A 57671-nucleotide genomic window follows, 5' to 3' on the forward strand; every position below is an offset into this window, starting at 1 on the left:
TTTCTTCCTATCTCCATGCGGAAATTGGAAGGTATTCGGTATTAGCAGTCGTTTCCGTCTGTTGTCCCCATCCTGAAGGCAGGTTGTTTACGTGTTACTCACCCGTTTGCCACTAGAATCCAAAAAAGAGCAAGCTCTTTCTTTTCTTCCCGTTCGACTTGCATGTGTTAAGCACGCCGCCAGCGTTCGTCCTGAGCCAGGATCAAACTCTCCATGATAGATTGTTTGTTTGGCTCGATTATTTCTTGCCTATTAACCCTTTAAATTGCGGGATAATTTCTTATCCGCACATCGGCTTTATTGTTCGCTGTACTGTTCAGTTTTCAAAGAACCAATTCGCAATCACTTGCGATGTAAAGTATATTACCACAGGTTTTACCAACCTGCAACCCTTTTCACAAAAGACAGTCTTATTATATTAATTATGTACAATTAATATAATAAGACTGTTAAAATAGTAAACTCTATTCTTCTGCAAAATCAGCTTCCAGGATCGCCGTCAGCCTCCAGGACATCTGGTTATACTTCGCTTAGATTTCAACCTGCATAGGTACCGGATAGAACGTATTGCTCTTCTTATCATAGGCCAGCTGATATTCGGTGACAGCGCCCTTGCTGTCAATCAAATCAAGGACAAGTTTTTTAGCGGTAATGGCAATGTTGGCATCTTTCCAGTTCCCCGGAACGGAAGAGGCTTCAAAGGCCTTAGTAAATGTACCGTTGTGATAAGATACCAGAATACATCCGTCAGCGTCCCCTGTCTCAATCAGGTAAAAGGTTCGTCCATTTCCTGAATTGATAATAGGAACAATACTAATGTTCAGCGAGTCAGGAGAGGTCTTTGCTTTTCCTTTGAACAGCTGCACAGGAATATCTTTTAATGTAAAGGGGGCATCTGTCCCTGGTTCGAAAGTAACATCGGCTTTGCCCGGTGTCTGCTCCTTAAGAGTTACCAGAATCGGTGTGTCTGCCAGATCCATCATTATGGACGAATCTCCGGATGGTATAGTGAGACTGGCTGAATTTCCTGAGATCCAGTCGGCATAGGCACTGCCGGATAACAAAAGCGCCGCCGAAAGTGCCATTGAAATAATCTTTTTCTGCATATAATTCCCTCCTTATCATAGATTCTCCGTCCTCTTTCTACGTATATTATAACATGCTAGGTAATAAGTCTGATGCCTTTCACGCTACTCTGTATACCAGAAAAGGCACTGGTCCCATTATGGATTCAGTGCCTTTTCGCAGACAGGCGGCTTTGTCTTCTCCCGCTGCCTTTAGTCTTTTTTCTTCTTTTTGCCTTTCTTTTTCTTTGTCTCCTCCCCTTTTTCCGCTTTCTTCGATTTTGATTTTTTCAGTTTTCCCTTCTTTTCATGAGCAGATTCACTGGATTCCTGCTTTTTCCTGGCCAGTGCTTCCTGTTTTTCTTTTATCCGCTCTTCCTGTTTTTTACGTTCTTCTTCCAGAGCCAGTTTCTTAGCCTGTTCCGCTTCTTCATGAGCAGCCTTTGCATTGCCTTCCTCAATGGATACTTCCTGAGCTGATAGGCATGGCATGGTTACCGTAATGGTGGTTCCCCGGCCTTCTACGCTGTCAAGGGTGACCGTGCCATGATGTCTGGAGATAATATGCTTACACATAGCCAATCCGAGCCCGGTGCCTCCGGTTTCCTTGCTCCGGCTGGATTCCACCCGGTAAAAGCGTTCAAAAATACGATTCTGCTTGTCTTTCGGAATGCCAATGCCCGTATCGGATACGGTAAGAACCATATGGTTATCCGCTGTCTTAGACAACTTCACCGATACCTGTCCATTCTGCCGGTTATACTTCACCGCGTTATCCAGCAGGTTAACCAAGAGTTCAGAGAGCAGGGAATGGTTACCATGCACATATACAGGTTCTGTTTCCGAGAGAACCGTCACACCCCGGTGATGTGCCTGTGGAGAAATGATGTCTACCACATACTTGACAACCTCTTCCATATTCACCATGCCCCAGGTAATGGTGGTATCGTTTTCTTCCAGTTTTGACAGATGGAGAATGGTGTTTATGAGTGTCACCATGCGCTGTGCTTCGCTATAAATCCGCTGCCCGAACATCCTTACATCCGCCTCATTGGCATACATACCATTGGCAATCATTTCTCCGAATCCACTGATTGACGTAAGAGGGGTCTTCAGTTCGTGGGATACATTGGCAGAAAATTCCCTTCGCATCTTTTCTGCCGCATACTGAGCTGACAGGTCTCTCAGCACAATAAGCAGGCCGTTTTCATTGTCAAATAACCGCAAAGGGGTCATCAATACCATATACGGTGTGTCATACAGAGTCATGGTGTATTCCTGACTCTTCGTATTGTGATAAGCGCGGCTTATAGCACGAAGCCAGTCTTCATCATGGAAAATCACAGAAATCTTACGGTATCTGCGATTTCCTTCAATATGGAATATTCTGGCTGCCTTCACGTTATAATCAAGTATTTCCTTCTGTGAATTGAGTACAATGAGGCCATTAGAAATAGAATCCTGTACTGCCTGCATCATTTTCCTGTCTTCTTCCAGATTTTCCAGATAGGCATCGGCCTGACGATGCAGTTCCTTTACTGTATCGAGCACCGGTTTCAGTTCTATATACTGCCCGGGAATCTCTACATTCTTTTCACCGGACATAATCCGGCTGATAACTACACTCATATCCCCCAGCGGGCTTAAGATTTCTTCCGTCTTCTTATTTGCTACCAGGACAGCCCCAACACTGAACACAATGATGAACAGAATCATCCCGGGAATATATCCATTGAACATGCTGAGATTCAGACTTCTGACACTGGACAGACGAAGCAGCGTACCATCCGGTGCCTTATGGGTATAATACTCCTTGGGTATACCGTTGACGCTCTTATGAATGGAAAAACTGCTTCCCTCTTCCATACCGGTCTTTACTTCCGACTGTGCAATATAATCTTCATCCAGGGGACCTGCTGAATCATAAAGCACCTGCCCATCCTTATTAAGCCAGACAATATGTATGCCTGATATATTATTTTCCTTGTATAGCTGCTTTAAATAGGAAATACTGTATTCCTTATTTTTTTCACTCAATGCGCGGGATGCCGCATAGGTAGTCATCTCCAGCTCGTGAATCCGTTGCTGCTGCATTCCCTGATAATAAAGTACAGCCGACATCAGAAATGACACCAGCACAGCAACCAGTCCCATGAAAAAAAGACTGCGCTGAATTTGTTTCCTCATAATTTATCCTCTTATTCCTTCTTTCTGCCTAAGCGGTAGCCAATCCCCCTTACCGTACAGACATGTTTGCCTTCTTCTCCCAGTTTCTGACGCAAACTCATAATATGCATATCGATGGTCCGGCTTTCCAGGGAGAATGGTTCTTCCCATACGGCCTGCATAATCTGATCCCGGGAAAGGACCATATTTTTATTAATCATCAGATATTTCAATAATTCAAATTCTTTAAGTGTCAGATTGATCTCTTTTCCATCCACCTTCACTATATGCTGTTCCGGAATCATGGTAATTTTTCCATAATTGATAACATGGGATTCCACCGGTTCTGCATTTCTCCCTCGGCTTCGCCTGAGCACTGAACGGATGCGGGACAAAAGCTCCATAATGCCAAATGGCTTAGTCACATAATCGTCAGCTCCGCTGTCCAACCCTTTTACCACATCATACTCACTTGATTTTGCGGTGGCCATGATGACCGGAATATCCCGGGTCTGTTCATAGTTTTTAAGTTTTTTCAGTACCTTGATTCCATCTTCTCCTGGAAGCATGATATCCAGAAGTATCAAATCTGGAAGGTTCTGCTCCAGTGCCTTATAGAATGGAGCCGCTTCAGAAAATCCCCTGACTTCGTATCCCTGTCCTTTTAATGCATAGGTTACCAGTCCGCGAATGCTTTCATCATCTTCCACACAATAAATCAGCAATCCCTTTACCTCCATATATACTGAATATTTTATATTCTAAAAAAAGATGTCCTGCCCTCGGAACAGTTCCGAAAGCACAGGACATCTTCATGCCTTGGCATTCCAAGATTCTTATCCTATTGTAACATACACTGGCAATGTATCAGCCGAAATCACCGGATACATAACGAATGGTCTGCTTCTTTTCCGGATTATTGAAAAGTGTATGAGTATCTGCGCACTCTACCATTTCCCCCATATAGAAGAAAGCAGTATTGTCCGCAATACGCTGCGCCTGCTGCATATTATGGGTAACCATAATGACCGTGTATTTGTTCTTCAGTGTATTTACCAGCTCTTCAATTCTGGCCGTAGAGATTGGATCCAGTGCACTGGTTGCTTCATCCATGAGAAGTACAGAGGGTTCTACCGCAAGGGCTCTGGCAATGCACAGACGCTGCTGCTGCCCGCCGGACAGCCCCAGTGCCGACTTCTTAAGGCGATCCTTAAGTTCATCCCAGATAGCTGCCTGACGAAGGCTCTTTTCTACAATTTCATCCAATACCTTTTTCTGGGTAATGCCCTTCAGTCTCGGACCATAGGCTACATTATCATAAATACTTTTGGGGAATGGATTTGGCTGCTGGAAAACCATACCTACATTACGACGCAGCACCAGTGGATCCATTTCCTTATAGATATCTACACCATTCAGGTTAATGCTTCCTTCAATATGGCATCCGCGAACCAGGTCATTCATTCGGTTTAATGTGCGAAGGAATGTAGACTTACCGCAGCCAGAAGGTCCGATTAACGCAGTAATCTTTTTTCTTTCCATGCGAAGATTAATATGCTTTAATGCCTGAAATTTGCCATAGAACAGATTCACGTCACGGCAGTTAAATGTAATGTTGGACTGTATAGCTATATCGGAAGAAGCGGTCTGCGCGCTTCTGTATGCCAATGTACTGGTTGTCATATTTTAATTATTCTCCTTCTATCTTTCTGGAAATTGCACGGCCAAGCCATCTGGACATGATACTGAAAAAGAGTACCAGACAGATTAATACCGCAGATGCCGCTGCCGCTACATCCCCTGCATTAGCGGTTGTACCTTCTGTTCTGGAAGCCCAGACTGCCAATGACAGGGTTTCCCCCGGGCGGAATGGGTTCAGCGGACAAACCGGGGAAGCCAGATTCCATACATTCCAGTTAATATCGGTACTCATACCTGCCGTATACAGAAGAGCTGCCGCTTCGCCAAATCCACGGCCGGCTGCCAGCATGATACCGGTAATAATCGGCTGTACACAAGCTGGAAGTAATACATGTACAATGGTTTCCCATGGGGTAGCCGCCAGAGCCAGACTGCCTTCTCTGTATCCCTTAGGCAGCGCCTGCAACGCATTATAGGTGGTAGTAGTAATCAGAGGAATGGACAGGATGGAAACGGCCAGAGCACCGGAAAACAGATTCCACTGTGTTCCCACATAAACTACAAATGCCAGATAACCAAACAGGCCGACTACGACGGACGGAAGGGAGGATAATGTCTCCAGTGCCATCTGCAGTAAATCCGTGGTTCGTCCTGGAGCTGCATATTCTGACATATAGACGCCTGTAGCAATTCCAAGAGGTACAGAGACCAGAAGGGAAATAACCACCAGATAAATTGTATTAAAGAACTGGTTGCCAATCCCTTCATCTGTAAATGAGAAAATCGTTCCACTGTATGCTTCAATGCCGTTATACATGATGTAACTCAGCATAGCGATCAGAAGAAGTACAAAGCTTCCTGAAATTGCATACAGTGCACCGGTAGCCAGCCTGTCAGAGAAACGGGCATGCCGTATGGATGCATCCACCTGTGTAAGGGGATTTTTATTCTGTTCCGATGCCACTGCACCAGTACTTGTCGTAGTCATGCGTTAGCCTGCCCCTTTCTTCCAATCAATCGAATGGCCACAATAAACAGGAATGACATTATAAACAGGAAAAGTGCCATTGACCAGAGCGCCGCATTCAATTCCCCGCCATCCATAGCGCCGCCCATATCTGAAGCAATCGCTGCGGTAAGGCAATGTGCCGGTGCCAGAAGAGATGTGGGGAATGCCTTCATCTTACCGATAACCATAGCGACAGCCAGCGCTTCACCGAAAGCTCTGGACAGACCAAGAATAATCGCGGTCAGAATCCCTCTTTTAGCCGCAGGAATCAGCACGCTGTAGATTACCTGCCATCGGGTAGCTCCCAGGCCATAAGCGCCTTCTAGGAACTTTGGATTTACACTTTCGATGGCATCGGCAGATATGGAGGTAATTGTCGGGTAAATCATGACTGACAACACAACGGATGCTGCCAGAATGGATTGCCCCTGGGGTAAATGGAAAAGTTCCTGAATCCATGGCACCAGTACAACCAGTCCTACCCAGCCATATACTACGGATGGAATCCCGGCAAAAATTTCAACCGCCGGGCGAATAACCTTACGCCCCAGTTCCGGCGAAATCTTTGTTATAAAGATAGCTGTGGCTACACTGAACGGAACGGCAATCAGCAAAGCCACCATACTGGTAATAATCGATCCGGCAATAAACAATGCCGCACCTACCTTTCCACCGCCTGCCATATCATCAGCCGGTTTCCAGGTCATTCCAAACAGGAATTCGCTTAATGAGTGACCAAACGTTACAAAAGTTTCTGAACCTCGAACCAGTAAAAATACAGAAATGGCTAAAGTGAGAATTACAATAGCCATTCCGCATAGTGATACCAGTCCTCTACCAGTGAATTCCCTTCTCCACTTAATATTGCGACTCATATCTGCTCCTTATTGCATTTTCGGGATTTTGTTACTTATTCCCGGGTAACCTTCATCTTGCTGGCTACACCATATCCCTGCTTTTCAATATCTGCGCTGTAATCTTTGCTCATGATGAAATCAATGAAAGCCTTAACTGCGCCGGTAGCTTCCCCCTTGGTATACATATGTTCATAGCCCCATACCGGATACTTACCGTTATATACATTCTCCAGTGTTGGTTCTACACCATCAATAGCCAGAGGAGTAACGGTGTTGTTATTCATCAGATAGGAAAGAGCTACATAACCAATAGCGCCCTTAGTCTGAGAAACAGTCTGTACCAGTGTACCGCTATCATCGGTTTCCATAGACTTATTGGACAATTCTTCCTTGCCATCCAGTGCATACTTGGTGAACAGTGCACGGGTACCGGATGTGCTTGGACGGGTAATCAGAACTACGGCTTCATCCGGGCCGCCTACATCCTTCCAGTTAGTAACCTTGCCGGTAAATATATCCTGGAGCTGTGCCTTGGTCAGGGACTTCACATTGGTGCCGATTTCCTTGCTGACTACCGGTGCCATAACGGTAACTGCTACCTTATGATCTACCAGTTCAGCAGCCTTAGCTTCCGGAAGCTTTTCCTTGGCAAATACATCGGAGTTGCCGATGTCTACAGAGCCTTCAGAAACCTGCTTAAGACCTGTGCCAGAGCCACCGGCATTAAGTGTAATAGACACCTGATCATTCTTTGCCTTAAACTTCTGTGCTGCATCCTTAGCCAGCGGAAGCAGTGCGGAAGATCCGGATACGGTTACCTTACCGGAAGGACCGGATTCTCCTGCATCATTTCCACCACAGCCGGTAAGTGCAAGCCCTGCTGCAAAAACAGAAATCAATAATGCTGCTGCCCATTTTTTCTTGTTCATAACTATCCTCCTGAATACATTTCTGAACCTGTATTCAATATAAAGAACACAGGTAAATTTAATACCGGTTCCTTTGTCTTGTCTCTGTTAAAGACTGTAAATTTTGCGTAAAATACCCGAAGATTGTAAACATTATCCGGTTCCCAAGCCTGTAAATCTGCGTTATAATTAATAGTACACTATGTAAAGGAGGAGTCTGTATGCGATGGATGAAAAAAGCCGCCGTTGCTGTCATGGCCATGTTTGTCTTCCTCCCTGTCTATGCGGAGTCTTCCCTATCCCCCAAAGATGCCTATGAGACTGCGAGAAAAGATTATCTCTGCGCCTGGATGTCCATGGCGGCCTACGATGACCCTATAAGTGAGCTGGGAAGAAATATGCTTGTGCATGAACATTGGAAACTGAGCAAAGCTTCTGTATCCGATGAACTGGGGCATGCCCGCTTTCTCATCGCCATGTCCGGCGACAAGGAGGAAAGGCCGCTGCTGATACTTTCTGTAGCCGGCACTACGGACTACACCGATGTAAAGGCCGATCTCAGTTTTGACAAAACGCTGTGGGATTCATCGGCCGCTGCGCCTGACAAGACCCAAAATCTGCCAAAAGTTCACCGGGGATTTAAGCGATATGCTGACTCCATCTGGAATACTCAGTTGGATACCATGACAGTAAGCCAGATATTAAATAGACAGGCCAGTGAAGGAGATATCCTGCTTACCGGACACAGTCTGGGCGGCGCTGTATCCACCCTCATGGGGGTAAAGATGATCGATTCCGGTCTTAACCAGCACCTGGAAGTGGTTACATTTGGCGCTCCTGCAGTAGGCAATCCGGCCTTCGTGGATACCTATGAATCCCTGCTGCCGCTGAAACGGATTGTCAATTCCGGTGATCCTGTGCAAAGCGTAGTTCAGAAGGTGGTAAAAAACTACACGCAGATAGGCAGTGAGGAACGCTGGAAACCGGTAGAAGGCTCCCATTATTTCAGCCACCGCATGATGGTGTATCTGGACACGGCCATACGTAATTATTATGATGCCCGGGATGCCTATGAAAAATCAGGCGGTCATATTCCGGAAAATATACCTGCCTCTCCCCCTTCCTTCTTTATCCTTCCTCTGCAGGTCACCACGGATGATGCATTGGCTTCTGATATCCCCTATATGAAAAAAATTACTGCAGATTATTATCAAAAGCAGCTCCCCGGTGCCATTATGGGTACAGAAGGCAAAACTACCGAAGAGGCTCTCTCCCTTGCCCGGCAGAATGGCTGCCGGTATACTCTGGAAAATGAACTGACTGCCAGAACCATACCAAGCAAAAATAACGAAATTCAGATTACTTTTATGCAGACACTGCGCACTGTAGATGGACATGTGATTTCTTACAGTGAATACAGAATGCCCGCCCGGGATATGACTCCGATAGAAGCCGCCTTATATGTGGCCGCTAAGGTTAAACCTTCTATCTGATATAGAAAAAAGCTGTGGGAAAATGATTTCTCATTTTCCCACAGCTTTTTCTGTCACAAAGACAAAATGGATTTTTATTTTTTAAGATGCCGAAGTCCCTTTACCGCAATATCTGTACGATACTGTGCTCCGTCCCAGTGAATCTTTTTTACTCCCTGATAAGCCTTTTCTCTGGCTTCTTCAAGGGTTGGCGCCATAGCAACCACATTCAGCACACGACCTCCTGCAGTATAGAACGTATCGCCTTTAAGAGCTGTTCCTGCATGGAATACATGGCATCCTTCCTGTTCTGCTTCACGCAGTCCGGAAATCTTATCATCTGAAGAATGCGCCCCCGGATAGCCACGAGTTGCCATAACTACATCCACAGCATACCCCTTTTTCCATTTAATGGAATCAGGAGACAACGTGCCATGTACGCAGTCCATCATAATCTGCGCCAGATCACCATCCAGCATAGGAAGAACGACTTCTGTTTCCGGATCGCCAAAGCGGCAGTTAAATTCCACCACTTTAGGGCCTTCCGAAGTAATCATAAGCCCTGCATAGAGGCATCCGGTAAACGGGTATCCTTCTGTGCGCATAGCATCTACCATCGGTTTGAGAATCCGGTCATAGACCTGCTGCATTACTTCATCCGTTACCACCGGAGCCGGGGCATAGGCGCCCATGCCCCCGGTATTCGGGCCTTCGTCGTTATCATAAACACGCTTATGGTCCTGTGAAGGAATCATAGGCACTACATGGGTACCATCGCAGAATGCCAGCACAGAAGCTTCTTCGCCTTCCATAAATTCTTCAATGACTACCTGGCGGCCGGCCCCATTGAATGCCAGTCCTTCCATCATGTCATGAATGGCCTTGCTGGCTTCTTCAAAAGTTGCCGCAATAATAACCCCCTTGCCGGCAGCGAGCCCATCCGCCTTGATAACCAGCGGATAATTCTGCTTTTCTGCATAGGCAATGGCATCCTTTTCTTCAGTAAACGATTCATAAGCAGCTGTCGGGATATGATATTTCTTCATCAGATCTTTTGCAAACTTCTTAGACCCTTCTATGCGGGCGGCTGCACCAGATGGCCCAAAGAAAGCCAGCCCGGCTTCTTTAAATCGATCGGCCAGACCATCTACCAGTACCGTTTCAGGGCCAGCTACCGTAAGGTCAATGCCCATGTCCTTGGCCAGTCTTACATAGTCTTTGGATCCCTGCATGGGAATGACGGAAGCACAGTCAGTCATAGCCATGCTCCCAGGAGCTGCAAATACGCCGGTAACCTGAGGGCTCTGTGCCAATTTCCATGCCAGTGCATGCTCGCGGCCGCCAGTACCAATTACCAATACTTTCATTCTTTATCTCCTCTCAGCAGTGACGGAAATGTCTGTGTCCCGTAAATACCATGGTAATGCCATACTTATTAGCCATATCGATGGATTCCTGATCGCGGATGGATCCGCCTGGCTGAATTACACAGGTAATACCTGCCTTACCGGCAGCTTCCACCGTATCACCGAACGGGAAGAAGGCATCGGAAGCCAGCGCTGCTCCCTTGCACTTATCACCAGCTTCTGCGATGGCAATATCAGCAGAACCAACACGATTCATCTGTCCAGCGCCAATACCATAGGTTACATCCTTACCAGTGAGAACAATGGCATTGGACTTCACATGCTTTACTACCTTCCATGCAAATTCCATAGCCTGCCATTCTTCTTCAGTCGGTGCACGGTCAGTAACCACCTTGCAGTCCGCTCTGGTTTCACTGCTATCATCAGGGGTCTGAACCAGAAGTCCGCCAGATACCTTGCGCAGCTGGAGTTCTTCTGTTTCAACTTCCGGCACTTCCATAAGGCGGATATTCTTCTTTGTTCCCAGAATATCCAGTGCTTCCTGAGAAATCTTCGGAGCCATAACCACTTCAAAGAAAATCGGCTTCATAGCGGCTGCTGTTTCTCCGTCCAGTTCCCGGTTGAATGCCACGATGCCGCCAAAAGCAGATTTGCTGTCGGCTTCAAATGCACGCTGGAACGCTTCCAGCGGAGTATCTCCCAGGGCAGTTCCACATGGGTTGGTGTGCTTTACAATGACGCAGGACGGACGGTCGGACCATTCGTGAGCCAGATTCCATGCCGCTTCCATGTCCACAATGTTATTGTAGGACAAAGCCTTGCCATGCAGCTGACGGGCAAAGGCAATACCGCCCTTAGCTTCCGGATCTCTGTAGAAGGCTGCCTTCTGATGCGGATTTTCACCGTAACGGAGATCCTGCAGTTTGGTATACGCCTTGCAGTATACGTCAGGCATCTGTCCTTCATCCCCAGTTACCTGACGGGTCAGATAATCGGCAATGGCACAGTCATATAATCCGGTATGAAGGAACGCCTTGCGGGAAAGGTCAAGACGGAATTCTTCCGTAAGGGTATCTGTCTTAATCCTTTCCAGAATTTCATCATACTGTTTTGGATCCACTACTATGGTTACATACTTATAGTTCTTTGCTGCAGCGCGAACCATGGACGGGCCGCCTATATCAATATTCTCGATAGCTTCTGCCAGAGTTACATCCGGACGGGCAATGGTTTCACGGAATGGATACAGATTGACTGCCACCAGATCAATACCCGTGATTCCATGTTCCTTCATAGCCTTTACATGTTCCGGATTGTCCCGGATAGCCAGAATGCCGCCATGAATCTTCGGGTGCAGTGTCTTGACACGTCCATCCATCATTTCCGGGAAACCTGTCACTTCAGATACCGGAATAACCGGAATGCCGGCTGCTGCGATAGTCTTCAGAGTACCTCCGGTAGAAACGATTTCTACGCCCAGTTCATGAAGTCCCTTTGCAAATTCCACAACACCCGTTTTATCAGAAACACTGATTAATGCTCTTTTGATAGTCATGTGTGAATCATTCCTCCTCTGAATGCATACCGGAAACATGATTCCCGGAAATCGTAAGTTTATCAGCACAGAATGCCGCTACGGCACGCACATATGTAGGATGTTCCCTGGTAAGAATCCGGGCAGATAGCGTTTCTTCTGTATCGTTATCATATACCGGAACCGCTGTCTGGGTAATAATCGGGCCGTCATCCAGTCCGGTGCCAACAAAATGAACGGTGCATCCTGCCACCTTGACGCCTGCCTCAATAGCCTGCCGCTGCGCGTGAAGTCCGCGGAAACTTGGCAGCAGCGCCGGATGAATATTGATAATCCGGTGTGGAAAGGCATTGACCAGATTTTCTCCGCATATGCGCATGTACCCAGCCAGACAGATTAAATCCGGTGTAAAGGAAACCGCTGCCCTGAGCAGGGCTTCATCGAAAGCCACCTTATCCGGATAATCCTTCTTTTCTATCACTACGGAAGGCACATGCCAGCGGGCTGCCCTTTCCAGGACCTGTGCACCCTTATGGTCACAGATAACCCCTACTACTTCGCCGTTTATGCGTCCATCCATGACCGCTTCATGAATGGCCTCCGCATTCGAACCGCGCCCGGATGCAAAAATCAGAATACGTTTCTTATTCATGGAAAAGACCACCTGTTACCACTACATCGCGATTTCCTTCTTCAATGGTGCCGACTTCATAAACCGGTTCATTCATTGCAGCAAGGATGTCCTTCGCCTTTTCCGCTTCTTCACGGTTCATAATGAGAAGCATACCCAGACCGCAGTTAAAGGTTCTGTACATTTCGTGAGGTTCTACGCCGCCCTTCTTTGCCAGGAATGGGAAAATCGGGAGCATCGGCCACTTATCGGCATCCAGTACAGCCCTGGTTCCTTCCGGAAGGACACGCGGAATATTGTCATAGAATCCACCGCCGGTAATATGGACCAGACCATGAACGTCACAGCCTTTCAGTACAGGAAGTACCGGTCTTGGATACAGACGGGTCGGAGTAAGGAGCACTTCACCCAACGGTCTGTCAAAATGCTTATAGGTCTTATCCAGTTTCAGATCGTTATCTTTAATAATACGACGGACCAGGGAATACCCATTGGAATGAACCCCGCTTGACGGCAGACCGAGAATCACATCACCTGTAGAAATGTGTTCCCCGGTAATCAGATCCTTTCGGTCTACAATGCCTACAGCAAATCCGGCTACATCATAGTCCCCTTTGCTGTAGAATCCGGCCATTTCTGCGGTTTCCCCGCCAAGGAGGGCACACCCGGATTCCTTGCAGGCATCAGCCACCCCTCTGACGATTTCAGCCATATGTTCCGGATCCAGCTTTCCTGTGGCAATGTAGTCCAGGAAGAACAGCGGACGCGCGCCCTGTACCAGTACATCATTGACGCTCATAGCTACACAGTCCTGTCCGATGGTGTCATGGATATCCATTTCAATAGCCAGTCTGAGCTTGGTCCCTACGCCATCCGTTCCGGATACAAGGATGGGATCATCGGTGAGCTCATCCTTCAGTGAATACAGACCGCCAAATCCGCCAAGGTCCCCTACTACGCCCGGGGTATATGTAGACTTAACGCAATCCTTAATCAGTTCAACTTCTTTTTCACCGGCATCAATATTTACGCCAGCTTCTGCATATGTCAGACCTTTTTTCTTATTCTTCCCCATGTTGTCCTCCTTATTCGTTCACCGGTTCACCGGTTTCCTTATCCAGTCCCCATCCGGGAACGGCTTCCGGATACCTGCCATTAAAGCAAGCCATGCACATATCTTCCTTCGGAATTTCCTTAATGGCCTTGGCCAATCCTTCTTCCGAGAGATAATGCAGTTTATCCGCTCCGATAAATTCTCTGATCTTATCCACTGGATACTTAGCGCCGATCAGCTGCTTTCTTTCTGCCGTATCAATACCGAAGAAGCAGGGGTAGCATACCGGAGGAGAGCTGATAAGCAGATTGATTTCTCTGGCGCCCATCTTTTTGAGCAGATTGATGATGATGCCGCTGGTGGTTCCACGGACAATAGAATCATCAATCAGAACAATACGCTTGCCTTCCACATTTCTGCGGATTGGGTTCAGTTTCATGCGCACTGCGATTTCTCTGTTCTTCTGTCCCGGTTTGATAAAAGTACGTCCCATATACTTATTCTTCAGGAGCCCTTCACCAAATGGAATACCGGATGCTTCCGCATATCCCATAGCGGCTACGTTACCGGAATCTGGCACACTCATAACCACATCGCCATCAAAGTGCGCTTCCTTCCAGAGCTGGCGTCCCATTTCCAGGCGCGCTTCATAAATGCTCTGTCCATTCATAATGGAATCCGGGCGGGCGAAATAAATATATTCAAATGAGCATATACCGCCATGAGCCGGCTTGTGTCCTGTAAAGAATTCACTGTGTACACCCTTTTCATCAATAGTGATGATTTCGCCTGGCTGTACATCCCGGTAGAAGGTTGCTCCAATCAGATCCAGTGCCGGAGTTTCAGAGGCCAGCACCCAGCCATGTTCAGTCTTGCCGATAACCAGCGGGCGGTATCCATAGGGATCTCTTACCCCGTACAGGGCGTGATTGGTGCAGGATACCAGGGCATAGGCTCCCCGGATTTCTCCCATAACTTCCTTAATCTGATCTTCCACACGTTTTTCCCTGGATCTGGCCAGAAGCTTGATAATGACTTCCGTATCCATGGTGGTCTGGAAGGTGGAACCGCCCTGCAGAAGACGGCGTCTGAGCGCAATGGTATTTGTCAGATTCCCGTTATGGGCCAGGGCAAATGAACCATGCTGTCCTTCTGCCTGCAACGGCTGTACATTGCAGGGAACGGAAGAACCAGTGGTGCTGTAACGTACATGTCCGATGCCGATATAGCCTTCCTTCTCCGGAAGATTTCTGAACACTTCCGTAACCAGTCCCATGCCTTTGAATGTCTGCATCTCCTGTCCATCAGAAACCGTGATACCCGCGCTTTCCTGACCTCTGTGCTGCAGAGCGAAAAGTCCATAGTAGGTTTCCAGAACGGCCTGACGATCCGGGTCAAAAATGCCAAATACACCACATTCTTCATGAGGCTTATCATCATAGCTTATATCTGTATAGTTCACGATGCACTCCTGTCTTTGAAAACTGATTTACCTGAGATGTCCTGTATTATCAGAACTTTTCCCCGGTGAGAAGTTCATAGGCCTCTTCATACTTGCCGATGGTCTTCTTAATGATGTCATCCGGCAGAGTATCCGTTGGATGCTGACGGAGATAATCTCTTACGAACTGCTTGTCGTAGGATGGCTGGCTCTTGCCTGCTTCATAGCCTTCCAACGGCCAGAAACGAGAATTATCCGGTGTAAGCATTTCATCCCCCAGGATGAATTCGCCCTTATCATTCAGACCGAATTCGAACTTGGTATCCGCAATGATGATGCCGCGGGAAAGCGCATAGTCAGCACACTTCTTATACAAGGCCAGGGACAGTTCCTTCAGCTTTTCCATGTATTCCTTACCTTTGCCCGGGAAGAACTTTTCAATCCATTCAGCGCCCTGTTCCATGGAGATGTTCATATCATGTTCACCTACCGGAGCCTTGGTACTCGGGGTGAAAATCGGTTCCGGAAGTTTCTGGCATTCCTTCAGGCCTGCCGGAAGCGGAATACCGCATACATGGCCATCCTTCTGATAGCCAGCCCAGCCGCTGCCGGTGATATAACCACGGACAATGCATTCTACCGGAATCATATTCAGCTTCAGTGTCTTCATGCTGCGGCGTGCGAACCATGGGGTACGGAAAAATTCCGGCATATCTGCGGTATCTGTGGAAATCATATGATTCGGAACGATGTCTCTGGTGTGATCAAACCAGAATCTGGACATGCAGTTCAGAATTGCGCCCTTTTCCGGAATATCTGTAGCCAGAATCTTATCAAATGCAGAAATACGATCGGTGCAGACCATAACCAGGCTGTCTCCCAGATCATACAGTTCACGAACTTTACCTTCCTTATATGGTTTATATTCTTTCATGTTGATTCCTCCCGTTATATCCTTATCTGCCTAATTCTTTCTGAAGTTTTTCGTCCTTTTCATAAATGGCCCTGGCCATATCTTCCCGATATGTCCTGTACTTAGCTGCCAGTCCTTCATCAGACAGAGCTCCCATCTGAATGGCCAGCAGGGCTGCATTCTTTGCCCCGTCAATAGCAACGGTCGCCACTGGCATACCACTCGGCATCTGAACAATGGAAAGCAGTGCATCCATCCCATCCAGTTTTGCGCCTGACAGAGGAATACCTACAACCGGCTTTGTAGTGAGACTTGCCACTACACCAGGAAGTGCTGCCGCCATTCCTGCTCCGGCGATAAATACGGAAGCCCCCTTCTTTTCTTCATCCGCAACAAAGCGGCTGAGTTTTTCCGGAGTTCTGTGCGCTGATGCCAGTGCCGCATCGTACGATACGCCAAAGTCGTCCAGAACCGCAAAGGCTTTTTTCATGACCGGAAGATCCGAATCACTGCCCATGACTACTGCAACATGCATAAGAAGTCCTCCTTTATCCTTAAGGCTGTTTGCCCCAGATAGAAAAAATACTCCCTGCCCTACAATTCGGATATCTTAACGATACAATAAATCATAGTACAGAGAGTTTATAGATTCAGACATGGAATCAAGCCGCACAAAATTTGCGGCAAAAGAAAAAAGGTGGTCACCATGACATCTTCCCGGTTTATAAAAATATACAGTCCGGCCTTTCATCGTTCTTGCTGCTTTCTTCTGCAGGAACATATGAGTCAATGTCATCATAACCCCTTCCCGATATAATAAGAGCTGGCACAATATCTGCCGGCTCTTATGTATCCCATACCAGTCTTTTCAGATTTATTTTATACGCTTTTACTGCACTTGTCCAGACAAAATGGCCAGTTCATAAAATAATATTTAAAAATTTAATTTATTCTTATGCTTAATAAAACATAGTCCCTTTCCATAGCCTGCCGTAGACAAAACAAAAGAGGAAGCATTCCCCATAAGGGAACACTTCCTCTTTTTATGCTGCCAGTCATCCGCTGCTGTTTACACAGCCGATACGGACCGTCAGGATACAAGTCGAAATTATTCTTCGTTTTCTTCCGGAAGTTCCGCATTGTGATGAACTTCCTGTACATCATCCATACCTTCCAGTTCTTCAATGAGATGCTTCATGGTCTTAGCCTGATCTCCCTGAAGGGCTACGGTGGTATTTGGAATCATTTCTACTTCAGATGCTTCTACCGGAATACCAGCGGCTTCGATAGCTTCGGATACGGTAACGAAGTCTTCCGGAGTGGTGATAACCTGATAGGTATCACCTTCGGTAACTACGTCTTCTGCGCCAGCGTCCAGAGCCGCCATCATAACGGTATCTTCATCGCACTTATCCTTGTCGATGACAATGGTACCTCTGCGCTTGAACATCCATGCCACGGATCCGGTAGCCCCCAGGCTTCCGCCGTGATGGGTGAACGCGTGACGTATGTCAGCTGCCATACGGTTACGGTTATCGGTATTGCATTCCGCGATAATCGCAGCGCCGCCCGGGCCGTATCCTTCATAAGTCACTTCATCAAAGCCTGCGCCGGAAGAAGCACCAACGCCCTTGGCAATAGCTCTCTTGATGTTATCCTTCGGTACGTTGTTCTGTCTTGCCTTGAGCAGAGCCAGCTTCAGACGCATGTTACCTGTCGGGTTGGCACCGCCCATACGGGCAGCAATTGTGATTTCCTTGGAAATCTTAGTTGTGATTCTCGCACGGATGGCATCATTTTTGCCCTTCGTACGTTTAATATTTTCCCATTTAGAATGTCCGGACATTATAATTCCTCCTTTGTCCACCAGGGCTCGCCTAACAGGCGATCGAGGATGATGGCTACGGCGCTCCTCACGCAAAGGTGATTATAACTACCGCCACCATAAATTGGTTCAATGATATAGTCAAATTCCTTCATCATTTCCTTAGTCATTCCGAAGCCTGTGCCAAACAAGATGAAAACTGGCTGGTCTTCGTTATGAATCTTTTCCCGCATAGCCCGATAACTCACAGTATTAGGATACACCCTGGCATCCGTTGTGACAATGGCCGGCTTTTTCCCGCATTCTTCCTCAATCATATGAATGGCTGACTGGAGATCCGGAACCAACTCGGTTTCCTTGAACGCTTCCTTACGGTTTGCGTTATACTGGCTGCCGGCACCCGTCTTCCAGTGGTTCATAATGCGGAGGGCCATATCACGCTGCGCCTGCACGGGATGAACGATGAAATATTTCTTTACATCATAAGTCCTGGCGGTTCTCGCAATATCATGAAGATCATAATTTGTAAGAGCCGTAGTAACGACTTTCATGTGTTTATTATAAATCGGATAATGAATCAGTCCTATATAGACAGGAGCCATGTATTCACACCTCTTCTTCCTGAACAATTTCTCTGATCAGTTTTTTATCTTCCGGGGAAAGTGTGAGTTTCTCCATAAGATCAGGCCGGTTTTTCATAGTACGGCGAAGAGCTTCCTTGCGCCGCCATCTGGCAATGTTGGCATGATGACCGGAAAGCAGGACCTCCGGTACCTTCATGCCTCGGAAATCCGCCGGTTTTGTATACTGCGGATATTCCAGTATCGGTTCATAAAAGGAATCGGTCACAGCGCTTCCGCTGTCCCCCAGAACCCCGGGAATCATCCGGGATACGGCATCGGCAATGACCATGGCTCCCAGTTCTCCGCCGGTCAGTACATAATCGCCAATGGAAATCAGTTCATCGGCAAGATATTCTTCCACGCGGTGGTCCACCCCTTCATAGTGCCCGCAGATGAGCACCAGATGGTCATAGTCCCGGTAAAGCTGCTTCGCCTTATCCTGCGTGAAAGTCTGTCCGGCAGGAGAAAGAAATATGACCCTGTCCCGTGGACCTTTTTCCGGCAGCACAGATTCCACCGCATCAAACAGAGGGCCGCACTGCATAAGCATGCCGGCGCCTCCGCCATAAATAGTATCATCCACATGATGATGCTTATCTTTGGAAAACGTACGCGGATCAGTAACCGCCATTTCCACCCGTCCGGATTCAATCGCCCGTTTGATAATGCTGTGATCAAAAAAAGCTTCTATGAAATCAGGAAACAGGGACAGAATATCAAATTTCATGACTTACACCCATTCCAATAATTTAACCGTCATGACTTTATTTTCCTCATCAATAGAGAGGATACATGTCGGTATAGCCGGTATGCAGAGCTCTTTTCCATCCGCCTGCTTTACCACATATACATCATTGGCTCCGGTTTTCAGAACTTCCTTTATTGTTCCCACGTTGTCCCCCTCTTCGGTGACGACGGTCATACCGACAAGCTCAAAATAGTATATACTGCCTTCCGGGCGTTCCGGAAGAGCAGACAACGGAACCTGGACAATCTGATTGACCAGTGTTTCCGCCGTATTGCGGTCATCTACCCCCTCCAGATGGACGATGTAGACATTTTTATGCGGGCGCGCCGAAAGGAGGCCATAAGTCCGGCCTCCAAGGCGGATGCTCTTCAGTTTCTTATAAATAGACGGCCGATCCGTATCCGGCAATATACGCAAATCACCCCGCACGCCATGCGGGGCTACGATTCGGCCGATGGTTATTAATTCATCGGAGTTCATATGCTTTTAATTGCGGAAAGCGACAATCTTCCCGTCTTCTACAAGAATTTCACTGGCCAGTACCTGATTCATGTCGTCACCAATATGAAGGGTAACCACACGATTCATGGTTGGTCTGGTAATCTCAGCACCAATTGTCAGTTTATCGAGATGTTCCTTGTCGGCAAGGAGCTTTTCTCTTACCTGCGCAAGGCGCATATGCTGCTGATCAAACTGAGCGCGAAGCGGAGCTACGGCCTGCATGTTGATCTTGGCCTGTTCTGCAATCTTAGCTTCTGCTTCGGATTTTAACGCAGACAGATCATGGTCTACACGGCTGAGGTTCTGGTCAATTTCATTCATCAATGTTTTCTTCAGCGTTTCTGTCAGTTTGGATTTAACTGTAACAGGAACGAGAATCTGCATTTCATCCATTTCTGCACCTCTTAGATAATATCGACAGCCACGCGGATTCCCTTTTTCAGGGCACCTGCCTTAACCACGGTACGTATAGCATCCGCTATACGGCCCTTTCTGCCGATGACTTTCCCCATATCCTGGGGAGCAACATGAATCTGATATACCTCCATGTTGCCCTTTTGCACTACGGTGACAGAGACAGCGTCTGGATCCTTAACGAGAGCCTTAGTGATAAATTCCACCAGTTCTTTCATAGCTGGACGCCTCCCTTACTTCTTTGCATCTGCAAACTGAGCGAGGATGCCGTTCTTCTTAAGAATAGAACGAACGGTGTCTGTCGGCTGTGCGCCTACGTTGAGCCAGTGAAGAGCCTTTTCAGCGTCGAGCTGAACCGGAGCGTCAACCTTAGCCGGATCATACCAGCCGAGAGTATCTGCCGGAACGCCGTTACGAGCTGCGCGGGAGTCGATAACGACAATGCGGTAGAACGGGTTCTTCTTTGCGCCCATGCGGGTCAAACGAATCTTTAACATATGTATTCACCTCCTTAAAATGATGCTGTTATCTATGGAACATCCCAGGAAAGCCATTGCCTAAGAGGGATGGATTTATGCGCTTGCCATTTCTCATGCGCTTCATCTGTTTCTTCATTTCTTTGAACTGCTTAACCAGACGGTTTACATCCTGAATCCTGGTACCGCTGCCATCAGCAATTCTCTTGCGGCGGCTGCCATTCAGAATTTCCGGTTTTCTGCGTTCTTCCGGAGTCATTGAGTAAATAATTGCCTCCAGATGTTTCATTTCCTTGCCATCAAAATCAATCTGCTTCAACGCTTCCTTATACTGACCCATACCAGGAATCAGTCCGAGAATGCTCTGGAAGGAACCGAGCTTCTTAATCTGATGGAGCTGATGAAGGAAATCATCCAGGGAGAATTCCCCCTTGGAAAGACGCTGTGCCGCATCTTTCATTTCTTCTTCATCTACCACGGTCTTGGCCTTGTCAATCAAGGTTTCCAAATCGCCAAGATCAAGAATACGGCTGGCCATACGGTTCGGGTAGAATTCTTCCAGCCCGCCATCCAGTTTTTCACTGACACCGATCAGCTTGATCGGCTTGCCGGTAACCGCTTTGATGGAAAGGGCGGCACCGCCTCTGGCGTCGCCATCCAGCTTGGTAAGGATGGTACCATCAATACCCAGGCTGTCATCAAAGGCTTTCGCCGTGGTTACCGCATCCTGACCGGTCATGGAATCAAGGACCAGCAGGATTTCATGAGGATGAACCTTGGACTTAATCTGTCTCAGTTCTTCCATGAGCGCTTCATCAATGGTGAGGCGCCCTGCGGTATCAAGGATGACTACGTCTCTGCCAAGTCTTCTGGCTTCATCGACGGCATGTCTTGCGATTTCTACCGGTTCATGGCTGTCCTCTTCCGCATATACAGGAACTTTAACCTGTTCCCCCAGCACCTGCAGCTGTTTGATCGCTGCCGGACGGTATACGTCGCAGGCTGCCAGCATGGGATTCTTGCCCTTTTTCTTAAGCATAAGGGCCAGTTTCCCGGCTGTAGTCGTCTTACCTGCGCCCTGAAGGCCTACCAGCATGATTACCGTAAGTCCTGTGGAGGAAAGGGTAATCTTTGTCTGTGTTCCGCCAAGGAGCGCGGTCAGTTCATCCCGGACAATCTTGATAACTGTCTGATCCGGTTTCAGGCTGCCGAATACTTCTTCACCCAGCGCCTTTTCACGGACATCGGCAATGAACTTCTTAGCCACTTTGAAATTAACGTCCGCTTCCAGCAATGATTTTCTGACTTCGCGAAGCGCGTTATCAATATCATCCGCTGAGAGCTTGCCTTTACCACGGAGGTCTTTAAACGCGTTGCGCAGGCGGTCGCCCAGATTTTCAAACGGCATGTGTTCACCTTCATTCTGCTAACAATTCCAATAAGGGAGCTGCTTCTTCCTTCTGCCTGTCCGTAAGGAGGGTCAGGAGCTTTTCTGCAGCCTTTGCTTTCTGTTTTTTTCTGGAGAGCATCCGGAGGGCCTTTTCATAGCCGGCCAGCTGTTCTTCCCCATGACGCATGGCATCATGGACTGCCTGACGGGAAATATGGAAATATTCAGCGATTTCCGCCAGTGTCAGATTTTCATTATAATACAGGTCCAGACATTCCCGCTGGCGCGCTGTGAGCAGCATGCCATAGCAGTCCAGCAGTTCTGCCTTTTCTACAATGTTTTCTATCGACATATTTTCACCATTACGAAGGACATTATATCAACCCCTGTATTACGTGTCAAGTATTTTTTCTTTACACGCACCTGAACTGTTCCTTATAGGCGTGGAGCAGTTGTATGAATTCTTTTTCTGTCTGGGCCTTCATAATGCCCCGGCGAAGTTCCGTAGCCTTCCGGAGACCGTGAAAATAATGGCTGGCATGGGCCCGCATTTCCCGTACCGCCACATATTCTCCCTTCCAGGCCGCCAGCCCTTTCAGGTGAAGTTCCGCCATATCCAGACGTTCTTCCGGCGTCGGATCCGGGAGTATGGTCCCATTTTCCAGATATGCGTTGATGGATTCAAAGACCCAGGGATTTCCCCAGGCCGCCCGGCCTACGGCTACACCGGCGCATCCTGTCTCATCCATAAGGCGTTTGGCTGACGGGCCGTCTACCACATCTCCGTTGCCAAACACAGGGATGGATACCGCATCCACTACCTGGCGTATGACATCCCAGTGGGCATGCCCCATATACATTTCCTTTCTTGTGCGTCCATGCACGGTGATGGCCGCCGCTCCGGCTTCTTCCACTGCCTGCGCCAGTTCCACACAGTTAATGGATCCTTCATCCCAACCAATGCGCATCTTTACCGTAACCGGTATGGAAACGGCCTTTACCATAGCTCTGACAATATCTGCCGCCAGACTCACATTCTTCATCAGTGCGGATCCTTCTCCGTTGCGGACGATTTTCTGCATAGGACATCCCATATTGATGTCCACCGCATCCGCCCCTGCCTTTTCCACTTCCCTGGCTCCCAGGGCCATGATGTCCGGGTCGCTGCCAAACAGCTGGATAGATACCGGATGTTCCCTGTCAGAAATCTTCAGCATATGTTCTGTCTTTTCATTCTTATAGTAGAGCCCTTTTGCGCTCACCATTTCCGTAGTGGTCATGGCTGCCCCGTGCTCCATCACAATGACACGATAGGGCAGATCACAGATGCCGGCCATAGGCGCCAGTACCGCCCAGCCTTTTAACGTCAGGTTTCCAATCTGCGGTTTCTTCATTTTCCAATCTCCTATAATAAAGTATTATATATATTATTCTATACATAGCGTTGTATTTACAGACACTCATTATACCACAGAAAAAAATCTTTCACCTTCCCAGAACCCCCATGCTGTCGGAGCTTTCCCCAACTTTTATTCTTTCTGCGGTCAAATAGTATACATTCATACTTGCCACTTGCATAACAAATATCTTATCATGAGAATGTATTTTAATCTGAAAATTTAAAACGCAACCTATAGAAGCTCTCTATGGGCAGGGATTCTATCTATAGGATTGAAAGGACGATTCAACTATGTATCTGGAAAAAATCAACAGCCCAGAGGATATAAAACAATATACCGCCCAGGACAGGAAAAAGCTGGCGGAAGAAATGCGCCAGGCCATCATTCAGCGGGTAAGCGTACATGGCGGTCATCTGGGACCTGATCTCGGTTTTGTAGAAGCATCCATTGCCCTGCATACCGTTTTTAACTCACCGGAAGACAAGATTGTATTTGATGTATCCCATCAGTGCTACCCTCACAAAATGCTGACCGGACGCAGTCAGGCCTACCTGTCCCCGGAACATTATGACGATGTCTCCGGATATACCAATCCGGATGAAAGTGAACATGACTTTTTTAACGTAGGTCATACATCCACTTCCCTCTCCCTGGCCTCCGGGCTGGCCAAAGCCAGAGACCTGAAAGGGACGCATGAAAATATCATCGCCGTCATCGGCGACGGATCCATGAGCGGCGGCGAAGCGCTGGAAGGGCTGGATACTATCGGAGAAATGGGCACCAACCTGATCATTGTGTTCAATGACAATAATCAGTCCATTGCCGAAGTGCATGGCGGCATGTATAAGCAGTTTGCCAAACTCAGAGAAACCCATGGACAATATCCGCACAACCTTTTTCGGGCCATGGGTCTGGACTACCGGTTTGTTGAACATGGCAATGATACGGAAGAACTGATCCGTGTATTCAGGGAAGTAAAGGACATTGACCATCCTATAGTGATTCACGTAGTCACCCGTAAGGGACTGGGATATAAACCAGCAGAAGAAAACAAGGAAAAATGGCACTCCTGCCGGGGATTTAACATTGCTACCGGTGAAAAAATCGGAAAGGGTCCAAATCCGTACTTTGATACCACCGCTTCCTATCTACTGCACCGCATGAAATGGGATCACAGACTGGCCGCCATTGCTGCCGCCACTCCATCCAACTTCGGATTTACCCCCGATAAACGAAAGGAAGCGGGCAATCAGTACATTGATGTAGGTATTGCAGAAGAACAGGCAGCCGCTATGGCTTCCGGAATGGCAAAAAATGGAGTTCATCCCGTATTTGCCACATCTGCCACCTTCTTGCAGCGCGCCTACGACCAGATTTCACAGGATGTATGTATCAACAACAATCCGGTAACCTTCCTGGTCACCTGGGCGGGGTTTGAAGCAATGAATGATGTGACCCATCTGGGAATCTTTGATATCCCTATGCTCACCTCCATTCCCAATCTCATTTATCTGGCCCCTACTTCAGTGGCCGAATACCGGGCCATCCTGGACTGGTCAATCAACCAGAAGGAACACCCCGTAGCCATCCGTGTCCCGCTGCCCATGTTCACCGACTCCGACAGCCCTGTACAGAGTTCATATGACCGACTCAACCAGTCCCTGGTAACCCACAGCGGAAAAGACATCGCCATCCTGGGTGTCGGCAATATGTATCATGTAGCCAGAAAGGCAGCAGCCCATCTGAAGGATAAGGGGCTGGATGTCACCATAATCAATCCGCTTTTCCTTTCCGGACTGGATACACAGCTCCTTACCCAGCTCATGGACAGCCACCGTCTCGTCGTCACACTGGAAGACGGCGTTCTGGACGGGGGATTTGGCGAAAAAGTCGCCGCCTTCTACGGTCCAACCACTATGCGGGTAATGAACTTCGGACTGAAAAAGGAATTCCGTGACCGTTATGACCGGCAGGAACTGGCACAGGAAAATCACCTCACAGAAGAACAGATTGCTTCCGACGTATGGGACGCCTTCTGCCAGCTGAAATAAATTTCACTTTTGAGACAGCAAAAAACAGACCTGACAATGTCAGGCCTGTTTTTTTATGCACATATTACTTTCCCACGGGTATTACATGTAGATGCATCCATCGGCATCTGCTTTCTTGGTAATGGCAATGATACCTTCTACCAGAGCGATGAGCGCCGGAATAGAGGTCCAGCAGAATACCAGATAAAGAACCCCCATGAGTGTCTTTCCGGAATAGAATTTATGCGCCCCAAGGCCACCGAGGAAAAATGCCAGAAGAACATAGGTGAGTTTGCTCACTCTCTTCTTTCCTGGAACGTAGGCAGCCGCCTGCTGCTGTGGTCCCTTGGAACTGTTATCAATGTGGATGTTGATATTACCATTTCCTTTGTTCTTTTCTTCCTCTGCCCTGGCTTTTTCTTCCTTGGCCTTGTTGGTAGCGTTCAGTTTGGCAATGCCGAACTGGTTGATGAATTCCTGATTGTTGTCAGTGTTTACCAGCTGATACTGCATAACTACGCCGCTGGCAGAAATCTGCAGCACATTGTCTTCATTGATGGTCAGGGTATCAATATCTGCAAAATTGATGACCTGTGTACTTTCCGGGGAATTAATCTGAATTCCCTTGTCAATAATGGAAATTTCCTGTCCTCTGTCTGTGGTAAGCATAAAATCCCTCTCCTTTGGAGCCTGATGATTATACACCGGCGTGCAGCTGGCAGAGGCCGAGTGTAATCATTACTATGTAAAATTATAAGTTTTATATACCTTTATATTACTATATGGAAAGATTTTCTGTAAAGACAATATAAATCCCCTCTTTTTCTGATTTTCCTCAAAGCCCCCGTCGTTCCGGACATAGAAAATCCTCCTTGGCTCTGATGGCAGCTGGCCATCGGTGCAAAAGAGGATTTTACTGAATCCGGATGTTTTTTCTTATAAGAAAAAATTCAGATTTTATGCATTAACACTTGCTGCATCACCGGAAACATGACGGTCATCATTTTCCAGCACATCCTTCAGATCATGATTGGTCATAGCGCATACAGCGGAGTCAGACCATACATTTTCTGCGGTTTCAATCATATCAATGATGGTGTAGATGGGAAGGATTACGCCCATGAGTCCCAGCGGAGCGCCGATGGAAGACATGAGAGACAGTGTCAGGAAATAGCATCCCATCGGAACACCGGCATTACCAATAGCGGAAATTACGGCAATGACTACCCATACCAGCATAGTGCCAATGGACAGATGGAAACCTGCGTTCTGCATAAGGAACAGGGATGTGGTAAGAATGAAGGCAGCGCATCCGTTCATATTAATAGTCGTGCAGATTGGCAGTACGAAACGGGATACAGAATGGTTGACCTTCATATTTTCTTCCGCAGAAGCCAGAGTTACCGGAAGTGTACCAGCGGAACTCTTAGTGAACAGGGCAACGGCCAGAGCCGGAGACATCTGTCTGAACACCTTAATCGGGTTGAGGCCTCTTGCCAGAAGGAAGAGCGGAATAGTAATGAAAATCTGAATAAAGTTACCGCCAAGTACAACGGCTACATACTTACCAAGAGCACCGATGATGACACCAGCCTGAATCTGAGAAGAAAGCTGAGCCGCATAAGCCATAATGCCTACTGGAAGTGCCCAGAGCAATGCACGGATGAGTGCAAACAGCACTTCCTGCAGTCCATAGATCCCCTTAAGCAGGACTTCCCGGTTTTCTGTCTTCTTCATAAAGGCCAGAGCCAGACCTGTGGCAGCGGAAATAATCAGTACGGAAAGTACATTGCCGCTGAGGAATGGAGCCAGAATATTATTTGGAATGACAGAAAGGAAATGGTCGTAATAAGTCATCTGTTCCAGATCCTGCGGAACAGCGCTGGCACCGGCGCCGATAACGCTGGCCGGCAGATTACCCGGGGCAATCCAGATATACAGACCCATAGCGATTAATGCGGCAGCAAATGTGGTGAGAAGGGTATAGGTTACGGCATGGCCGAAAATCTTACCTGTATTCTTCTGCGCTCCCAGGGCCGCCAGTGTGGTAATGACCGCCAGAGAAATGGTCGGAACGGCGATGAACTGGAACAGACGGGTATATACCTGAGCGATAAAGTTAAAAAGTTCATTAAGCGCGCTGTTGCCCATCCAGCCAAGTCCGGCACCAATGGCCAGGGCCAGAATCCAGATGACGAGCTGACGCTTGTTATGTCCCGCCTGGCCGGCCTTTAATGCGGCATCTGCCTTTTCTCTGACAGTGCTCTGCTGATTGTTATTTACATCCATTTATAAGATCCTCCTTACAATTATCTGATAATCTAATATTCCCACAAGAGCGGACAGGCTGCTTTACAATTGCGCCTGGCCTGCTTCTTCCGTTTGTGATACACAGCCTTCGCCTCCCTTTAGCAAAACAAAAGGCTTCCGTCCCTAAGGGACGAAAGCCTGGCTTCGTGATTCTCACCCAAATTTACAGATATGTCACCATATCTGCCTCTACCGGTACGTGTTCATACCGTAAACGCTTTATCGGGCGTACCCGGAACAGCCTACTCACATTTCAGCTTTCAAGCTCCAGAATGCACTTCAGTCCCATATCCGTACCCGCTCTCACTATCCGGGCTCGCTTTACCGTATTAGAAGACTTACTCTTTCTTTCATTGCTTTATGTGTCATACTATAACGCACATAATGAGGTTTGTCAATATGTGTTTTAAATTTATACTCCAAGAATCTGAAGCAGTTCATCTACGCTCTTCTTGCCGAAATGAACGTCATCCTCATTGATGATAAAGCACGGGACACTCATAATGTTGTACTTATCCTTCATATCCGGATAATGCTGCAGATCATAAACATCTACACTGACATTTGGGCTGCTTGCTGCAATGCGTTCTGCTGCCGCTACCAGATCCGGGCACATAGTGCAGGTAAGGGATACCGCAATATGGATGTTCTTCGGTTCGGAAATAGTTGCAATTCTCTTTTCTGCCTCTTCCCCGATATTCTGTCCCGGGCCGGCAGCATTGTACAGTGCCAGAATAAAGGAATTAAATTCATGACCACCTGGCACCCCATGGAAACGCATGCCCAGGTCATGGCCATCTGCATCAAGAATAGCGATGGTATGCTTCAGATCTTCATTCGGAGCTTCTACCACTTCCGCAGAAATCTTATTGCACAGGGATGCCAGTTCGGTAATCAGCTTTCTGTCATCTTCTGCATAGGAGCTGTTATCCGAATACAGGCGGAGGGTAATCGGCCGTTCCAGCCGGGCCAGAACCGGTGCCAGTGCCTGACGGATATCATCATCCAGGTAAGCGCCACTGGCTGCCTTCGGTGCTTCTGCTTCCTGCTGCGGCGCCTTTGGCGGTGCCTTTCTCACATAATCGCGCTTTACCCCCAGCTGACGATACAGGGTCCCCAGATACTTTTCAAGGGAAGTAGCGGCCACAGCGCCATCCGATACAGCAGTAACTACCTGACGAAGGTTCTTCACGCAGATATCTCCGGCTGCATATACACCGCTCACATTAGTTCTCTGGTCTCGGTCGGTAATAATATATCCGCGGTCATCCAAATCGACCTTGCCTTTAACCAGGCCGTTTTCCGGAGCATAACCAACAAAGACGAACACGCCGCAATAATCACCTTCCGGCGCATTATAAACTCTCTTCTCCCCTGTTTCCGTATCTTCCAGTACCACGCGGCGAATCGCCTGATCTCCGGATACTTCCGCAATGCGGGTATGGGTCAGCAGGGTAACTTTTGGATTTTCCTTCAGTTCATCCACAACCGGGCTGTGAATGGAGAAATCATCACGGCGCACAACCATATACAGTTTGCGTGCATAACGAGTCAGGAAGAGGCCTTCTTCTACGGCAGCAAAACCGCCACCCACTACGAATACATCCTTATCCGTAAAAAATTCGCCGTCACAGGTAGCACAGTATGCCACACCATGACCTTTGAACTCTTCTTCTCCGGCAAAGCCTGCCAGACGCGGATGAGCACCGGCTGCATATATGATACCGGCTGCTGTGAAATCTCCCCGTGTAGTATGTACCGTCTTATAGGTTCCTTCCAGATCCAGTCCTGTCACTTCCGCCGTAAGGAATTCTGCACCAAAAGCTCCTGCCTGACTATGCATCCCTGCAGTGAGCTTTTTGCCATTGGTATAGGGAATCCCCGGGTAGTTTACCACTTCCCCGGTAATGGTAATCTGACCGCCAATAGTATCTTTTTCAATAACCAGTACGTGAAACTGAGCGCGCGCCATATAAATAGCGGCGGAAAGCCCCGCCGGGCCTCCGCCTACTATTATGGCATCATATCTTTTTTCCATGATGCCTCTCCTTTTTATAACTTGCCTACCAGATCGAAAGTCGGCTTAATGGTTTCTGTGCCTGGTTTCCACTTAGCCGGGCAAACCTGGTCACCATGTTCATAAACGAACTGAGATGCTTCTACCTTACGGAGAAGTTCTTCTGCATTACGGCCAATGTTATCAGATACTACTTCATAAGAAGCTACCTTGCCTTCTGGATTGATAACGATAGTTCCACGTTCTGCCATGCCGTCTGCCGGGCTATACAGGCTGAACTGCTTAGTGAGCTGTCCGTTCGGATCACCAATCATAGCATATTCCACATGATTGATTCTATCGGAAGATTCATGCCATGCCTTGTGTACGAAATGGGAATCCATGGATACGGAGTAGATTTCGCAGCCAATCTTCTTGAACTTTTCATAATTGTCCTGAAGGTCTGCCAGTTCAGTCGGGCATACAAAGGTGAAGTCTGCCGGATAGAAGAACAGTACGCTCCACTTGCCAAGAAGATCCTTCTTGGATACCTTGATGAATTCGCCCTGCTTATATGCATCGGCGGTGAAGTCGGAAATTTCCATCTTCAGCATGGATTTTGCCGGTCTCTGTTCCAATTTTTCCTGCAATAACTGTAAAAGCTGTTCATTAGTGATTTCCATAGTGTTTTCCTCCTTTAAGGACATACAAATTCATAAAATTTATACTTATAACTATATTGAAATTTATTGATTTACCTAAGTAGATAATAGCACTCCAGAATAGGTAAGTCAACAAAAAAAATGAACAATTTCAGAACAATTCTCAGCCCCGCCTCCTGGTCCGGCCCTGCCCGCAGGAAGATTACTTCGTACCCCCTCCTTGGGCTCTGTCCACCGCTTTTTGGATGGCAGAAACTCTTATAATTTTATTTTACCATATAATTTTATTTTACCATAAGAAAAGGATGTAAAAAGCATATTCTGCCTTTTACATCCTTTCTGACCACTCCTCCCTGTTTTTACAGGTCCAGGTTGGTTACGTTCTTTGCATTTTCTTCAATGAAGCGGCGTCTTGGTTCTACCTTATCCCCCATAAGCACTTCAAAAATATGGTCTGCTTCCACAGCATCAGTAAGGTCTACACGGAACATAATACGGTGTTTAGGATCCATGGTGGTATCCCAGAGCTGTTCCGGGTTCATTTCCCCAAGCCCCTTGTATCGCTGAATGGTGCATCCTTCCAGCCCGATTTCATTGAGCAGTTTATTCTGTTCATCGTCATCATAGGTATAATATTTCTTTTTGCCTTTTCGCACCTGATACAGCGGAGGCTGGGCAATAAACACATGGCCTTCCGTAATCAGCTGAGGCATATACCGGTAGAAGAATGTGAGCAGAAGAGTACGAATATGCGCACCGTCCACATCCGCATCGGTCATGATGATAATCTTATAATATCTCAGTTTGGAAATATCAAAATCTTCGCCAATTCCAGTACCGAATGCAGTAATCATGGTACGGATGGCATCACTGTTCAGCACGCGGTCCAGTCTGGCCTTTTCTACATTGAGAATCTTGCCTCGCAGCGGAAGAATGGCCTGATATCTTCTGTCACGGCCGCTCTTAGCACTTCCACCTGCGGAGTCCCCTTCGACGATATAGATTTCTGTAAACTTTGGATCTCTTTCCGTGCAGTCAGCCAGTTTTCCAGGCAGGCTGGATACTTCCAGCGCATTCTTACGACGGGTAAGTTCCCTTGCCCGGCGGGCTGCTTCTCTGACGCGGCTGGCTGTAAGTCCTTTGTTAATAATTTCCTTAGCTTCGGCCGGATGTTCTTCCAGATAAACCTTCAGGCCTTCACTGGTGATATTATCCACAATACCCTTTACTTCCAGATTGCCCAGCTTGGTCTTTGTCTGACCTTCGAACTGCGGATTGGGAACCTTGACACTGATAACACAGGTCAGGCCTTCACGGACATCTTCCCCGGACAGATTATCCTCGCTGTCTTTCAGCAAACTATTCTTTCTTGCATAATCATTAAGGCAGCGGGTAAGGGCCGTACGGAAACCGGCCAGGTGCATGCCCCCTTCTATGGTGTTGATATCATTAACGAAGGTGTACATGTTTTCAGTGTATCCGGTCTGATACTGCATGGCAATATCCACAATGACCTTGTCTTTTTCCCCTTCAAAAGCAATGACATCCTTGTTGACCAGATCCTTGCCCTGATTGAGATATCTGACAAATTCAGTAATACCGCCGGCATAATGGAACTGTTCACTCTTCTTCACCCCTTTCCGGTTGTCGGTAAGGGTAATTTTGAGTCCCTTGTTGAGGAATGCCAGTTCTCTTACCCGGATCTTCAGTGTGTCATAGCTGAAATCTGTGCCTTCCTTAAAGATTTCCGGATCCGGCATAAAGGTAACAATAGTACCGGTATCGTGGGATTCCCCGACCACGGTCATTTTTTCCGTTACTGCGCCACGGGAGAAAGCCATTTCATATACCTTGCCGTTTCTGTGAACCTGAACCTTCATCCAGGAAGACAGAGCATTAACTACGGAAACACCTACCCCGTGAAGACCGCCGGAAATTGCATATCCGCCATCCCCGAACTTACCGCCTGCATGGAGAACTGTCAGTACGACTTCCAGTGCCGGCTTGCCCGATTCGTGCATGTCTACCGGAATACCACGGCCATTATCTGTTACCGTGCAACTCCCATCTGGATTGATGGTAACCTGAATGGTGTCACAGAACCCAGCCAGGGCTTCATCGATACTGTTATCTACAATTTCATAAACCAGGTGATGAAGACCGCGGGCCGACGTAGAACCGATGTACATGCCCGGGCGGAGACGAACCGCTTCCAGACCTTCCAGTACTCGTATTTCGTCAGCACTGTAATTAGCATCGCCACGTTCTTCCTCATGATGAGCCTGAATTTCATGAACTTTTTCGCTCATATTTTCTCTCCTGTGCAATAAAAAATCAGCGGGACACCGACGAGCCGCTGGATATGACTCAAAAATGCGCATAGAACGCCTGTATTTTCAATAAATTCATTATAACATATTAAGGGGATAAGCGCACCCCCTCCGGCCATTCTATACGCCTTTTATAAGCGATTCTGCTTAAAAAGCAATTCTGTTTGCCTCTTCATATTCCGGTTTTTCCTTTTTCCTGTTCCATGCTAGAATAAAGACAGTTAAAAATCAGTTGTATAAAAAAGAGAACTCATGAAAAAATATATTATCACACTGTTTCTCTTAATTTCTGTATACTTTGGTTATTCCTACGGTGTAAGCTCTCCTGAATCCGGCGACAGTGCCTCATCTTCCGTTGCCTCGCATCTGGAAAATGCCATCACCCCGGCCAAAAGCTCCCTCATCCATCTCCTGGGAAAGGACAGTACCAACTCTGCAGCCCCGGATGATGCGGAAACCCTTCCTGCCGATCAGGAAGAAGGGCCTGACAACAAACCGCTTCCCGAGGAATCGTTCACTGAAAAGGTCAGCGATGTTACGGATTTTAAAGAGAAACTGGAAACCCGTATACAACGGGAAACCTTCACTCCTCTTAAGAAAATCAACCCCATGCTCGTCCAAGCCCTGGTCGACACGGAAGACAAACGTTTCTATGAACACGGTGCCCTGGACCTGGTCGGTGTAGCCCGTGCTGCGGTGGCCAATTATATGGCCGGACGGACCGTACAGGGAGGGAGCACCCTTTCCCAGCAGACAGTAAAAAACATATTCCTTTCCAACCATCGCACATTCTCCCGGAAAGTGCAGGAACTGCTTCTGGCCATACAGCTGGAACGGAATTACAGTAAAGATGAAATCCTGGAACTGTATCTTAATACCATTTATTTTGGTCACGGTGCCTATGGCGTAGCCAACGCCTCAGAGGTTTATTTTGGGAAAACTCCGGAACAGCTCAACCTGGCCCAATGCGCCATGCTGGCCGGTCTCCCACAGGCCCCATCCGCCTATGACCCGTTGAACCACCCGCAGGCGGGCATGAAACGCATGCAGACAGTACTCGCCCTCATGGTGGAAGCCGGAGACATCCAACCTGAACAGGCACAGGCCGCCCCGGCCCATTTATGGGACAAAGGCAGCCTCCGGATACCTGGTAATCCCAGAAAAAAATAATTTATTCCGAAAACAGTAAAAGTCGTGAATGCCATACTTCCTTTGCATGGCATCACGACTTTTTATATGAGCAAACCAGTGGATATTCCGCTAACAGTTACAGCGGTCTTACAATGGTACCTCCCCCAATCAGGCGGTCTCCATCATAAAATACTACAGACTGTCCGGTAGTAATGGCTCTCTGTGGTTCATCAAAGACAACCCGGGCACGGCCATCCCGCTGAATATGCACTTCTGCCGGATGTACACTGACCCCATACCGAATCTTGGCTTCACAGCGGAAAGTTTCTCCTGGTACCTGTCCATCGGTAAAATCCAGATCATCTGCCAGCAATCTCTGGCGGAACAAATCTTCATTGGAACCGACAATGACCTGATTCTTCTTTCCATCCAGAGCCACTACATAGAGCGGATGTCGGGAAGCAATGCCCAGCCCGCGGCGCTGCCCTATGGTGTAACGGGGAATTCCCTTGTGTTTTCCCAGTACCCGGCCATCCAGATCTACAATATCTCCTGGATGGAACACCTGCGGCGCATGCTTTTCCAGATAGTCCACATAGGTCTCTCCCTGTCCGAGGAAGCAGATATCCTGAGATTCCGGACGATTGTACACAGGCAGTCCCTTATCCTTTGCTATCTTGCGGGTATCGGTCTTATGTGTCCGTCCCAGTGGGAAAATAATATGTGCCAGCTGATCCTGTGTCAGATGATACATCATATAGGACTGATCCTTCTTCAGGTCCAGTGCCTTATCTACTTCATAGAAGCCTCTGTCCGGATCATAGATAATACGGGCATAGTGTCCGGTAGCAAAATACGGGCAATCAAAAAATGCCCGGGCCCTATCATAAAACACACCAAACTTCACCTTGAAATCGCAGAGTACACAGGGATTCGGTGTAATTCCCTTCTGATAAGAATCCACAAAATAACGCAGCACAATATCCTTGTAAATATCCCGCAGGTCAATTACCGTATGTGGGATTCCCAGGAAAGCGGCCATTTTGGCGGCATCGCTTAAATCCTGTCCATCAAAGAGCATCATGCTCGCGCCATGTACATCATACCCTGCCTCCTGCAGAAGACGGGCAGTCAGCGTACTGTCTACGCCGCCGGACATGGCCACTACTACCTTTTTCTTTTCTGTCATACAAATCCTTTCCCGGGGCGGGTTCTGCATGCTGTCCAACTTGCAGTCACCACAGTCCTGCCCCTGTAACCATCAAATCGCTACGGAGTGAAAGTCCGAAGGATACCGTGATATTATACCATAACCACAGGCAAAGGCATGAAAAAAAGATCTGCAAAAATTATTTTCACAGACCTTTTTCTATATGAGTATTACTGTGCTTTAGATGCGCGTTTTTTCCAGATATAGCCCCATACCCCTACCAGGATGGCTCCGCCGATTTCCAGCGGCAGTTTCCAGGATGTGGACAGTGCCAGTGTGGCATCGGATACCACCAGACCACCGGAAGACCAGCCGATAAGCATACCTGCCAGATAAACAACGATAGGAAATCTATCCATAATCTTCACAATGATAGTGGATCCAAAAAGAATAATCGGCACAGAGAAAAGCATACCGAAGACCACCATGCCCAGATGTCCATTAGTTGCCCCTACAATAGCCAGAACATTATCCAAACTCATAATGGCATCCGCTGCAATAATGGTAACAATGGCCCCCATCAGCGTATTCTTACTCTTAATGTCCGGTGTCTCTTCATCTTCCTGCTCTCCAATCAACTTTGCCCCGATATAGAACAGAATCAGTGCTCCCACCACTTTCAGATAAGGAATCTGCATAAGTTCCACGGCAATAGCCGCCAGAATAAAACGACAGCCTACCGCCCCCATGGCCCCAAAAAAGATGGCCTTTTTCCGGAGATGGACATCCAGATTTTTAGCCGCCATAGCGATAACGGCCGCATTGTCTCCCCCTAATGCCAGATCAAGAAATACAACAGAAAGTACATTGGAAACCAACTGCCAGAGTGTCATTGTTCATACCCTTTCTTCCCGGAGAACCTGTACTGTTCTCCGTCTCTACCACACTTTTCAGACTTCCGAAACCAGGAATCTCCTCAGTTCGTCAGCCCGACTTTCTCGTCACTGGCCGGGAAAGAAATTGTTCATAAAATGGCAGAGGCCATAGAAAGATTGAAATTATCTTCTATAGCCTCTGCGCAGAATTACTTGTCAAATTCAACTGACTGATTTACCGGTACTGCAGCCGGCCGGCGCATTCTCCTACGCACATAGCCAGCAGCAAGAATCAGGAATGTCAGCGCCACTTCCAGAGGAAGTTTGAAACCATCCGCCAGTCCCAGGGATGCGTCGGTGGCAATCATGCCGCCAGCCGCCCAGCCGATAACCATTGCCGCCACATAGATGGCAACCGGAAAGCGATCCATCAGCTTAAGAACCAGTGTACTTCCGAATACAATAATCGGAACAGAAATAACCATGCCGAAGGCAAGCATTCCCAGATGTCCGTCTGTAGCACCTACAATAGCCAGTACATTATCAAGGCTCATAATCACATCGGCCAGGATAATGGTTCGAATAGCGCCGCCCAGTGTCTGGCTGCTCTTAATTTCTTTTTCGCCATCGTCCTCGCCCGCTATAAGTCCCATACCGATCCAGAGAAGAATGACGGCCCCCACCGTCTTCAGGAAAGGAATCTGCATGAGATACGTGGCAACTACTGCTAAAACAAAACGCGCAATCACTGCACCAGCTGTACCTATAAGAATCGCCTTTTTACGAAGTTTGTGATTCAGGTTCTTAGCCGCCATACCGATAACTGCGGAATTATCTGCACCCAGTGCAAGATCCAGCAAAATTACCTGTGCAATCATGATTGCGTAGCCCAATCCATTTGAAAGGTCCAATATATGTTCTCCTTATCTTAAACGTCCGCTTGTGCGGAATAGAAAGCATATGTTGAAAGTTTCAACCTGTTAAGTTGTCAACATCTTACGTATTGAGCATAGCAAAAACAGAGTAATAATGCAATATCCCGAAAATATTTTGCATATTTATATTTTTTATTGCTTTTTACTGATTTATGTTATGACTTTAGTTACGCATGTATCACGACCCCTTACTTCTCGAACGACGGAGCAAGGAAACCATACAGTGTAAGTCCAAAAAAGAATACCAGGGCGGCTGCCATCATAGCATCGGCGCCGGCAGCATAACAGGCATACAGGGTGTACAGCGAACCCACAAAGGATGCAATCATAGGCAGACGGAGCTCCTCCCTGCTTCCATGACCAGCCTTTATCATAATCAGCTCCATAGCTGCCATGCAGAAAAAATAAGGCACTATATTGGTGATGACAGCCAGATTGGCCAGCACTTCAAACTGTTCATTCAGAGATGGACTGATAGTCATCAGCGAAAGACCGGTCTGAATCAATCCGGCAATCACCATACCAGCCACCGGTGCCTCATACCGGTTTACTGACGCAAAAACGGAAGGGTAGAATCCTTTCAGTGCTGCCGCACGATACATATTGCCTCCAGTAAACTGCCACCCAAGAAGAGACCCAAGACAGGCAATACACATCAGCGCCATAACCACTTTTCCTGCCAGTGGCCCGAACATATATGCAAAGGCCAGCCCGAAAGGCGCATTGCTCTCTGCTACTTGCGATGCTGGAAGCAGGCCAAAAATCACATTGGTAGAAAGAATATATATCACGGCGCTGCCCAGAGTACCCCCCAGTACAGCAATGGGCACATTGCGTTCTGGGTTTTCTACCGCATCCGCATTGACGCAGGCCGACTCCAGTCCCAGAAAAGCCCAGAGGGTCATGACCACAGACTGCAGAATGCCCTGGCTGAACGGAAGATTCTGTACATTCCAGTTCGCCACAAACAGAGCAGGAGAAAAGAAGAACCATCCAGCAGTAGCAATTATAAATACAGGGACCAGTACCCCAAGAATGGTAATTCCGCCAATCCGTCCGGTAATGTCAGCCCCTCTGAAATTAGGTACTGTCGTAAGCCAGATAACGCCTATGGTATAAAGACAGGTGGGGACCGCTCCCAGGGAAATACCCAGGCAGGTCGCGCCATACCCTACCGCAGACAGAGCAATGGCCACGTTGGATACCAAAATGGATACTGTATAGACATAGCAGCACAGGAAATTACCTGCCGTGCCAAAAGCATATTCGGCATACCCGCTCATACCACCTGCTTTTCTGCTGTACATTCCGCATTTGGCAAATGCGTAAGCCAGACAGGTAGAACAAAAGGTGGTTATGATCCATGAAAGAATGGATATACCTCCCACCTGAGCCAGACTGGCCGGAAGGAGAATGATTCCTGCACCAATCATATTGACTGCCGTAAGAAGCATAAGTTCCCAGACACTCATTTTTGAATTCGTATCGCTCATTTTGCACCTCAGGAAAAGGAATCTTACATCCGCTTTTCCGAATATGTCGCTATATGGCTTATCTTGCCCATTATGTATACATACCAACCAATCGGGAAAACGGTAAATATATAACAAAAGATGTAACCTTTATACAATATATCAGATTTTCAGCGCACAAAAAAAGAGGGTATGAAAATGAATTCTCATTTTCATACCACTCTGTTTTATTACAGTGACTTAGTTACTCTCAGACGAAGGAGTGCACGGTTCAAAGCCAGCTGCGCACGGTCGGTATCAATATCCGCAGATTTTGATGCCAGACGTTCTTCAGCACGCTTTTTTGCGGCCTGAGCACGAGCTACATCGATGTCTTCAGCCATTTCAACCTGTGGTGACACAATATTCACACGGTCATCGTTGATTTCAAGAAAACCATTAAATACTGCAATCTGCTTTTCCTTGCCGTCCTTTTTAACACGGACCGGAGCAATGGTAAGAGCAGCTACCAGAGGAAGGTGGCCTTTCATAACAGCAAATTCACCATCAATTGCACGGGCAACAACCATTTCCACGCCGTCAGCTGTATATACAGCGCCGTCAGGGCTCATGATTTCCACATGCATTGGAGATGTCAGGGTGTCAGCCATAGCTTATTCCCCTTTCTTCATCTTTTCAGCCTTTTCGATTGCTTCATCAATGGTTCCTACCATGTAGAAGGCACCTTCCGGAAGGTCATCATGCTGGCCTGCAAGGATTTCCTTGAAGCCACGGATGGTTTCCTTCAGCGGAACGTAACGTCCTGGGGAGCCAGTAAACTGTTCAGCTACGAAGAATGGCTGAGACAGGAATCTCTGAATCTTTCTGGCACGGGCAACAATAACCTTGTCTTCGTCAGAAAGTTCTTCCATACCCAGAATGGCGATGATATCCTGCAGTTCCTTATAGCGCTGCAGAATAGCCTGAACGCCGCGGGCTACTTCATAGTGTTCCTTGCCGAGGATGTTCGGGTCAAGAATACGGCTGGTGGAATCCAGTGGATCTACTGCCGGGTAAATGCCCAGTTCGGCGATGGAACGGTTAAGTACTGTTGTGGAATCCAGGTGGGAGAATACGCCTGCCGGAGCCGGGTCGGTCAGATCGTCGGCTGGTACATATACAGCCTGTACGGATGTGATAGAACCGTTCTTGGTAGAAGTGATTCGTTCCTGAAGTTCACCGATATCGGTAGCCAGGGTTGGCTGGTAACCTACTGCAGATGGCATACGGCCGAGCAGAGCGGATACTTCAGAACCTGCCTGAACGAAACGGAAAATGTTATCAATGAAAAGCAGCACGTCCTGGTTTTCCTTATCACGGAAATATTCGGACATGGTCAGACCGGTAAGAGCTACACGCATACGTGCTCCCGGTGGTTCGTTCATCTGGCCGTAAACGAGTGCAGCCTTGGAAAGAACGCCGGATTCTCTCATTTCGCCCCAAAGGTCGTTACCTTCACGGGTACGTTCGCCTACGCCGCAGAATACGGAGCAGCCAGAGTGTTCTGTTGCTACGTTGTGAATCAGTTCCTGAATAAGAACTGTCTTACCAACGCCTGCACCACCGAACAGACCTACCTTACCGCCCTTAGCGTATGGAGCAATCAGGTCAACGACCTTGATACCGGTTTCGAAAATTTCAGCGGCCGGGGACTGGTCCTTGAAGGCCGGTGCCGGACGATGAATCGGCCAGTAGTCCTTAGCTTCAACCTTTGCCGGGTCGTTATCTACTGTCTGGCCGAGGACGTTGAAAATACGTCCGAGGCAGCCGTCGCCAACCGGAACCGCAATAGCGCGGCCAGTGTCGACAGCCTTCATTCCACGTACCATGCCATCGGTGGAAGACATAGCTACTGTACGTACTACGCCGTCGCCGAGGTGCTGCATGGTTTCGCAGATGACATCTACAGGAACGCTGCCGTTGTCATCTTTGACGTGAATCGCGTTATAAATTGCAGGAAGATTATCGTCGTTGTCAAATGCAATATCAACTACCGCACCGATGACCTGGACGACCTTACCTACCTGCGCTTCCTGTTCATTTGCCATGAAGAAGCATTCCTCCTTAAAAATCAGGGTACTTATTCAAGCGCATTTGCACCGCCGACAATTTCGGAAATTTCGTTGGTAATCTGAGCCTGACGTGCCTTGTTGTAAGTCAGGTTCAGGTCTGCGATTCTTTCCGTTGCGTTGTCGGTTGCAGCCGTCATAGCTGCCATTCGGCTTCCCAGTTCGGAAGCGGCAGACTGAAGCATGCTGCTGTAAATCTGTACCTGTACATATTCAGGAAGCAGTCTGGTGAGAACGGTATTGGCATCTGGGAGGAAAATGAATTCTTCCGGTTCAGCCTGTACACCATTGTCAGCTGCATCCTGGGAAGCAGTATCGCCAGCATCTGCTACGATTGGGAGCAGACGAGTCATAGTAACCTGCTGACGAAGTGCTGTAAAGAACTTAGTATAAATGACATAGACCTCATCGACTTCACCACTGATGAATTCGTCAATCATTTCCTTGGCGAGTTCAAGAGCATCCTGAGCCTGAGGCTTGTCAGAAAAACCGAAATGATAAGAATCTTCCTGGATTCCACGGAACTTCAGATAATTGTGAGACTGCTTGCCACACAGATAAAGTTTGTAGGAATCGCGGTCCTTATCGGAGATCTCTGCCACAATTTTCTTCATCACGTTAGAGTTATATGCACCGGCAAGGCCCTTATCTGCGGAAATAACGAGATATCCGACCTTCTTTACTTCGCCAGCACGCAGAAGCGGGCTGTCAAATCCGGTAACATTAGCGGATGCCCGGCGCAAGAGCTCTCCTACCTTATCGGCATATGGGCGTGCGCCAGCTGCCTTTTCTTCTGCCTTACGCAGACGGGCAGCAGCGACCATCTTCATTGCCTTCGTGATCTGCTGGATGTTGGTGACAGATTTAATGCGCCCTTTTATATCACGCGTACTCTCCATTCAGATCACCCCTGTACGTTTTCAGACTTTGCTGCCTTGTAGCGAGCCTTGAATTCTTCAATAGCCGCACGCAGCTGTGCATCGATATCATCGGTCAGCTTCTTCTTTTCCAGAATAGCCTTGCCGATTTCCGGATGGGAATTACGCAGGAAAGCAATAAGCTGATCTTCGAAAGGTACAACTTCTTCTACTGCGATGTCATCCAGGTAGCCCTTAACGGCGGTGAAGATGGCTTCAATCTGTTCTTCAACCGGGAATGGGCTGTACTGTGGCTGCTTCAGAACTTCGGTCGTTCTTTCACCACGGTCAATCTGTGCCTTGGTTGCTGGATCGAGATCGGAACCAAACTGAGCAAATGCTGCCAGTTCGCGATACTGAGCCAGTTCCAGACGCAGCGTACCTGCTACCTGCTTCATGGCCTTGATCTGTGCGGAACCGCCTACACGGGATACGGACAGACCAACGTTGATTGCCGGACGAATACCGGAATAGAACAGGTTGGTTTCCAGATAAATCTGACCGTCGGTAATGGAAATTACGTTGGTTGGAATATATGCACCTACGTCGCCTGCCAGGGTTTCGATGATTGGCAGTGCGGTGATGGAACCGCCGCCGAGTTCGTCAGAGAGACGGGCAGCACGTTCCAGCAGACGGGAGTGCAGATAGAATACGTCGCCCGGGTAAGCTTCACGTCCCGGTGGGCGGCGGAGCAGCAGGGACATTGCACGGTATGCTACCGCATGCTTGGACAGATCATCATAAATGATGAGGACGTCCTTGCCCTGATGCATGAAGTATTCCGCAATGGATACACCAGAGTATGGTGCCAGATACTGCATTGGGGAACCTTCAGAAGCGCCGGCATGAACGATGATGGAATAATCCATAGCGCCTGCCTGCTTCAGTCTTTCATATACGCGGACTACGTTAGAGTTCTTCTGTCCGATGGAGACATAAATACAGATAACGTTTAAGCCCTTCTGGTTCAAAATGGTATCGATGGCAATAGCTGTCTTACCGGTACCACGGTCACCGATGATTAATTCACGCTGACCACGTCCGATTGGAACCATTGCGTCGATAGCCTTAAGACCTGTCTGCAGCGGAACATTAACTGGCTGTCTGTCAGCAATGCCCGGTGCCTTAATTTCAATGTCGCGATAGGTATCAGTCTTGATATCGCCCTTGCCGTCAATCGGCTGACCAAGGGAGTTAACAACACGGCCCAGAACTGCGTCGCCTACAGGAACCTGCATCAAGCGGCCTGTTCTCTTAACTGTGTCGCCTTCCTTAATTGTTTCTGCCTGACCAAGAAGAACTGCACCTACGTTGCTTTCTTCCAGGTTAAGCGCCATACCATAGACTCCGTGTGGCAATTCAAGCAATTCACCGGCCATGCAGTTTTCAAGGCCATAAATGTGAGCAATGCCATCGCCGACTTCGAGTACTGTACCTACTTCATCGACATTGAGGTCTACTTTGTAGTTTTCAATCTGTTTCTTAATGACAGATGTGATTTCATCTGAACTGATCTTCATATCCTATAAGTCACCTCAACCTCTTTGCATCATTTTCGCTTTCAGCGTGCTAAGCTGACGGGCTACAGAACCATCGATAAGACGGTCCCCTACCTTTACGGTAAAGCCACCGAGCAGCGCTGAATCCACTTCCTGCCGCATGATAATCTTCTTCCCGGTAATTTCTTCCAGCTTTGCACGGAGTGCATCGGCCTGTTTACCGGTAAGAGGAGCCGCACTGGTAACCAGAGCTTCCTCCACACCCAGCCCTTCATGGGCAAGGGATGTGTAGACATCAATCATGGATTCAAGGATAGATGCTCTATCCTTGTCGATTACGACGTAGCAGAACTGCAGCACAATCGGCTGTACCTTATCTGCGAATATTTTCTTAATTGTATCTTTCTTAATTTCCTTGGACAGGAGCGGATGGCTCAGCAGCTTTTTAAGGTCTGCATTTTCACTGATTGCAGAAGCGATCAGTTTGAGATCCTTTTCCGTCTGTTCCAGGGTATGCTGTTCTACAGCAATTTCATAGATAGCTCGTCCATACTTTTTTGCAAGGATTACGGTCTTATCCATGATTATTTACCTGCTTTTTGAGCATCCAGCTTAGCGATGCTCTCATTGATTAACCGGTCATTGATGTCCGGTGTCATATTGGTGCTGATAATCTTCGCTGCGATATCACAGGAAATAGCGGCGAACTGGGACTTAAGATCATCAAGAGCATCCTTGCGTTCTCTCTCGATTTGCTTAGTAGCAGCTTCCTTTTCCTTTTCAATAGCTTCATGCGCAGCCTGAATCTGGGCCTGAGCCTGTACTTCAGCTTCCTTTACCGCTTTGCTGACAATTTCATTAGCCTTAACCTGTGCTTCGCTCAGCTGAGCTTCATAGGATTCCTTCAGCTTAGCTGCATCATCACGGGATTTAGCGGCAGAATCCAGGTCATTCTTAATGCGGTTTGCACGTTCATCAAGAATCTTGATAATCGGCTTGTAGCAGTAATGACCGAGAATAGCGCAAAGAATAATAAAGTTGAGGATCTGAATCAGCAGTGTACCATTAAGTTCTACCAATTAGCTCTCCTCCTTAGGCTAAAAATTATTAAACTCAGAATTAGCCGAGGAATGGGTTAGCGAATACCAGTACAATTGCGATAACGATAGCGATAATCGGAATAGATTCGACCATACCGATACCAACCAGCATGTTGGTGAACAGCTGGCCTGCCATTTCTGGCTGACGGGTGGTGCCATCGATAGCTGCCTTAGCTACCTTGGAGTCGTTGAATGCTGCTGCGATGGAAGCGATTGCTGCGATGATAGCAGATGCAATGAGAGAGTACTGAATAACGATTGTCTGATCCATGATTTAAATTCCTCCTGAGAATTCAATAAATAATTTCCGGTCTTACCGGTACGATTCCGTTTGGTGGGACGGTGCCCAGTGATTCCGTTTGAATGGACGGTGCCATGCTGTTTTGGACGGAAACAGCTCCCTTCGTCCTTATACGCTTTCCTTCATGTATACAGAAACGAGCGTAGTAAAGATATAGGCCTGGATTACACCAACGAATAAGCTGAACGCAATCCATACGATAGGTACCAGCCACGGTGCCAAATTGTTAAGAACTTCCAGCAGAATTTCGCCGGCCAGAATATTACCAAATAGACGCATTGCCAAAGTAATTGGCTTGCTGATTTCTTCGATAAGATTCAGGAATACAAATGGGGCGATTGGTTGAAAGAAGTGTTTAATCCAATGACCGAAGCCCTTGTTCTTAATGTAGTAGAAATGAATAAGCAGGGATGAAGCTATCGCGAGTCCCAATGTCGTATTCAAATCATTAGTCGGAGATGCTGTCAGATGTTCTGTCGGCAGAAGACCGATCTGGTTGGCTGTCAGGATAAACATGAACAGTGTAAGCAGAACGGTAGATACCTTGCGGTAATTCTTACCCACATTCGCACGGAACTGGCCGAATAAAAATTCAAATACCATTTCCACCACATTCTGAACTCCCGATGGAACCATTGCACGGCCCCGGGTTGCAGCGAACACGATTAAGAAAACTATAAGAGCACTAAGCCATGTAGTAAAAATCGTATCCCAGTTTACAGACATTCCAAACAACATTGAAACAACGTGTGTACCTGTGTGAAGATGCATAGTCTCACCCCCTCTCCCTTACTCTGGCAATACAAGAAACCACTATTCCTTAATTAATTTGACTACTCTGTCCACAAGGGTCATAAGCGTCAAAGTAAGTAAGCCAACGAGATATCCAAAAATGTTAAGCGGCGTAAATACCACAGCTACACAGGTAAGGATTTGCAGCACCAGACGGCACATGGCAAACAGAGACAGTCTCTGGCTGATGAAAACCGGGTCCTTCTCCTGCCTTTCCCACTGCTGTTCTTTAGCCAAAAGAAAAGAGAGAAAAAGAATCTGAAATAATCCGCCTGCCACTACTCCAGCGCCTACCTGCCAGTTCCAGTACATAGTACCGGCCATGGCAAATATCCCTGCTGCAATGGCAGTCTGTCTGATCATACGTCTGGCAAATCTGGCAAATGTCTGATCATATTTCATGAAACTTATCTCTCCAACATTTTTCGAATTACTGACCAAAGTCCTGCTGCACCACCCATAACTGACATAATCATCAGTCCATAAGGGGAACAGCCTGCATACTCATCAATCTTGAGCCCACAATACACACCTACGCCTATACAGGTCAGTAGTGTCATCCCTGCTCCGGATGCTACCGCAATCCGATGAAGAGGATTAAAATCGTCGGGCTTCTTTTCCGTCCCTTTCATTTTATCCGTCTCCTGCCTGAGAATCTACCACTTTTTGTATACACGTTAAAAGACGTGTTAAAACATACAGACATATTGTAACATAAAGTCTGCTATCTTGCTATAAAAACAGAAGGTTTCTTTTCAGAAATTCCATAAAAATACAAAATAGCCTGTACAATGCGTTCCGACGTATGTCCGTCACCATATGGATTTATGGATTCAGCCATTTCCTTATATGCCTTTTCATCGGTAAGCAGCTTATACGCTGTATTATACACCTTATCTTCATCGGTTCCTACCAGTTTCACTGTCCCGGAGGCTACCGCTTCCGGACGTTCTGTCGTATCACGGAGAACCAGGACCGGCTTACCAAGACTCGGAGCCTCTTCCTGAATTCCGCCGGAATCGGTAAGGATGATGGCAGAACGGGCCATCAGGTTTGTGAATGGTTCGTATTCCATGGGGTCTACCAGATGAATACCCGGGACGCCATCAAGTACTTCCTTCACTGCCTGTCGTACAAGCGGATTTCTGTGAACCGGGAATACTACTTCCGTATCCGGTACCGTTTCTACCAGCCGGCGAAGGGCCCGATATACATTGCGCATTGGTTCACCCAGGTTTTCACGGCGGTGCGTGGTTACCAGGATGATGCGTTTATGTTCTTCAATGTCCTGAAGTTCTTTATCTTCAAACACATAATCCTTCTTCACCGTAGCCAGCAGGGCATCAATAACCGAATTGCCTACTGTGAAAATATGATCATCCTTCTGATTTTCCTTCAGCAGATTCTGTCTTGCTGTTTCGGTAGGAGCAAAGTGAAGGGTTGTCAACACGGAAGTCAGACGACGGTTAGCTTCTTCCGGGAACGGGGAGTACATGTTTCCGGTTCGGAGCCCTGCTTCCACATGACCTACATCAATCTGCTGATAGAACGCAGCCAGTGTGGCAGAGAATGTGGTTGTCGTATCTCCGTGGACAAGTACCAGATCTGGCTTTTCCTTTTCCAGCACTTCCTTGAGTCCCAGCAATACACGATCCGTAATATCATACAGGGACTGTCCCTGCTTCATAATATCCAGATCATAATCCACCGGAAGCTGGAATAAATCCACCACCTGATCCAGCATTTCTCTGTGCTGCGCAGTAAGACATACCTTTGTTTCAATTTCCGGATGCTTCAGTAATTCTCTGACTACCGGAGCCATCTTGATCGCTTCGGGACGGGTCCCGAAAATTGCCATAACTTTCACAATATCCACCTTCCGTTGTGTTATTTATCCACATGGCCATTCAGCCCATGTTCTTCTTTTGGATTGGCCGTTGCCATATTTTCCTTAAGCACTCCCAGTTTCTTTGCCCAGAGGAGGAATACCGCCAGGGCAACCCCCACAATAGCTATTCCTACATATGGCTTGAGGTGAATTACCAGAAGGGCTACGCAGGAGAAAAATGCTGTCAGTGCATACATCACCAGCACCACATGTTTCTGATCCAGTCCCTGTGCCAGCAGACGATGATGCAGATGACTTTTATCCGGTGCAAAAATTGGAATACCGCTCAGTTTTCTTCGGACAATAGCCATAAGCGTATCCATAATCGGCACCGTAAGGGCAATAAGGGGAACAAACAGCACGGCGGCCGCCGCTGTCTTCATAGCCCCCAGTACGGACACCACAGCAATGATATATCCGAGAAACATAGATCCTGTGTCCCCCATGAAAATCTTTGCCGGGTTGAAATTGTACTGAAGAAATGCCAGGGCACTTCCCGCCATGGCCACCATACATGCTGCCGATTCCCACTGTCCCATCTGAAAGGCCAGCATGGCGATGGCTACCGAAGCAATGGCCGCCACCCCGGCCGCCAGACCATCCAGTCCATCAATAAGATTTACCGTATTGATAAACCCGATAATCCAGAAAATGGTAAGTGGAATAGAAATCAATGCCGGCAGATAGATAAGTCCCGCCATGGGAAGAACCAGCCAGTCAATATGGATTCCAAACCCGATAACCACAATCGCTGCAGAAAAAATCTGTCCCAGCAGTTTCACCTTGGCAGGAAGGGAATATACATCATCCACCACCCCTACAAGAACCAGCACAGTGGCCCCAAGCATAATCCCCACCATTTCAAAGGAAATGCCGACAGTACACAGTATAGATACCATAAAGCCGGCATAAATAGCCAGGCCGCCCAGTCTCGGTATGAGCCCATGATGTACCTTGCGGGCATTTGGTTTATCAACGGCGCCTATTTTCAGCGCAAATCGTTTAACTGCCGGTGTCAGCAGAAAGGTTACGACCAGTGCCGTCAAAAACGTGTACGCATACGCGAACAACGGACCACCTCCTAAAAAAGACAATACCTTACGCTCATTGTATCACACAAGACCAGCAAAGGAAACGAGGGGAAAGGGGGGACAGTAAAAGACAGGAATGACGAGAAGATTTTCCTGTCATTCCTGTCTTTTACTGTCTCGAGCCGAAAGCTTGCGGTCCATGAGCTCTGTTCATGATTATCTTTCTTTATTTCTTTTTATACACAGTGAGGATTTCGCCGATGAACAGATTATGGTCGTTGCCTTCATCTTTGCCGCTGTACCATTCTTCGTAAATAACATCATCCTTGAAATCCCGTCTGTCCATGCGGGCATTATAGAGCTTTCTCATGACAAACACATATTCCGCTTCCTGAATGCCCACCGCCGGCCCAAAGGATATGGGATGCAGATCGGTCTTTGCGTATTTATTCCCATCCCGGCCAGAATGGGAACCCAGGTATCCCATTTCCGATTTATAGGTTTCCGGAAGAATGGATAGTGTGAAATATTCATCTTTATTCATGAAGTCCAGAGTATAGCGGCTGTTTCTCACGTAGACTGTCGCTGCCGGACGTCCCCACATGATACCCATTCCGCCCCACGAAACGATCATGGAATTACAATCATCAGGATCGCCTGCCGTGAGCACCATCCAGTTTTTTATCATGTTGAAAATATTTACATTCAGCTTTTCCGGTTTTACTTCAATAAAAGCCATAATAAGCCCTCCTCTGCCACTTTTTCTTTCATTATATCATGCATTTTTCATATCCTGATCTGCCAGAAAAAGGTTTTATCCCACTTTATTTTCCATCCAGAGAGACAGGTTGTCCACCAGGATATCCGGATCGGCTTCTCCCAGAACTTCCCCAGGCACCGTATCCAACGTGAGAATCCGCTTTTTATATTGCCTGGACAGATTCTGCAATACCCGGATTTTCTTTTCTGCCTCTTCTCCTTTCAGATGAGGAATGTACTGCCATGCCGTCTCCACATCCTGGCTCCTGGTGATGAAATCCACCAATCCATAAGGAGTCTTCCCGGCGGAGATACCGGCAAACCGGCGGCACAGTTCTATGGCTGCTGCAAGCCGCCCCTGCACGTCCCTGGATGTATCCGGTACATAAAGAGATCCAATGTGTGGGTCAGCAAAGTAGAAAAAGCACGCCTTTTCTGCTGTCGGTACGGTGCGCCCCAGGTCATCCGCCACCTGGATAAATGGTGCCATGACAAGTAAACCGCTGCCTTCCAGTGCTCCCAGATAAGCATAGACACTCTTTTTCAGAAGCGGTCTGCCGGCGCGCCCCAGCGCAACCGCCATCTGATGCAGTGACACCGGCTCCCCGGCGTGGGATGCAATATAATTCACCACCCGGTCAAGCATGGATGCCCGAAGGGCCGGATGTTCCAACAGCACCTGTTCCATAAGGGCCGTATTGACCATTCCCTTCAGCTGTTCCATCCCGACGGCTTTCCGACTGCGGTCAATTCCCGGATATGTACTTTCTGTCAGATATTCAGCAAACCGCTCGTCATTCGCCTTTCTTCCGGACAGATACTCCCGGTAGGACAGAGGAAATACAAACAGCGGCTGTATGCGTCCTGGCAGCAGTTTTTTTAGCGCCGGCGTAAGCACACTCCGCCCGGATCCGGACAGGTAAATGTCCACATGACGATGCAGAAACAGCCGGTCAATCACCTTTTCAAAATGAGGAAGTTTTTCCACCTCATCCAGAATAAGCAGGGTTTCTTCCTGTCCTTCCATACGGGAAATAATTCCTTCGTATACCGTCTGCGCATCTCTGGGAACCGCAGGATCATCAAAGGTAATGACCAGAATTCTGGATTCAGGGAATCCCCGGCGAACCATACGAAAGGCAAAATCCGCCAGAATGGTTGTCTTCCCGCACCCCCTGGGCCCATAGAGGACTTTCACATAAGGAGAACCCCTGTGGTGAAGCAGTTTTTTTATATAGTCGTATCTTCGATAATGCATGCTATCACTTTCTTATGGGGACATATTCTTCCCCAATCTTCTCAATCTGTGCCTTTCCCGCTGTCATATCTGTAAATACACGGGCATGCTCCTCTGCCTTTTCCGGAAGGCAGAGAAAGGATATTTTCACCTTGTCACTGAATGCCCGGTCCAGCACCCGTATATCTGTACCTTCTACATAATGCTCAAAACTCCCCACCGCGGAATAAGGAATCGTGAGCTCCATGCGATTATGGGGCGTATACCTGGCCAGAGGCGCAGCCTTTACCGTATCCGCCAGGCTGCCAGCATAAGCACGGGCCAGCCCGCCTGCCCCCAGCTTGATACCGCCAAAATACCGGGTTACAATGCCCAGCACATTGGTGAGCTCATTTCCCTGAAGCACATGAAGCATAGGATGCCCTGCCGTACCGGAAGGCTCTCCGCCATCGCTTGACTTCTCAGCTATCTGCGTCGTTCCCAGCCGGTATGCATAACAATGATGGGTGGCATCCTTAAACTCCTTCTTAATCGCTGCCAGTGCCGATTCCACATCATCCGTCGTATGTACAGGAATAATATCTGCAATGAAAAGTGATTTCTTTATTTCCGTCTGTGTACGGCATGACGCCACAGGTGAAGAGTAGGGAGTAAGCATAAAATCCTCAATTCTGAATAAAATAAGTAAATGATATATTTTTATTATAGACCATTTGTTCGGTAATAGGAAGACGGAATGGAGATAAGAGATCTGAGAATCGAGAGGAATCGCAAACATGGTAAAGAATTCCCCTCCGACACAAAAACCAGTCAGGTTTTCTTCAGATATATGACACCGGCAAGTTTTCCTTTCGCTCAACTTTTAGCTTTTTACAGGAAAACTTTCCGCATCCTCCCTCTTACCTTCCACCTCTAACCTATCTTTTCTGCACCGACCATGAGCCTTTGGCTCATCCATCTCATCCCTTTCAGGGAATGAAATGGATTGTCTTTTTAAAATGCATCTTTATATTTTTTCCGTTGTAGTATATGGGCGCAAATTTCATCTGCCTGCAGGCCCGGAGAGCTTCTTCCCTGAATCCCAGGTTGGGAGCGGAGCTGAGAACCTTTACCGATTCTACCTTTCCTGAAAGCCCTACAAGGATATCTGCCGTAACGGCTATCGGTTTATCGTATCCCATGTCCCTGGCTTCATCCGGATACTCGGCTCTGGCATCTCTTAATATCCTGTAAGAAATCCCTTCAGAAGACATAGCGGTATAAGAACCATCTCCATTCTTCCGGAAATTGCTCCCCATACCGCCGGAAGAACCACCATGACCGCCGCCTCTGTCTGAAGCCGGTCCTTCCTGCCCACCAGCTCCTCCATGCCCACCACTTCCCATATGACCTGCAGAAGGAGAAGCTACCGTCCTGCCAATGGCAGATGAACCTGAGGCCCCGGCCTCTCCGGATACAGGATGCTCCGGCAACGCCTTTTCTGCCTCCCCCCTCCAGGAAGTGCTGTCTGCAGGCGATGCCTTGCCTGCAGACTCCGTCACGGCTGCCCCCGCGTTCTGCCCCATATCCCTGAAATGGCTTCCTGCGCCGACAGTATCCCCGGTCTTGCCAGAGGCGGCTCCTTTCTCTGAGCCGGAATCTCCCAGCACAGCCACCTCTACCACTCCGGGCGGCAGCTGTTCCTCATGCTCCAGGAGCAACCATCCTCCCAGAGCTGCCGCCACGAGATGAATACCTATAGCTGCCCCCAGAGCAGCTATCTGCCGTCTTCTTTCCCCTCTCATGGTTTTTCTCCTGACGCCAGGCCAAACCGGGTAACCCCTGCCCCCTTCAATGCATCCAGCAAACTCATCACCCGGTCATAGCTGACATCCTTATCTGCTCGGATAACCACGGAAAAGGATGCATTTTCAGCCGATTTCCGTGCAGCAGCTTGCACAAGGGCTTCCTGGGAAATTTCTCTGTCGTTAAGAAACAGTTTTCCATCCCGGGTAAGAGTTACCATAAAAGGCGTGCCCGAAGTTCTCACAGAGTGAGCTGCCGCTGGAAGCCGTACCGGCATAGTGTGTACATTTTCCATGTACATTGTGCCTGCGATGAATGTAACCAGAAGAAGAAAAATCAGGTCGATCATCGGACTCAGCAGAATATAGGGCTCCTTATGATCCTGATGAAAACGTCTTCTCTGCCTCATGCTGCATCCCTGCCTCTGTTCCACGCAGCAATGGCCAGTTCCGCTGCCTGGTTGATATCATTTTCTGCCTGCTGCGCCCGTCCATTGAGCCAAGCGTAAAGGCACATGCCGGCGATGGCGATAATGAGTCCGAACACCGTAGTAATAAGGGCTTCTGCCAGCCCTGCCGTAATTCCCACCGTGTTTCCCAGATTTTCGCCCATAGCACCAAACGCCCCCATCATACCGGTCACTGTCCCCAGAAGACCCAACATAGGGGACAATCCGATTATGAGAGACAGAAAATTCAGATGCGCATACAGAGAGCGTATGAACCGGTCCGCCTGGGCATACACCACAGTTTCCACCATATCCTTATCTGCCAATTCCGCTTCAGGAAGTGAACGGGTCACCTCGGCTGCAAACCCTGACGTCTTGCCGGCCAGACTGGCCGCTTCCTCTCCCCTGCCCTGGTTCAGCAGTGCTGTATATTTTTCCAGGAAAGCTGACGGTGAAATGACTTTCCGATAATACATAGCCCTTTCCAGTGCTATGGAAATAGACAGAACGGAACACAACAGAAGAGGCCACATGCAAGGACCTCCCTTAATAAACCAGGTCAGTACAGATGAAAACATAATCTACTCCTTATCCTGCTCAAAAGGTATACTTAACCCCCACATAGCAGGTTCTTTCAAATCCTGGAAGCAGAGTCTGATACGGTCCTGCCCCATTGCCATATTCATAATAATCCTTGTTAAACAGATTGGTGATACCGCCATATACCGTAAGCTGCTGCCCGGCCTTAAGGTTTACCGAAATATCGACCAGCCCATAGGAATGCATGAGCCCGTCATCCGCCTTGTCCGCATCGGACAGATAATTGATATATTTGCCGAAGAATGTCCATCCCAGCCCCATGGACCAGCGGTCATCGAAGTCATAATCCGCATGAAGGGCAATCTTGTGCTTCGGTACCTTGGTGAGCCCTGCACGGGTATAGTCGATAGAATCAGCCGGGTATTCTTCCAGAAAATCTCGTCCTTCACTGTTCCATTTGCTGTGACCGAGAAGCCAGGTATAGGATTCAGAAAGTTTTAGTTTGCCAAGCTGCTGGCGAAGAGAGAATTCAGCCCCCCGTCTACGTGTGGACAGCAGATTGAGCGTATAGGCAGGATACAGCCCCGCCCCTGTATAATATCGGTTCATCTGATTCCCTGTATAGGATTCAAACAGGGTGATGCCCACAATAGATGCACCAATCTTATCCCGCCATCCCAGTTCATACAGATCATAGGTCTCATCCTCTGCAGAGGTAGGGATGTAGCTGCGCACACCATTCACCTTGATTGCGTCCTTTACCTGAATGGCATCCGGACCGGTGTAACCTCGTTCATACCGGACATAGACACGGCCTGTGTCATTGTAGTGGTAAGCTGCCGATAGTTCCCCTGCAGTATCCCAGCGATGAGACGTATCATCTCCAGATACATTATTTCCCACATCAAAGAATGACCAGTCAGTCTTTTCCCTTCTGAGCCCCTGAGTGAATGTATACTTTCCCCATTTCACGGTATTGAGCACATATAGAGCCGCTGTTTTCCTGTCATAATTGAAATGGTACATCGTACCTGTACGCACCGAGCCTATATAATCAAGATTCTGCTCCTGCTTAATCCAATCGGCTCCGATAAGAAGATGGGAATCCTGCCCATAAGTGTGATCCGCCCGGACATGCATCCCACGGGTCTTTCTTTCCGTGGTCTGATCGTCATCATAGGCATTATTAATAAAATGCCCCTTATCGGCGAAAATATCTGTGGTAAGAGTCCAGTTCCTGCCCATATCCTTTTCATAGGACGCCTGATACGTATCCAGCGCCGTGTCCGTCTTATCATAACCAGACCGAGTTCCCCAGATGTATTTCCCGTTCTCATAGCCGGCAATATACCGCTTAGGCGTGGGCACATAATCTCGCCCATATTCCTTCAGATTCTGGTTAGTCACATTGGACAGGTACTGTCCGTCTTCCTCCAGATGGCTGGCACGAAACGTAATATGCTGTGTCGGATCAATATCCCAGCGGAATCCACCATATCCATATTTAGTATTTCTCCAGGTATTATCAAACTGCAGATCCTGCTCCAGCCGGGTATATCCGGCCTGGATGGACAGCTGGTCATTTACCGGCTGGCTGAGAGCCACCCCGGCACGGTAACCATCGCTGTTCCATTCAGAAAATACGGAATTCGCCTTCTGGTTTCCAGCCTTTTTCTGTGTGGTCACATTAATAACCCCGCCGGATGCACCGGATCCATACAGGACAGAGCCGCCCCCGGGAATAATTTCAATCTTTTCTACATTTTCTACAGGGACCACATCATAATGGAGACTCCAGGGATGGGAACTCATATTATTCAGCGGTACGCCATCTACCATGAATACCAGATTACGGTCCGCCTCATCGCCACCCTGGCCGCGGATATCGATTTTTCCATACCCGGCAGCCCCTGTGTTGATGCTGGTCTGAGCATTCAGCACATCAGACAGCGTGCGATACCCTTTTCCTTCCATATCCTTCCTGGTAATCACAATGACCTGCTTTGTATCTTTCAACTGGCTGACCTCATCATGATCCGCTTTCACATAGCTGTCAGAAAGCGTGATGCTCTCCGGTGCAGCCCCCTGCACAACACCAGCCTGTCCAACCGCCAGTGCCATCACTGCCAGAAGAGCGCCTTTTCGTTTCCCTTTCATTGTGTTCTCCTTCGCCTGCTCACAGGCTCCTGTACGTTATAACACGACCTTCCGGTCCGATTATTTTACATGTAACATTTTTATCATACCACGATTGCGAAAAATTCTTTATCTTATTCGTCGAAAATATAAAAAGACCACAATGGACCGAATCTCCATTATGGTCTCCATTCTTACTGTTTCTGTTTATACAGATATCCGGACTTGCACTTAAACTCTTCCACTTCAATCTTAGCCACGCCCAGCGACTCAACCATTGCAGGAGTAAAAGAGAAATCCCGGTCTGCCTGCACCTTCATCAGGTTAGTCATAATGCGGCATTTTTCTTCATTATCTTCCACTACCGACATACGGCCGCTTCCGATGATACTGCCATAGGCATTGCTGAAATTGCAGGGAACTTCACCGCCGTCCACCAGCTGAAATCCGGTATCTATTTCAAACCCTACATGAGGATTCTTCTGTATAAGATCCCATTTCCGTCCGCTTCTGGCTCCGTGGGTAAAAAAGGTAAGTTTCCCATCTTCATAAGTGTACCCATAATTGGTAGGTACCACATATACCCCATCACCATCCTGAATTCCTATGTGGATGATTTTGCACGCTTCCAGTACTTCACGAATAATCTTTTCATCGGTAATAAATCTGCGGTTAGCAAATGGTGTAGCCATATTACTCCTTCTTTCTCCCGGCTATTCCATCCGGGAATTAATCAATAACAACTTCCTTATGATCCCTGTCCAGGAAAGCCGCTTCTGCTGTCCCTCCCAGTTCTCCAACAACCATGTCCTTCAGGGCATTGATAGCTTCAGTAAGAATTTCCCTTCTTTCCGGATCCACGCACTCAATACAGAGAAATACATTAGAAGCCTCTTCGGTCAGCATAGTGCGCACCGATTCTCTCCAGTTCCAACAGCGGCATATGGCACCCGCATCATCCTTATATACCACTTCCCCTTCTTTAGGTGGTTCACTTTCATTACTGCCCAGGGTAATAAAAGGTTCTGTCCCATCAGCCAGTGTCAGCCGGATATTTCCTTCAAACTTATCTATATCCTCGCCTCCCACAGGAAGGGCATAAGAAAGAGAAATCGAATTGTAAATATCTACCAGCGGATTAATGGTCCCGATATGTTTCCCCTGATAAACTCTCTTCAGCAGTGCTTCTATGGATGCTCTGACCCCTTTTTTCTTTTTAAACCGGGTAAAAGCATCTCTCCACACCGCGATGACCGGATTCGAAGCAAAATCATCCTGAGTAAGCCATGACAGTCCCTTCTGTTCTGCTTCTTCCAGAAGCGGCTGATATCGATTTTCATCCTTTATATGATTATCTATCCCATGCACGGTAATAATACCGATAGAAGCCTCCGGGAAAATATCCCAGAAAGAATCCTCAATAATAAATTTTTTCATATCGGGTCTCCTTTTCGTAGCCAACAGTTCTCTTTTTTTATATAATACCAGTAAACCGGAACCATAAAAAGTTCCACTTACTATGTTTTTTATAGTACCAGTTTGTATGGCTACCCATGTTGTAAAAGGAGACCCCTCATGATTACCCTTGACCGTTCATCCCCTCTCAGTCTGTATGAACAGCTGTACAGAGAACTGAAAAAAGCCATTATCTCAGGAGAGCTGCCACCGGGAAAGCAACTCCCCTCTACTCGTGCACTGGCCCTTCAGTATGATATTTCCAGAAACACTGTGAATACGGCCTACAGCCAGTTATTGGTGGAAGGCTTTATTACCAGCCGTCCCGGTTCCGGATTCTATGTGGAAAAAATTCCTCTTCCTGTCACACTGAACCAGACCACGCCTTCTGCCATACCGGAAGCACAAGGTCCTTCATGCACCTATGATTTTTCTTATGGGAGTCTGGATATCAATATCTATCGAAACAGAGCCTTTCGACAGGCCATGTCACGAGCCTGGAACAACATGGAAAAGAGGAACAGTATCCCTTATGAACCTGCCGCAGGAAGCCTTCATCTCCGGGAAGCCATCACCCACATGCTCCATAGCTCCCGCGGCGTTGTAGCCACTCCAGATCAGATAATTCTCACATCCGGACATTATTACTCTCTGTTTCTCCTCACCGCCTTCTTCTCTTCTTCCCATTACTCCCTTATTCTGGAAGACCCCGGGTACCCGGCAGTATGGGATATATTTCAGAAGGAAAATTTTTCTATCCACGCCATCCCTGCCGGAAAGACCGGGATTGACACGGCCCCTCTGCACCAGTATACAAATGCCCTTCTTTATATCACTCCTTCCCATCAGTATCCCCTGGGCTCTATCCTGCCTATAAAAAAGCGTATGGAAATTCTCAACTGGGCCGTTCAAACCAACAGTTACATTATCGAAAACGACTATGACAGTGAACTTCACTACCGCGATATGCCCATACCTTCCCTGCAATCCATCGATTCCAATCACCGGGTTATCTACCTGGGAACCTTTTCCAAAAGTATCTCCCCTGACATTCGTGCCTCATATCTCGTTATGCCTGAAAATTTCCCTCTTCACCTGAAAGAACGCTTCCCCCGCATTTCCGCCTCTCTGCCTCAGCTCATGGAAGAAACGCTGGCGTACTATCTGGAATCCGATGCCTGGGAAAAGCATCTGAATATCATCCGCAACCATTTCCGGAAAAAACATGATGCCATTATTGCCTTTCTGAAAAAACATTTTGGTGAGAAGATAACCATCCATGGCATCGGAGGCGGCGTTCACTTCGTCCTGGAACTAAAATCCTGCCTGTCCACCGAACAGATGATAGCC

General features: G+C 47.9%; 58 protein-coding genes, 1 rRNA gene and 1 other annotated feature (1 of these 60 running past the window's edge). Of the genes, 4 read left to right on the plus strand and 55 right to left on the minus strand.

Annotation, left to right across the window (positions count from 1 at the left end; genetic code table 11):
• The 8 genes from BLQ79_RS04460 to BLQ79_RS04495 form a co-directional block, all read right to left on the minus strand.
• Window positions 1-218 (minus strand): 16S ribosomal RNA (locus tag BLQ79_RS04460); the annotation flags it as partial.
• 312 nt (window positions 219-530) lie between these two features.
• Window positions 531-1106 carry a hypothetical protein gene (locus tag BLQ79_RS04465; RefSeq protein ID WP_091364302.1) on the minus strand — a complete coding sequence of 192 codons (576 nt, stop codon included), beginning with the start codon at window positions 1104-1106 and terminating at the stop codon, window positions 531-533.
• 171 nt (window positions 1107-1277) lie between these two features.
• Window positions 1278-3251, minus strand: coding sequence for a sensor histidine kinase (locus BLQ79_RS04470; RefSeq protein ID WP_091364304.1), 1974 nt, complete (start codon window positions 3249-3251; stop codon window positions 1278-1280).
• 11 nt (window positions 3252-3262) lie between these two features.
• Window positions 3263-3955, minus strand: coding sequence for a response regulator transcription factor (locus tag BLQ79_RS04475; RefSeq protein ID WP_234944926.1), 693 nt, complete (start codon window positions 3953-3955; stop codon window positions 3263-3265).
• 142 nt (window positions 3956-4097) lie between these two features.
• Entirely contained in the window at window positions 4098-4913 is an 816-nt protein-coding gene (gene pstB / locus BLQ79_RS04480; RefSeq protein ID WP_091364306.1) for a phosphate ABC transporter ATP-binding protein PstB, read from the minus strand.
• A gap of 7 nt (window positions 4914-4920) precedes the next feature.
• Entirely contained in the window at window positions 4921-5859 is a 939-nt protein-coding gene (gene pstA / locus BLQ79_RS04485; protein WP_091364308.1) for a phosphate ABC transporter permease PstA, read from the minus strand.
• Entirely contained in the window at window positions 5856-6755 is a 900-nt protein-coding gene (gene pstC / locus BLQ79_RS04490) for a phosphate ABC transporter permease subunit PstC (RefSeq protein ID WP_091364310.1), read from the minus strand. Before pstC ends, pstA begins: the two co-directional genes overlap by 4 nt.
• Window positions 6756-6790: 35 nt before the next feature.
• Window positions 6791-7666: a phosphate ABC transporter substrate-binding protein gene (locus BLQ79_RS04495; protein ID WP_091364312.1), complete on the minus strand. Its 876-nt coding sequence runs from the start codon at window positions 7664-7666 to the stop codon at window positions 6791-6793.
• Between the two features lie 200 nt (window positions 7667-7866).
• On the opposite strand from BLQ79_RS04495, the gene BLQ79_RS04500 reads away from it, so the two are divergent.
• A complete protein-coding gene (locus tag BLQ79_RS04500) occupies window positions 7867-9138 on the plus strand; it encodes a lipase family protein (RefSeq protein ID WP_091364314.1) in 1272 nt (423 codons plus the stop codon).
• Between the two features lie 74 nt (window positions 9139-9212).
• On the opposite strand, the gene purD is transcribed toward BLQ79_RS04500, so the two are convergent.
• The 17 genes from purD to dusB form a co-directional block, all read right to left on the minus strand.
• Window positions 9213-10484 carry a phosphoribosylamine--glycine ligase gene (gene purD / locus BLQ79_RS04505; protein ID WP_091364316.1) on the minus strand — a complete coding sequence of 424 codons (1272 nt, stop codon included), beginning with the start codon at window positions 10482-10484 and terminating at the stop codon, window positions 9213-9215.
• Window positions 10485-10497: 13 nt separating this feature from the next.
• Window positions 10498-12039, minus strand: a complete 1542-nt coding sequence (purH, locus tag BLQ79_RS04510) for a bifunctional phosphoribosylaminoimidazolecarboxamide formyltransferase/IMP cyclohydrolase (protein ID WP_091364317.1) — start codon at window positions 12037-12039, stop codon at window positions 10498-10500.
• A 7-nt stretch (window positions 12040-12046) separates the two neighbouring features.
• Complete coding sequence (purN, locus tag BLQ79_RS04515) at window positions 12047-12670, minus strand: phosphoribosylglycinamide formyltransferase (RefSeq protein ID WP_091364319.1); 624 nt, start codon at window positions 12668-12670, stop codon at window positions 12047-12049.
• Complete coding sequence (gene purM / locus BLQ79_RS04520; protein ID WP_091364321.1) at window positions 12663-13724, minus strand: phosphoribosylformylglycinamidine cyclo-ligase; 1062 nt, start codon at window positions 13722-13724, stop codon at window positions 12663-12665. The genes purN and purM overlap by 8 nt, the downstream gene beginning before the upstream one ends.
• Before the next feature lie 10 nt (window positions 13725-13734).
• The gene (gene purF, locus BLQ79_RS04525) at window positions 13735-15150 is read right to left on the minus strand and encodes an amidophosphoribosyltransferase (RefSeq protein WP_091364437.1); all 1416 of its coding nucleotides are present in this window, start codon (window positions 15148-15150) and stop codon (window positions 13735-13737) included.
• A 64-nt stretch (window positions 15151-15214) separates the two neighbouring features.
• Window positions 15215-16078, minus strand: a complete 864-nt coding sequence (locus BLQ79_RS04530; RefSeq protein WP_091364323.1) for a phosphoribosylaminoimidazolesuccinocarboxamide synthase — start codon at window positions 16076-16078, stop codon at window positions 15215-15217.
• 22 nt (window positions 16079-16100) lie between these two features.
• Window positions 16101-16592, minus strand: a complete 492-nt coding sequence (gene purE / locus BLQ79_RS04535; protein ID WP_091364325.1) for a 5-(carboxyamino)imidazole ribonucleotide mutase — start codon at window positions 16590-16592, stop codon at window positions 16101-16103.
• A gap of 573 nt (window positions 16593-17165) precedes the next feature.
• The gene (locus BLQ79_RS04545) at window positions 17166-17903 is read right to left on the minus strand and encodes a YebC/PmpR family DNA-binding transcriptional regulator (protein ID WP_091364329.1); all 738 of its coding nucleotides are present in this window, start codon (window positions 17901-17903) and stop codon (window positions 17166-17168) included.
• Window positions 17903-18484 carry an RNA methyltransferase gene (locus BLQ79_RS04550; protein WP_091364331.1) on the minus strand — a complete coding sequence of 194 codons (582 nt, stop codon included), beginning with the start codon at window positions 18482-18484 and terminating at the stop codon, window positions 17903-17905. Before BLQ79_RS04550 ends, BLQ79_RS04545 begins: the two co-directional genes overlap by 1 nt.
• A gap of 4 nt (window positions 18485-18488) precedes the next feature.
• Entirely contained in the window at window positions 18489-19232 is a 744-nt protein-coding gene (gene trmD, locus BLQ79_RS04555) for a tRNA (guanosine(37)-N1)-methyltransferase TrmD (protein ID WP_091364334.1), read from the minus strand.
• 3 nt (window positions 19233-19235) lie between these two features.
• A complete protein-coding gene (gene rimM / locus BLQ79_RS04560; protein WP_091364336.1) occupies window positions 19236-19733 on the minus strand; it encodes a ribosome maturation factor RimM in 498 nt (165 codons plus the stop codon).
• 6 nt (window positions 19734-19739) lie between these two features.
• Complete coding sequence (locus BLQ79_RS04565) at window positions 19740-20147, minus strand: YlqD family protein (protein WP_091364339.1); 408 nt, start codon at window positions 20145-20147, stop codon at window positions 19740-19742.
• 11 nt (window positions 20148-20158) lie between these two features.
• Window positions 20159-20386: a KH domain-containing protein gene (locus BLQ79_RS04570; RefSeq protein WP_091364342.1), complete on the minus strand. Its 228-nt coding sequence runs from the start codon at window positions 20384-20386 to the stop codon at window positions 20159-20161.
• A 15-nt stretch (window positions 20387-20401) separates the two neighbouring features.
• Complete coding sequence (gene rpsP, locus BLQ79_RS04575; RefSeq protein ID WP_091364344.1) at window positions 20402-20665, minus strand: 30S ribosomal protein S16; 264 nt, start codon at window positions 20663-20665, stop codon at window positions 20402-20404.
• Between the two features lie 28 nt (window positions 20666-20693).
• Window positions 20694-22052, minus strand: coding sequence for a signal recognition particle protein (gene ffh / locus BLQ79_RS04580; protein WP_091364346.1), 1359 nt, complete (start codon window positions 22050-22052; stop codon window positions 20694-20696).
• A 10-nt stretch (window positions 22053-22062) separates the two neighbouring features.
• On the minus strand, window positions 22063-22386 hold the full coding sequence (gene ylxM / locus BLQ79_RS04585; protein ID WP_091364349.1) for a YlxM family DNA-binding protein: 324 nt from the start codon (window positions 22384-22386) through the stop codon (window positions 22063-22065).
• A gap of 61 nt (window positions 22387-22447) precedes the next feature.
• The gene (gene dusB, locus BLQ79_RS04590) at window positions 22448-23428 is read right to left on the minus strand and encodes a tRNA dihydrouridine synthase DusB (protein ID WP_091364351.1); all 981 of its coding nucleotides are present in this window, start codon (window positions 23426-23428) and stop codon (window positions 22448-22450) included.
• Between the two features lie 296 nt (window positions 23429-23724).
• Here dusB and BLQ79_RS04595 point away from each other — a divergent pair, with 296 nt between their 5' ends.
• On the plus strand, window positions 23725-25485 hold the full coding sequence (locus BLQ79_RS04595; RefSeq protein WP_091364352.1) for a 1-deoxy-D-xylulose-5-phosphate synthase: 1761 nt from the start codon (window positions 23725-23727) through the stop codon (window positions 25483-25485).
• An 81-nt stretch (window positions 25486-25566) separates the two neighbouring features.
• Here the strand turns inward: BLQ79_RS04595 and BLQ79_RS04600 are convergent, their stop codons facing one another.
• From BLQ79_RS04600 to gyrB, 5 genes are all read right to left on the minus strand, one after another.
• The gene (locus tag BLQ79_RS04600; protein ID WP_234944927.1) at window positions 25567-26133 is read right to left on the minus strand and encodes a TM2 domain-containing protein; all 567 of its coding nucleotides are present in this window, start codon (window positions 26131-26133) and stop codon (window positions 25567-25569) included.
• 288 nt (window positions 26134-26421) lie between these two features.
• The gene (locus tag BLQ79_RS04605) at window positions 26422-27753 is read right to left on the minus strand and encodes a dicarboxylate/amino acid:cation symporter (RefSeq protein ID WP_091364354.1); all 1332 of its coding nucleotides are present in this window, start codon (window positions 27751-27753) and stop codon (window positions 26422-26424) included.
• A gap of 144 nt (window positions 27754-27897) precedes the next feature.
• Window positions 27898-28137: a binding site (T-box leader), on the minus strand.
• A 49-nt stretch (window positions 28138-28186) separates the two neighbouring features.
• Window positions 28187-29812, minus strand: coding sequence for an FAD-dependent oxidoreductase (locus BLQ79_RS04610; RefSeq protein WP_091364356.1), 1626 nt, complete (start codon window positions 29810-29812; stop codon window positions 28187-28189).
• A 14-nt stretch (window positions 29813-29826) separates the two neighbouring features.
• On the minus strand, window positions 29827-30384 hold the full coding sequence (ahpC, locus tag BLQ79_RS04615) for an alkyl hydroperoxide reductase subunit C (RefSeq protein ID WP_091364441.1): 558 nt from the start codon (window positions 30382-30384) through the stop codon (window positions 29827-29829).
• A 407-nt stretch (window positions 30385-30791) separates the two neighbouring features.
• The gene (gene gyrB, locus BLQ79_RS04620; RefSeq protein ID WP_091364357.1) at window positions 30792-32741 is read right to left on the minus strand and encodes a DNA topoisomerase (ATP-hydrolyzing) subunit B; all 1950 of its coding nucleotides are present in this window, start codon (window positions 32739-32741) and stop codon (window positions 30792-30794) included.
• A gap of 273 nt (window positions 32742-33014) precedes the next feature.
• On the opposite strand from gyrB, the gene BLQ79_RS04625 reads away from it, so the two are divergent.
• Window positions 33015-33932: a transglycosylase domain-containing protein gene (locus BLQ79_RS04625; RefSeq protein ID WP_091364359.1), complete on the plus strand. Its 918-nt coding sequence runs from the start codon at window positions 33015-33017 to the stop codon at window positions 33930-33932.
• 97 nt (window positions 33933-34029) lie between these two features.
• On the opposite strand, the gene mnmA is transcribed toward BLQ79_RS04625, so the two are convergent.
• From mnmA to BLQ79_RS04755, 25 genes are all read right to left on the minus strand, one after another.
• Window positions 34030-35082: a tRNA 2-thiouridine(34) synthase MnmA gene (gene mnmA / locus BLQ79_RS04630; protein ID WP_200779827.1), complete on the minus strand. Its 1053-nt coding sequence runs from the start codon at window positions 35080-35082 to the stop codon at window positions 34030-34032.
• 191 nt (window positions 35083-35273) lie between these two features.
• Window positions 35274-35936, minus strand: coding sequence for a TerC family protein (locus BLQ79_RS04635; protein WP_091364360.1), 663 nt, complete (start codon window positions 35934-35936; stop codon window positions 35274-35276).
• A gap of 191 nt (window positions 35937-36127) precedes the next feature.
• Window positions 36128-36829: a TerC family protein gene (locus tag BLQ79_RS04640; RefSeq protein WP_234944928.1), complete on the minus strand. Its 702-nt coding sequence runs from the start codon at window positions 36827-36829 to the stop codon at window positions 36128-36130.
• Window positions 36830-37041: 212 nt separating this feature from the next.
• A complete protein-coding gene (potE, locus tag BLQ79_RS04645) occupies window positions 37042-38346 on the minus strand; it encodes a putrescine-ornithine antiporter (protein ID WP_091364362.1) in 1305 nt (434 codons plus the stop codon).
• 209 nt (window positions 38347-38555) lie between these two features.
• Window positions 38556-38975 carry a F0F1 ATP synthase subunit epsilon gene (locus BLQ79_RS04650; protein WP_091364365.1) on the minus strand — a complete coding sequence of 140 codons (420 nt, stop codon included), beginning with the start codon at window positions 38973-38975 and terminating at the stop codon, window positions 38556-38558.
• A 3-nt stretch (window positions 38976-38978) separates the two neighbouring features.
• Window positions 38979-40412, minus strand: a complete 1434-nt coding sequence (gene atpD, locus BLQ79_RS04655) for a F0F1 ATP synthase subunit beta (protein ID WP_091364367.1) — start codon at window positions 40410-40412, stop codon at window positions 38979-38981.
• 32 nt (window positions 40413-40444) lie between these two features.
• Window positions 40445-41332, minus strand: coding sequence for an ATP synthase F1 subunit gamma (atpG, locus tag BLQ79_RS04660; protein ID WP_091364370.1), 888 nt, complete (start codon window positions 41330-41332; stop codon window positions 40445-40447).
• Window positions 41333-41337: 5 nt separating this feature from the next.
• Window positions 41338-42870 carry a F0F1 ATP synthase subunit alpha gene (gene atpA / locus BLQ79_RS04665; protein ID WP_091364372.1) on the minus strand — a complete coding sequence of 511 codons (1533 nt, stop codon included), beginning with the start codon at window positions 42868-42870 and terminating at the stop codon, window positions 41338-41340.
• A 15-nt stretch (window positions 42871-42885) separates the two neighbouring features.
• Complete coding sequence (locus BLQ79_RS04670; protein ID WP_200779828.1) at window positions 42886-43431, minus strand: F0F1 ATP synthase subunit delta; 546 nt, start codon at window positions 43429-43431, stop codon at window positions 42886-42888.
• Between the two features lie 2 nt (window positions 43432-43433).
• Window positions 43434-43928, minus strand: a complete 495-nt coding sequence (gene atpF / locus BLQ79_RS04675) for a F0F1 ATP synthase subunit B (protein WP_091364376.1) — start codon at window positions 43926-43928, stop codon at window positions 43434-43436.
• Window positions 43929-43968: 40 nt separating this feature from the next.
• Window positions 43969-44220 (minus strand): ATP synthase F0 subunit C, encoded by a 252-nt coding sequence (gene atpE / locus BLQ79_RS04680; protein WP_091364378.1) that lies wholly within the window; start codon window positions 44218-44220, stop codon window positions 43969-43971.
• A gap of 138 nt (window positions 44221-44358) precedes the next feature.
• On the minus strand, window positions 44359-45021 hold the full coding sequence (atpB, locus tag BLQ79_RS04685; protein WP_091364381.1) for a F0F1 ATP synthase subunit A: 663 nt from the start codon (window positions 45019-45021) through the stop codon (window positions 44359-44361).
• Window positions 45022-45063: 42 nt separating this feature from the next.
• Window positions 45064-45444, minus strand: a complete 381-nt coding sequence (locus BLQ79_RS04690; protein WP_091364384.1) for a hypothetical protein — start codon at window positions 45442-45444, stop codon at window positions 45064-45066.
• A gap of 5 nt (window positions 45445-45449) precedes the next feature.
• A complete protein-coding gene (locus tag BLQ79_RS04695) occupies window positions 45450-45674 on the minus strand; it encodes an AtpZ/AtpI family protein (protein ID WP_091364386.1) in 225 nt (74 codons plus the stop codon).
• Window positions 45675-45766: 92 nt separating this feature from the next.
• Window positions 45767-46912 (minus strand): non-hydrolyzing UDP-N-acetylglucosamine 2-epimerase, encoded by a 1146-nt coding sequence (wecB, locus tag BLQ79_RS04700; protein WP_200779831.1) that lies wholly within the window; start codon window positions 46910-46912, stop codon window positions 45767-45769.
• Between the two features lie 17 nt (window positions 46913-46929).
• Window positions 46930-48000, minus strand: coding sequence for a glycosyltransferase family 4 protein (locus BLQ79_RS04705; protein ID WP_091364390.1), 1071 nt, complete (start codon window positions 47998-48000; stop codon window positions 46930-46932).
• Between the two features lie 187 nt (window positions 48001-48187).
• Entirely contained in the window at window positions 48188-48700 is a 513-nt protein-coding gene (locus BLQ79_RS04710; protein WP_091364392.1) for a flavin reductase, read from the minus strand.
• 75 nt (window positions 48701-48775) lie between these two features.
• The gene (locus tag BLQ79_RS04715) at window positions 48776-49978 is read right to left on the minus strand and encodes an ATP-binding protein (RefSeq protein WP_091364394.1); all 1203 of its coding nucleotides are present in this window, start codon (window positions 49976-49978) and stop codon (window positions 48776-48778) included.
• 4 nt (window positions 49979-49982) lie between these two features.
• On the minus strand, window positions 49983-50615 hold the full coding sequence (locus BLQ79_RS04720) for a YigZ family protein (protein ID WP_091364396.1): 633 nt from the start codon (window positions 50613-50615) through the stop codon (window positions 49983-49985).
• Window positions 50616-50925: 310 nt separating this feature from the next.
• Complete coding sequence (locus BLQ79_RS04730) at window positions 50926-51741, minus strand: energy transducer TonB (RefSeq protein ID WP_091364401.1); 816 nt, start codon at window positions 51739-51741, stop codon at window positions 50926-50928.
• Window positions 51738-52151: an ExbD/TolR family protein gene (locus tag BLQ79_RS04735; protein WP_200779829.1), complete on the minus strand. Its 414-nt coding sequence runs from the start codon at window positions 52149-52151 to the stop codon at window positions 51738-51740. Before BLQ79_RS04735 ends, BLQ79_RS04730 begins: the two co-directional genes overlap by 4 nt.
• Window positions 52148-52768 carry a MotA/TolQ/ExbB proton channel family protein gene (locus BLQ79_RS04740; RefSeq protein WP_091364403.1) on the minus strand — a complete coding sequence of 207 codons (621 nt, stop codon included), beginning with the start codon at window positions 52766-52768 and terminating at the stop codon, window positions 52148-52150. Before BLQ79_RS04740 ends, BLQ79_RS04735 begins: the two co-directional genes overlap by 4 nt.
• A gap of 19 nt (window positions 52769-52787) precedes the next feature.
• Window positions 52788-54887: a TonB-dependent receptor gene (locus BLQ79_RS04745; protein ID WP_091364405.1), complete on the minus strand. Its 2100-nt coding sequence runs from the start codon at window positions 54885-54887 to the stop codon at window positions 52788-52790.
• Window positions 54888-55060: 173 nt separating this feature from the next.
• A complete protein-coding gene (locus BLQ79_RS04750) occupies window positions 55061-55558 on the minus strand; it encodes a pyridoxamine 5'-phosphate oxidase family protein (RefSeq protein ID WP_091364407.1) in 498 nt (165 codons plus the stop codon).
• Window positions 55559-55595: 37 nt separating this feature from the next.
• Window positions 55596-56303: a B3/B4 domain-containing protein gene (locus BLQ79_RS04755; protein WP_091364410.1), complete on the minus strand. Its 708-nt coding sequence runs from the start codon at window positions 56301-56303 to the stop codon at window positions 55596-55598.
• A 138-nt stretch (window positions 56304-56441) separates the two neighbouring features.
• On the opposite strand from BLQ79_RS04755, the gene pdxR reads away from it, so the two are divergent.
• Window positions 56442-57671 carry the 5' portion of a MocR-like pyridoxine biosynthesis transcription factor PdxR gene (gene pdxR, locus BLQ79_RS04760; protein ID WP_091364412.1) on the plus strand. The gene runs 171 nt beyond the window's last position, so 1230 of the gene's 1401 nt are visible here — the first part of the coding sequence; the start codon lies at window positions 56442-56444; its stop codon lies off the right edge, out of view.

Origin of the sequence: Dialister histaminiformans (assembly GCF_900103425.1) — a bacterium.
GTDB classification, from domain to species: Bacteria; Bacillota; Negativicutes; order Veillonellales; family Dialisteraceae; genus Allisonella; species Allisonella histaminiformans.

Excerpts from the sequence above, each read along its gene's own strand:
- BLQ79_RS04465 (WP_091364302.1), bottom strand. The coding sequence starts at position 1,106 with ATGCAGAAAAAGATTATTTCAATGGCACTTTCGGCGGCGCTTTTGTTA.
- BLQ79_RS04470 (WP_091364304.1), bottom strand. The coding sequence starts at position 3,251 with ATGAGGAAACAAATTCAGCGCAGTCTTTTTTTCATGGGACTGGTTGCT.
- pstB (WP_091364306.1), bottom strand. The coding sequence starts at position 4,913 with ATGACAACCAGTACATTGGCATACAGAAGCGCGCAGACCGCTTCTTCC.
- pstA (WP_091364308.1), bottom strand. The coding sequence starts at position 5,859 with ATGACTACGACAAGTACTGGTGCAGTGGCATCGGAACAGAATAAAAAT.
- pstC (WP_091364310.1), bottom strand. The coding sequence starts at position 6,755 with ATGAGTCGCAATATTAAGTGGAGAAGGGAATTCACTGGTAGAGGACTG.
- BLQ79_RS04495 (WP_091364312.1), bottom strand. The coding sequence starts at position 7,666 with ATGAACAAGAAAAAATGGGCAGCAGCATTATTGATTTCTGTTTTTGCA.
- BLQ79_RS04500 (WP_091364314.1), top strand. The coding sequence starts at position 7,867 with ATGCGATGGATGAAAAAAGCCGCCGTTGCTGTCATGGCCATGTTTGTC.
- purD (WP_091364316.1), bottom strand. The coding sequence starts at position 10,484 with ATGAAAGTATTGGTAATTGGTACTGGCGGCCGCGAGCATGCACTGGCA.
- purH (WP_091364317.1), bottom strand. The coding sequence starts at position 12,039 with ATGACTATCAAAAGAGCATTAATCAGTGTTTCTGATAAAACGGGTGTT.
- purN (WP_091364319.1), bottom strand. The coding sequence starts at position 12,670 with ATGAATAAGAAACGTATTCTGATTTTTGCATCCGGGCGCGGTTCGAAT.
- purM (WP_091364321.1), bottom strand. The coding sequence starts at position 13,724 with ATGGGGAAGAATAAGAAAAAAGGTCTGACATATGCAGAAGCTGGCGTA.
- BLQ79_RS04530 (WP_091364323.1), bottom strand. The coding sequence starts at position 16,078 with ATGAAAGAATATAAACCATATAAGGAAGGTAAAGTTCGTGAACTGTAT.
- purE (WP_091364325.1), bottom strand. The coding sequence starts at position 16,592 with ATGCATGTTGCAGTAGTCATGGGCAGTGATTCGGATCTTCCGGTCATG.
- BLQ79_RS04545 (WP_091364329.1), bottom strand. The coding sequence starts at position 17,903 with ATGTCCGGACATTCTAAATGGGAAAATATTAAACGTACGAAGGGCAAA.
- BLQ79_RS04550 (WP_091364331.1), bottom strand. The coding sequence starts at position 18,484 with ATGGCTCCTGTCTATATAGGACTGATTCATTATCCGATTTATAATAAA.
- trmD (WP_091364334.1), bottom strand. The coding sequence starts at position 19,232 with ATGAAATTTGATATTCTGTCCCTGTTTCCTGATTTCATAGAAGCTTTT.
- rimM (WP_091364336.1), bottom strand. The coding sequence starts at position 19,733 with ATGAACTCCGATGAATTAATAACCATCGGCCGAATCGTAGCCCCGCAT.
- BLQ79_RS04565 (WP_091364339.1), bottom strand. The coding sequence starts at position 20,147 with ATGGATGAAATGCAGATTCTCGTTCCTGTTACAGTTAAATCCAAACTG.
- BLQ79_RS04570 (WP_091364342.1), bottom strand. The coding sequence starts at position 20,386 with ATGAAAGAACTGGTGGAATTTATCACTAAGGCTCTCGTTAAGGATCCA.
- rpsP (WP_091364344.1), bottom strand. The coding sequence starts at position 20,665 with ATGTTAAAGATTCGTTTGACCCGCATGGGCGCAAAGAAGAACCCGTTC.
- ffh (WP_091364346.1), bottom strand. The coding sequence starts at position 22,052 with ATGCCGTTTGAAAATCTGGGCGACCGCCTGCGCAACGCGTTTAAAGAC.
- ylxM (WP_091364349.1), bottom strand. The coding sequence starts at position 22,386 with ATGTCGATAGAAAACATTGTAGAAAAGGCAGAACTGCTGGACTGCTAT.
- dusB (WP_091364351.1), bottom strand. The coding sequence starts at position 23,428 with ATGAAGAAACCGCAGATTGGAAACCTGACGTTAAAAGGCTGGGCGGTA.
- BLQ79_RS04595 (WP_091364352.1), top strand. The coding sequence starts at position 23,725 with ATGTATCTGGAAAAAATCAACAGCCCAGAGGATATAAAACAATATACC.
- BLQ79_RS04600 (WP_234944927.1), bottom strand. The coding sequence starts at position 26,133 with ATGCTTACCACAGACAGAGGACAGGAAATTTCCATTATTGACAAGGGA.
- BLQ79_RS04605 (WP_091364354.1), bottom strand. The coding sequence starts at position 27,753 with ATGGATGTAAATAACAATCAGCAGAGCACTGTCAGAGAAAAGGCAGAT.
- BLQ79_RS04610 (WP_091364356.1), bottom strand. The coding sequence starts at position 29,812 with ATGGAAAAAAGATATGATGCCATAATAGTAGGCGGAGGCCCGGCGGGG.
- ahpC (WP_091364441.1), bottom strand. The coding sequence starts at position 30,384 with ATGCTGAAGATGGAAATTTCCGACTTCACCGCCGATGCATATAAGCAG.
- gyrB (WP_091364357.1), bottom strand. The coding sequence starts at position 32,741 with ATGAGCGAAAAAGTTCATGAAATTCAGGCTCATCATGAGGAAGAACGT.
- BLQ79_RS04625 (WP_091364359.1), top strand. The coding sequence starts at position 33,015 with ATGAAAAAATATATTATCACACTGTTTCTCTTAATTTCTGTATACTTT.
- mnmA (WP_200779827.1), bottom strand. The coding sequence starts at position 35,082 with ATGACAGAAAAGAAAAAGGTAGTAGTGGCCATGTCCGGCGGCGTAGAC.
- BLQ79_RS04635 (WP_091364360.1), bottom strand. The coding sequence starts at position 35,936 with ATGACACTCTGGCAGTTGGTTTCCAATGTACTTTCTGTTGTATTTCTT.
- potE (WP_091364362.1), bottom strand. The coding sequence starts at position 38,346 with ATGAGCGATACGAATTCAAAAATGAGTGTCTGGGAACTTATGCTTCTT.
- BLQ79_RS04650 (WP_091364365.1), bottom strand. The coding sequence starts at position 38,975 with ATGGCTGACACCCTGACATCTCCAATGCATGTGGAAATCATGAGCCCT.
- atpD (WP_091364367.1), bottom strand. The coding sequence starts at position 40,412 with ATGGCAAATGAACAGGAAGCGCAGGTAGGTAAGGTCGTCCAGGTCATC.
- atpG (WP_091364370.1), bottom strand. The coding sequence starts at position 41,332 with ATGGAGAGTACGCGTGATATAAAAGGGCGCATTAAATCTGTCACCAAC.
- atpA (WP_091364372.1), bottom strand. The coding sequence starts at position 42,870 with ATGAAGATCAGTTCAGATGAAATCACATCTGTCATTAAGAAACAGATT.
- BLQ79_RS04670 (WP_200779828.1), bottom strand. The coding sequence starts at position 43,431 with ATGGATAAGACCGTAATCCTTGCAAAAAAGTATGGACGAGCTATCTAT.
- atpE (WP_091364378.1), bottom strand. The coding sequence starts at position 44,220 with ATGGATCAGACAATCGTTATTCAGTACTCTCTCATTGCATCTGCTATC.
- atpB (WP_091364381.1), bottom strand. The coding sequence starts at position 45,021 with ATGCATCTTCACACAGGTACACACGTTGTTTCAATGTTGTTTGGAATG.
- BLQ79_RS04690 (WP_091364384.1), bottom strand. The coding sequence starts at position 45,444 with ATGAAATATGATCAGACATTTGCCAGATTTGCCAGACGTATGATCAGA.
- BLQ79_RS04695 (WP_091364386.1), bottom strand. The coding sequence starts at position 45,674 with ATGAAAGGGACGGAAAAGAAGCCCGACGATTTTAATCCTCTTCATCGG.
- BLQ79_RS04710 (WP_091364392.1), bottom strand. The coding sequence starts at position 48,700 with ATGGCTTTTATTGAAGTAAAACCGGAAAAGCTGAATGTAAATATTTTC.
- BLQ79_RS04715 (WP_091364394.1), bottom strand. The coding sequence starts at position 49,978 with ATGCATTATCGAAGATACGACTATATAAAAAAACTGCTTCACCACAGG.
- BLQ79_RS04720 (WP_091364396.1), bottom strand. The coding sequence starts at position 50,615 with ATGCTTACTCCCTACTCTTCACCTGTGGCGTCATGCCGTACACAGACG.
- BLQ79_RS04730 (WP_091364401.1), bottom strand. The coding sequence starts at position 51,741 with ATGAGAGGGGAAAGAAGACGGCAGATAGCTGCTCTGGGGGCAGCTATA.
- BLQ79_RS04735 (WP_200779829.1), bottom strand. The coding sequence starts at position 52,151 with ATGAGGCAGAGAAGACGTTTTCATCAGGATCATAAGGAGCCCTATATT.
- BLQ79_RS04740 (WP_091364403.1), bottom strand. The coding sequence starts at position 52,768 with ATGTTTTCATCTGTACTGACCTGGTTTATTAAGGGAGGTCCTTGCATG.
- BLQ79_RS04745 (WP_091364405.1), bottom strand. The coding sequence starts at position 54,887 with ATGAAAGGGAAACGAAAAGGCGCTCTTCTGGCAGTGATGGCACTGGCG.
- BLQ79_RS04750 (WP_091364407.1), bottom strand. The coding sequence starts at position 55,558 with ATGGCTACACCATTTGCTAACCGCAGATTTATTACCGATGAAAAGATT.
- BLQ79_RS04755 (WP_091364410.1), bottom strand. The coding sequence starts at position 56,303 with ATGAAAAAATTTATTATTGAGGATTCTTTCTGGGATATTTTCCCGGAG.